The sequence below is a fragment of the Streptomyces sp. NPDC057877 genome (assembly GCF_042796855.1).
In the GTDB taxonomy this organism is placed as follows: Bacteria; Actinomycetota; Actinomycetes; order Streptomycetales; family Streptomycetaceae; genus Streptomyces.
Genome location: NZ_JBHVMS010000014.1, coordinates 1 through 57671, shown reverse-complemented (window position 1 = coordinate 57671; position 57671 = coordinate 1). Strand labels below are relative to the sequence as shown.

Annotated in this window: 45 protein-coding genes and 1 riboswitch (1 of these 46 running past the window's edge); of the genes, 28 read left to right on the top strand and 17 right to left on the bottom strand. The window is 72.4% G+C overall.

What is annotated here, in order from left to right:
* A protein-coding gene (gene groL / locus ACFVQG_RS34670) for a chaperonin GroEL (RefSeq protein WP_383391465.1) crosses the window boundary here: on the top strand, positions 1-432 show its 3' end. The gene continues 1194 nt to the left of window position 1, outside the view; only the last 432 of its 1626 coding nucleotides appear in the window; the start codon falls outside the window, past its left edge; it ends in the stop codon at positions 430-432.
* Positions 433-495: 63 nt separating this feature from the next.
* Here groL and ACFVQG_RS34665 read toward each other — a convergent pair whose 3' ends face one another.
* The 3 genes from ACFVQG_RS34665 to ACFVQG_RS34655 form a co-directional block, all read right to left on the bottom strand.
* Positions 496-1206 (bottom strand): ester cyclase, encoded by a 711-nt coding sequence (locus ACFVQG_RS34665; RefSeq protein WP_383391462.1) that lies wholly within the window; start codon positions 1204-1206, stop codon positions 496-498.
* Positions 1207-1316: 110 nt separating this feature from the next.
* The gene (locus tag ACFVQG_RS34660; protein WP_383391459.1) at positions 1317-2090 is read right to left on the bottom strand and encodes an SDR family NAD(P)-dependent oxidoreductase; all 774 of its coding nucleotides are present in this window, start codon (positions 2088-2090) and stop codon (positions 1317-1319) included.
* A 91-nt stretch (positions 2091-2181) separates the two neighbouring features.
* Positions 2182-2850, bottom strand: a complete 669-nt coding sequence (locus tag ACFVQG_RS34655; RefSeq protein ID WP_383391457.1) for an MOSC domain-containing protein — start codon at positions 2848-2850, stop codon at positions 2182-2184.
* Between the two features lie 80 nt (positions 2851-2930).
* Here ACFVQG_RS34655 and ACFVQG_RS34650 point away from each other — a divergent pair, with 80 nt between their 5' ends.
* Positions 2931-3827, top strand: a complete 897-nt coding sequence (locus tag ACFVQG_RS34650; protein ID WP_383391454.1) for a LysR family transcriptional regulator — start codon at positions 2931-2933, stop codon at positions 3825-3827.
* 97 nt (positions 3828-3924) lie between these two features.
* Here ACFVQG_RS34650 and ACFVQG_RS34645 read toward each other — a convergent pair whose 3' ends face one another.
* Positions 3925-4254, bottom strand: a complete 330-nt coding sequence (locus tag ACFVQG_RS34645) for a WhiB family transcriptional regulator (RefSeq protein ID WP_383391451.1) — start codon at positions 4252-4254, stop codon at positions 3925-3927.
* 379 nt (positions 4255-4633) lie between these two features.
* On the opposite strand from ACFVQG_RS34645, the gene ACFVQG_RS34640 reads away from it, so the two are divergent.
* The 4 genes from ACFVQG_RS34640 to ACFVQG_RS34625 all read left to right on the top strand — a co-directional run bounded on the left by ACFVQG_RS34640 (position 4634) and on the right by ACFVQG_RS34625 (position 9051).
* Entirely contained in the window at positions 4634-5245 is a 612-nt protein-coding gene (locus ACFVQG_RS34640; protein ID WP_003948568.1) for a response regulator transcription factor, read from the top strand.
* 340 nt (positions 5246-5585) lie between these two features.
* On the top strand, positions 5586-6173 hold the full coding sequence (locus tag ACFVQG_RS34635; protein WP_210921325.1) for a sigma-70 family RNA polymerase sigma factor: 588 nt from the start codon (positions 5586-5588) through the stop codon (positions 6171-6173).
* A gap of 141 nt (positions 6174-6314) precedes the next feature.
* Positions 6315-7820, top strand: coding sequence for an IMP dehydrogenase (guaB, locus tag ACFVQG_RS34630; RefSeq protein WP_383391448.1), 1506 nt, complete (start codon positions 6315-6317; stop codon positions 7818-7820).
* Positions 7821-7926: 106 nt separating this feature from the next.
* Positions 7927-9051 (top strand): GuaB3 family IMP dehydrogenase-related protein, encoded by a 1125-nt coding sequence (locus ACFVQG_RS34625; protein WP_383391445.1) that lies wholly within the window; start codon positions 7927-7929, stop codon positions 9049-9051.
* A 229-nt stretch (positions 9052-9280) separates the two neighbouring features.
* On the opposite strand, the gene ACFVQG_RS34620 is transcribed toward ACFVQG_RS34625, so the two are convergent.
* Positions 9281-10492, bottom strand: coding sequence for a nucleotide sugar dehydrogenase (locus ACFVQG_RS34620; protein WP_383391442.1), 1212 nt, complete (start codon positions 10490-10492; stop codon positions 9281-9283).
* Positions 10493-10753: 261 nt separating this feature from the next.
* Here ACFVQG_RS34620 and ACFVQG_RS34615 point away from each other — a divergent pair, with 261 nt between their 5' ends.
* The 9 genes from ACFVQG_RS34615 (at position 10754) to ACFVQG_RS34575 (ending at position 27086) form a co-directional block, all read left to right on the top strand.
* Positions 10754-12460: a glycerol-3-phosphate dehydrogenase/oxidase gene (locus tag ACFVQG_RS34615; RefSeq protein WP_383391440.1), complete on the top strand. Its 1707-nt coding sequence runs from the start codon at positions 10754-10756 to the stop codon at positions 12458-12460.
* Between the two features lie 162 nt (positions 12461-12622).
* On the top strand, positions 12623-14596 hold the full coding sequence (locus tag ACFVQG_RS34610; protein ID WP_383391773.1) for a serine/threonine-protein kinase: 1974 nt from the start codon (positions 12623-12625) through the stop codon (positions 14594-14596).
* A gap of 165 nt (positions 14597-14761) precedes the next feature.
* Complete coding sequence (locus ACFVQG_RS34605; RefSeq protein WP_383391438.1) at positions 14762-17335, top strand: protein kinase; 2574 nt, start codon at positions 14762-14764, stop codon at positions 17333-17335.
* 152 nt (positions 17336-17487) lie between these two features.
* Entirely contained in the window at positions 17488-19155 is a 1668-nt protein-coding gene (locus ACFVQG_RS34600) for a serine/threonine-protein kinase (RefSeq protein ID WP_383391436.1), read from the top strand.
* Positions 19156-19236: 81 nt separating this feature from the next.
* Positions 19237-20406: a serine/threonine-protein kinase gene (locus ACFVQG_RS34595; RefSeq protein WP_383391432.1), complete on the top strand. Its 1170-nt coding sequence runs from the start codon at positions 19237-19239 to the stop codon at positions 20404-20406.
* Positions 20407-20487: 81 nt separating this feature from the next.
* Entirely contained in the window at positions 20488-22143 is a 1656-nt protein-coding gene (locus tag ACFVQG_RS34590; protein WP_383391429.1) for a serine/threonine-protein kinase, read from the top strand.
* 3 nt (positions 22144-22146) lie between these two features.
* Positions 22147-23502 carry a serine/threonine-protein kinase gene (locus ACFVQG_RS34585; RefSeq protein ID WP_383391426.1) on the top strand — a complete coding sequence of 452 codons (1356 nt, stop codon included), beginning with the start codon at positions 22147-22149 and terminating at the stop codon, positions 23500-23502.
* A 127-nt stretch (positions 23503-23629) separates the two neighbouring features.
* On the top strand, positions 23630-25261 hold the full coding sequence (locus ACFVQG_RS34580; protein WP_383391423.1) for a succinic semialdehyde dehydrogenase: 1632 nt from the start codon (positions 23630-23632) through the stop codon (positions 25259-25261).
* A gap of 40 nt (positions 25262-25301) precedes the next feature.
* The gene (locus ACFVQG_RS34575; protein ID WP_383391421.1) at positions 25302-27086 is read left to right on the top strand and encodes a GMC family oxidoreductase N-terminal domain-containing protein; all 1785 of its coding nucleotides are present in this window, start codon (positions 25302-25304) and stop codon (positions 27084-27086) included.
* Positions 27087-27188: 102 nt separating this feature from the next.
* Here the strand turns inward: ACFVQG_RS34575 and ACFVQG_RS34570 are convergent, their stop codons facing one another.
* The gene (locus tag ACFVQG_RS34570; protein WP_383391418.1) at positions 27189-27791 is read right to left on the bottom strand and encodes an LAETG motif-containing sortase-dependent surface protein; all 603 of its coding nucleotides are present in this window, start codon (positions 27789-27791) and stop codon (positions 27189-27191) included.
* Here ACFVQG_RS34570 and ACFVQG_RS34565 point away from each other — a divergent pair.
* Positions 27763-28143: a hypothetical protein gene (locus ACFVQG_RS34565; protein ID WP_383391416.1), complete on the top strand. Its 381-nt coding sequence runs from the start codon at positions 27763-27765 to the stop codon at positions 28141-28143. The genes ACFVQG_RS34570 and ACFVQG_RS34565 overlap by 29 nt on opposite strands.
* Positions 28144-29088: 945 nt before the next feature.
* On the opposite strand, the gene ACFVQG_RS34560 is transcribed toward ACFVQG_RS34565, so the two are convergent.
* Positions 29089-29370, bottom strand: coding sequence for a chorismate mutase (locus tag ACFVQG_RS34560; RefSeq protein WP_383391413.1), 282 nt, complete (start codon positions 29368-29370; stop codon positions 29089-29091).
* A 312-nt stretch (positions 29371-29682) separates the two neighbouring features.
* Here ACFVQG_RS34560 and guaA point away from each other — a divergent pair, with 312 nt between their 5' ends.
* Positions 29683-31260 carry a glutamine-hydrolyzing GMP synthase gene (guaA, locus tag ACFVQG_RS34555; protein WP_383391410.1) on the top strand — a complete coding sequence of 526 codons (1578 nt, stop codon included), beginning with the start codon at positions 29683-29685 and terminating at the stop codon, positions 31258-31260.
* An 18-nt stretch (positions 31261-31278) separates the two neighbouring features.
* On the opposite strand, the gene ACFVQG_RS34550 is transcribed toward guaA, so the two are convergent.
* Positions 31279-31752, bottom strand: a complete 474-nt coding sequence (locus ACFVQG_RS34550; protein WP_383391407.1) for a pyridoxamine 5'-phosphate oxidase family protein — start codon at positions 31750-31752, stop codon at positions 31279-31281.
* A 151-nt stretch (positions 31753-31903) separates the two neighbouring features.
* Between ACFVQG_RS34550 and ACFVQG_RS34545 the strand changes: the two genes are divergently transcribed.
* The gene (locus ACFVQG_RS34545) at positions 31904-32698 is read left to right on the top strand and encodes a class II aldolase/adducin family protein (protein ID WP_383391770.1); all 795 of its coding nucleotides are present in this window, start codon (positions 31904-31906) and stop codon (positions 32696-32698) included.
* 19 nt (positions 32699-32717) lie between these two features.
* Here ACFVQG_RS34545 and ACFVQG_RS34540 read toward each other — a convergent pair whose 3' ends face one another.
* Entirely contained in the window at positions 32718-33614 is an 897-nt protein-coding gene (locus ACFVQG_RS34540; RefSeq protein ID WP_383391405.1) for a DUF4429 domain-containing protein, read from the bottom strand.
* Positions 33615-33780: 166 nt separating this feature from the next.
* Between ACFVQG_RS34540 and ACFVQG_RS34535 the strand changes: the two genes are divergently transcribed.
* Positions 33781-35070, top strand: a complete 1290-nt coding sequence (locus tag ACFVQG_RS34535; protein ID WP_383391402.1) for a hypothetical protein — start codon at positions 33781-33783, stop codon at positions 35068-35070.
* Between the two features lie 230 nt (positions 35071-35300).
* A complete protein-coding gene (locus ACFVQG_RS34530; RefSeq protein ID WP_383391399.1) occupies positions 35301-35831 on the top strand; it encodes a DoxX family membrane protein in 531 nt (176 codons plus the stop codon).
* A gap of 43 nt (positions 35832-35874) precedes the next feature.
* Here the strand turns inward: ACFVQG_RS34530 and ACFVQG_RS34525 are convergent, their stop codons facing one another.
* Positions 35875-36150 carry a hypothetical protein gene (locus tag ACFVQG_RS34525; protein WP_383391397.1) on the bottom strand — a complete coding sequence of 92 codons (276 nt, stop codon included), beginning with the start codon at positions 36148-36150 and terminating at the stop codon, positions 35875-35877.
* Positions 36137-37651, bottom strand: coding sequence for a PspC domain-containing protein (locus tag ACFVQG_RS34520; RefSeq protein WP_383391394.1), 1515 nt, complete (start codon positions 37649-37651; stop codon positions 36137-36139). The genes ACFVQG_RS34525 and ACFVQG_RS34520 overlap by 14 nt, the downstream gene beginning before the upstream one ends.
* 189 nt (positions 37652-37840) lie before the next feature.
* Here ACFVQG_RS34520 and ACFVQG_RS34515 point away from each other — a divergent pair, with 189 nt between their 5' ends.
* Positions 37841-39133 (top strand): PspC domain-containing protein, encoded by a 1293-nt coding sequence (locus tag ACFVQG_RS34515; RefSeq protein WP_383391391.1) that lies wholly within the window; start codon positions 37841-37843, stop codon positions 39131-39133.
* Positions 39130-39876: a LuxR C-terminal-related transcriptional regulator gene (locus ACFVQG_RS34510; protein WP_383391388.1), complete on the top strand. Its 747-nt coding sequence runs from the start codon at positions 39130-39132 to the stop codon at positions 39874-39876. Before ACFVQG_RS34515 ends, ACFVQG_RS34510 begins: the two co-directional genes overlap by 4 nt.
* 28 nt (positions 39877-39904) lie before the next feature.
* Here ACFVQG_RS34510 and ACFVQG_RS34505 read toward each other — a convergent pair whose 3' ends face one another.
* A complete protein-coding gene (locus ACFVQG_RS34505) occupies positions 39905-40957 on the bottom strand; it encodes an NlpC/P60 family protein (protein ID WP_383391385.1) in 1053 nt (350 codons plus the stop codon).
* Positions 40958-41371: 414 nt separating this feature from the next.
* Between ACFVQG_RS34505 and ACFVQG_RS34500 the strand changes: the two genes are divergently transcribed.
* The gene (locus tag ACFVQG_RS34500) at positions 41372-41725 is read left to right on the top strand and encodes a hypothetical protein (RefSeq protein ID WP_383391379.1); all 354 of its coding nucleotides are present in this window, start codon (positions 41372-41374) and stop codon (positions 41723-41725) included.
* A gap of 56 nt (positions 41726-41781) precedes the next feature.
* Here ACFVQG_RS34500 and ACFVQG_RS34495 read toward each other — a convergent pair whose 3' ends face one another.
* Entirely contained in the window at positions 41782-43002 is a 1221-nt protein-coding gene (locus tag ACFVQG_RS34495; RefSeq protein WP_383391377.1) for an NlpC/P60 family protein, read from the bottom strand.
* A 7-nt stretch (positions 43003-43009) separates the two neighbouring features.
* Positions 43010-43154: riboswitch (cyclic di-AMP (ydaO/yuaA leader) on the bottom strand.
* Positions 43155-43478: 324 nt separating this feature from the next.
* Between ACFVQG_RS34495 and pcrA the strand changes: the two genes are divergently transcribed.
* On the top strand, positions 43479-45944 hold the full coding sequence (gene pcrA, locus ACFVQG_RS34490) for a DNA helicase PcrA (RefSeq protein WP_383391372.1): 2466 nt from the start codon (positions 43479-43481) through the stop codon (positions 45942-45944).
* Positions 45945-46063: 119 nt separating this feature from the next.
* Here the strand turns inward: pcrA and ACFVQG_RS34485 are convergent, their stop codons facing one another.
* Both ACFVQG_RS34485 and ACFVQG_RS34480 read right to left on the bottom strand, forming a co-directional pair.
* Positions 46064-47548 carry a M23 family metallopeptidase gene (locus ACFVQG_RS34485; RefSeq protein ID WP_383391369.1) on the bottom strand — a complete coding sequence of 495 codons (1485 nt, stop codon included), beginning with the start codon at positions 47546-47548 and terminating at the stop codon, positions 46064-46066.
* Positions 47549-47759: 211 nt separating this feature from the next.
* Positions 47760-48674, bottom strand: coding sequence for an esterase/lipase family protein (locus ACFVQG_RS34480; protein WP_383391367.1), 915 nt, complete (start codon positions 48672-48674; stop codon positions 47760-47762).
* Between the two features lie 425 nt (positions 48675-49099).
* Between ACFVQG_RS34480 and ACFVQG_RS34475 the strand changes: the two genes are divergently transcribed.
* Positions 49100-49516 carry a cobalamin B12-binding domain-containing protein gene (locus ACFVQG_RS34475; protein WP_383391365.1) on the top strand — a complete coding sequence of 139 codons (417 nt, stop codon included), beginning with the start codon at positions 49100-49102 and terminating at the stop codon, positions 49514-49516.
* Positions 49517-49587: 71 nt separating this feature from the next.
* Here the strand turns inward: ACFVQG_RS34475 and ACFVQG_RS34470 are convergent, their stop codons facing one another.
* Together ACFVQG_RS34470 and ACFVQG_RS34465 are read right to left on the bottom strand one after the other, a co-directional pair.
* Positions 49588-51213, bottom strand: coding sequence for a DUF5691 domain-containing protein (locus ACFVQG_RS34470; protein WP_383391363.1), 1626 nt, complete (start codon positions 51211-51213; stop codon positions 49588-49590).
* 73 nt (positions 51214-51286) lie between these two features.
* Entirely contained in the window at positions 51287-52645 is a 1359-nt protein-coding gene (locus tag ACFVQG_RS34465; protein WP_383391361.1) for an SWIM zinc finger family protein, read from the bottom strand.
* A 132-nt stretch (positions 52646-52777) separates the two neighbouring features.
* Here ACFVQG_RS34465 and ACFVQG_RS34460 point away from each other — a divergent pair, with 132 nt between their 5' ends.
* The 3 genes from ACFVQG_RS34460 to ACFVQG_RS34450 are packed head-to-tail and all read left to right on the top strand — an operon-like array spanning position 52778 to position 57573.
* A complete protein-coding gene (locus ACFVQG_RS34460) occupies positions 52778-53908 on the top strand; it encodes an AAA family ATPase (protein WP_383391358.1) in 1131 nt (376 codons plus the stop codon).
* A 21-nt stretch (positions 53909-53929) separates the two neighbouring features.
* Entirely contained in the window at positions 53930-56413 is a 2484-nt protein-coding gene (locus ACFVQG_RS34455) for a DUF5682 family protein (RefSeq protein ID WP_383391356.1), read from the top strand.
* Complete coding sequence (locus ACFVQG_RS34450; protein ID WP_383391353.1) at positions 56410-57573, top strand: VWA domain-containing protein; 1164 nt, start codon at positions 56410-56412, stop codon at positions 57571-57573. The genes ACFVQG_RS34455 and ACFVQG_RS34450 overlap by 4 nt, the downstream gene beginning before the upstream one ends.
* Positions 57574-57671 lie beyond the last annotated feature (98 nt).

Sequence of the window (57671 nt, the reverse complement as noted above, 5' to 3'; positions counted from 1 at the left end):
GCCATCTCCGCGACCCGCGCCGCGGTCGAGGAGGGCATCGTCTCCGGTGGTGGCTCCGCCCTGGTCCACGCCGTCAAGGTGCTCGAGGGCAACCTCGGCAAGACCGGCGACGAGGCCACCGGTGTCGCCGTGGTCCGCAAGGCCGCCGTCGAGCCGCTGCGCTGGATCGCCGAGAACGCCGGTCTCGAGGGCTACGTCATCGTCTCCAAGGTGGCCGAGCTGGAGAAGGGCAACGGCTACAACGCCGCCACCGGCGAGTACGGCGACCTGCTCAAGGCCGGTGTCATCGACCCGGTGAAGGTCACCCGCTCCGCCCTGGAGAACGCCGCCTCCATCGCCTCCCTCCTGCTCACGACCGAGACCCTGGTCGTCGAGAAGAAGGAAGAGGAGGAGCCTGCCGCGGCCGGTCACAGCCACGGGCACGCGCACTGACGCACCCACGTCAGCACGGAGGCCCGGCACCCGACGAGGGTGCCGGGCCTCCGGCGTCCCGCTCTACTGCTCCAGTTGCTCCAGCGCCCCCAGCTGATCCATCAGCCCCAGCCGGTCGTACTGCCACCAGCCCTCGACGATCTTCCCGTGCTCGCCGAACCGGAAGATGGTCGTCCCGGTCATGGTGGCCCGCTCGCCGGTGGGGGCGATGCCCATGAAGTCGCCCTTGTGCGTGCCACGCCAGGTCCAGCGGTTGCACACCCGGTCGCCGTCGGCGATCTGGTCCTCGATGGTGAAGGTGAAGTCGAAGGCGTCGCGCCACATCTCCATCTCGCGCCGGATGTGGTCCATCCCGATGTTGTCCTCGACGTTGGCGGGGTCGTGGTCGTGGTAGTTCTCGGCCAGCACCTCGTCCATCGGCGGCAGCACATCGCCCTCGGCCGCCAGCAGGTCGTAGAAGCGCCGCGCGGTCGCCTTGTACAACTGCTCGTCGCGCACCACGTCGAGATCGGTGAACTTCGGCGGCTCGTCGCAGAGGGCCACCATCTCCTGGAAGATCCGGTCCGTCTCCGGCAGCTGGGAGTTCTCCATCGCCTCCTCGTACGACGGGAACTCCACGATCTCGATGAAGTGGGAGCCGTCGGACCGGTCCCTGCCGATCACGTCGTGCGTCGCGGTCCGCTTCCCCTTGGTCTGCTCGACCCACCGGTCCATCAGCCGGTCCATCTCGTCGAACCGGCTCGTCCTGCAGTCGATGAGCTGTACGAAGGTCATGACACCGCCTCCCGGCCCCGGGGTCCGGTTTGCCTGATTTTGCCACGGCCATTCTCCCACCGGAGCGCCGGGTCCACAGGTCGCCGCGGGCCTGCCGGTGCGGGCCCGCGCTACCGCGGACCGTACTTGCGGCCCGTCTTGGAGGTGATCCCGCCCAGCAGCCCACGCGGTACCACCTTCACGACCCCCATCAGCACCTTGTACCGCGCGTCCGGAATGGACACCGTCTTGCCCCGCGCCAGATCGGCCAGGGCCGCCGCCACCAGCTTGTCGGCGTCCAGCCACATCCAGCCGGGGATGTTGTCCGTGCCCATCCCGGCCCGTGCGTGGAACTCGGTGCGCACGAAACCGGGGCACAACGCCATCAGCCGCACCCCGCTCTCCCCGAGGTCCTTCGCCGCGCCCTGCGTGAACTGCACGACCCACGCCTTGGACGCCCCATAGGTCCCGCGCGGCACGAACGCCGCCGTCGAGGCGACGTTGACGACCCCGCCGCGCCCGCGCTCCCGCATCGCCCCCACCGCCGCCGAGGTCAGCCGCAGCACCGCCTCGCAGTGCACCTTGAGCATGGTCAGCTCGTCGGCCATCGGCACCTCGAGGAAGCGCCCCTTGTTGCCGAAGCCCGCGTTGTTGATCAGCAGGTCGACCGGATTCCTGCGGTCGCCCAGCCGGTCCGCCACCGCCTCGATGCCCTGGTCCGTCGCCAGGTCCGCCGTCAGCACCTCCGCCTCGATGCCGTGCCGGTCGTGCAGCTCGGTCGCCTGCTCCCGCAGCCGCTTGGTGTCCCGGGCCACCAGCACGAGGTTGTGCCCGTCAGCCGCCAGCCGCCGCGCGAACGCGGCGCCGATCCCCGCGGTCGATCCCGTAATCAGAGCCGTTGTCATGGCCCAAGGGTAGTTACCCGGACTACGCCCGTCCGCTGCCCGAACTGGCCTTCCAGGCGGTGATGACGCTTCGTTATCGGCCGACGGACCGTCAGACGGCCTGGTTCCCCCGGTACTCCCGCGCCGCCGCCAGCAGCTCCGGGTGCAGCGCCTCGCCCGCCGCCAACAGCCGCGGCAGCAGCGCGCGCTCGGTGGTCTCGGCACGGAACGCCAGCGCGACCGTCACCGCGTGGTCCGGCCGGTGCACGACCCGCACCGGGTCGCCCGCCTGGATCTCCCCCGGCTGGATCACCCGCAGATACGCCCCGGGCGCGCCCTTCTGCGTGAACCGGCGCACCCAGCCCTTCTCCCCCATATGGCCCTGGAAGGTGCGACAGGGGATCCGGCCGCAGGTGATCTCCAGCACCAGCTCGGGCCCGATCCGCCAGCGCTCGCCGATCAGCGCGCCGGAGACGTCGAGGCCGGAGGTGGTGAGGTTCTCGCCGAACGCGCCGTTCGCCAGCGGGCGGCCCAGCTCGCGCTCCCAGTCGTCCAGGTCCTCGCGGGCCACGGCGTACACCGCCTGGTCGTCGCCGCCGTGGTGCCGGGTGTGGCAGATCGTGTCCCCCGCCAGACCGCTGCCCCCGACGCCCTTGGGGCCGGGCGCCGCCACCCGCACGGGTCCGTCCACCGGCCGCTTGTCGATGCCGGTCACGCCGTCGGGGTGGCTGGTGTAGGGCGCGGAGCGGGCCCGGCCGACGTTCACCGAGAGAAGCTTCATGGCCGCACGGTAAGCGACCCGGGCCCAAAGTGTCGACGCATTATTCGCCGTCGTATCCAAGTCTCGCTTATGCTCATGGTGTGATCGAGGCCCGTCATCTCCGTGTGCTGCGCGCCGTGGCCGCCACCGGGTCGTTCTCGGCGGCCGGGCGCGAACTGGGCTGCACCCAGCCCGCCGTGAGCCAGCAGATGAAGGCGCTGGAGGCGTCCGTGGGCACCCCGCTGCTGGTGCGCAGCGGCCGGGAGATGCGGCTGACGCAGGCGGGCGAGGCGCTGGTGCGGCACGCGGCCGGGATCATCGCCGGGCTCACCGCCGCCGAGGAGGAGGTCGCCGCGATCGCCGGGCTGCGCGCCGGGCGGGTCCGGCTGGTCTCCTTCCCCAGCGGCAGCTCCACCCTCGTACCGACCGCCCTCGCGGCCCTGCGCGCCGAGCACCCCGGCACCCGGGTCTCCCTGGAGGAGGCCGAGCCGCCGCAGTCCGTGCGGCTGCTGCGCGAGGGGGACTGCGATCTCGCGCTCGCCTTCCGGTACGAGGGTGCGGCGGGCGCTGAGGAGTGGGACGACCTCGTCGTCCGGCCGCTGCTGTCCGACCGGCTGGTGGCGCTGGTCCCCGAGGGGCACCGGCTCGCCCGCGCGGAGTCGGTCGCCATCGGCGAACTCGCCGGGGAGCCGTGGATCGCCGGGTGCCCGCGCTGCCGTGGGCAGTTGGTCGAGGTGTGCGAGGGGGCGGGCTTCACCCCGCGCATCGACTTCGCGACCGACGACTACCCCGCGGTGGTCGGCCTGGTCGGCGCCGGTCTGGGGGTGGCCGTCCTGCCCCAGCTGGCCATCGAGTCCGTACGGCCCCGGGGGGCCCGCGCGGTGACGCTGGAACCGGCGGTACGTCGGGAGATCGTCGCGCTCACCCTGCCCGACCTGGCGAACGTGCCGACGGTGGCGGCGACGCTGGACCAGTTGGCGCGGGCCGCGGCGCGCTAGCGGCGCCAGGCGAAAAGGACAGGGCACGCGTGCGCGTGCCCTTGCTGTCCGGTATCCGTGGGTGGCTTTCCGCACGGGTGAATGCGGAAACGTTCCTTCAGTTGTTCGACGCGGCCTGTCCGCCAGCCGTCGACGCCGACACCAGCCGATGGCGGGCTCGCCCCATCAGCTCCTCGCGCTCGTCCTCGGTCAACCCGCCCCACACGCCGTACGGTTCACGGACCGCCAGCGCGTGCGCCGCGCACTGCGCCCGCACCGGGCACCGCATGCAGACCTCTTTGGCCGAGTTCTCTCGGGCGCTCCGTGCCGCCCCGCGCTCACCCTCCGGATGAAAGAAGAGCGAGCTGTCCACCCCGCGACAGGCAGCCAGGAGCTGCCAGTCCCACAGGTCCGCGTTCGGTCCGGGAAGGCGGGAGAAATCTGCCATTGCGTGACCCCTTGTAGCCGTTCTGGGCGGATACGGTGCCCACGACCGTACAACTACGATCTAAGGAGATGAAAATATGACTCATTGCGAATCTAGCCTCAGACACCAGTGGATGGGAAGAAATACGGCTAAATGGGGCATGGTTGTGATGAAAGCTTGAGAGTCTGCCGCGCGTGTCTGCGCCGTGTCCGCCCCCTCACGTAGAGTGCCGAAGATGGCACACAGCCCCGTAACTCTTTCGAGTGACCGTCGTTGAGAGTGCGGAGGCGGTTGAAACCACAAGCGCTCGGGCAGGCGTCCGAGACGGTCGACCGCACAGGTGACGATTCGTACCAGCCTGGAGGCTCAAGGTGACGCGCATCAGCTGCGGAGGACGGCCATGACATCCGTCCTCGTCTGCGACGACTCCCCGCTTGCCCGAGAGGCGCTGCGCCGCGCGGTCGCGACCGTGCCCGGCGTCGAGCGCGTGACGACCGCGGCCAACGGCGAGGAAGTCCTCCGCCGCTGGGGCGCCGACCGCTCGGACCTGATTCTGATGGACGTACGCATGCCCGGCCTGGGCGGCGTCGAGACCGTGCGGCGGCTGCTGTCCGCCGACCCCGGTGCGCGCATCATCATGCTCACCGTCGCCGAGGACCTCGACGGGGTGGCCCTCGCGGTCGCCGCCGGTGCGCGGGGGTACCTCCACAAGGACGCCTCACGCGCGGAACTGCGGGCCACCGTGACGCAGGCCCTCGCCGACCCCACCTGGCGGCTCGCGCCCCGGCGGCTGCGGTCCGCCGAGATGGGAGCGGCCCCCACGCTCACCGCCCGTGAGATCCAGGTGCTGGAAGGGATGAGCCACGGGCGGTCCAACGCGGAGATCGGGCGGGAGCTGTTCCTCTCCGAGGACACGGTCAAGACCCACGCCCGGCGACTGTTCAAGAAGCTGGGGGCGTCCGACCGGGCCCATGCCGTGGCGCTCGGTTTTCGGTGGGGGCTCGTTCGCTGAGCACTCCGGTGCGACGAGTGGTCGGTCGCCACTCGTCCGCCGTCGTCCGTGAGTGGTCCTGTGCGGACCGTACCGGGCTGGTCGCGCCCCGCGGCGGAGCCGCGTTTCGGTGCTGCCCCGCGCCCCTGAGGGGCGCGGTGGGGACCGTCCCTTAGAGGTCCGCTGCTCGTTTCGCCGCGGATGCCGCATCCTTGAGGGTGTGGAGTTCCTCGGGGACGAGTCGGTCGAGCGGAAGGGGAGGGCGCAGGGGATGAGTTCCGGCGCACCTGCTCATAACGCTTCAGTGCACAACGACGGAGGCAGTGCCGCGGACCAGTCGGCCGCAGGGCACCATGGACCGATGCGCGACGACGAGGCGGCCCAGGCGCCAGGGGCGATCGGCGGGCTCGTGCATCGTGCCGTCGACGGGGACGAGCAGGCCACCCACGACCTGCTGGCCCACGTCCACCCACTGGCACTGCGCTACTGCCGTACTCGCCTGTCCCGGCTCCCCGGCGACGCCCGGCACTTCGTCGAGGACCTCGCGCAGGAGGTCTGCGTCGCCGTCCTGCTCGCGCTGCCGCGCTACCGGGACACCGGGCGCCCCTTCGAGGCGTTCGTCTTCGCCATCGCCTCCCACAAGGTCGCCGACCTCCAGCGGGCCGCGATGCGCCACCCCGGTTCCACGGCGGTGCCGTCGGACGAGATGCCGGAGCGCCCCGACGACTCCCTCGGGCCCGAGGAGCGCGCCCTGCTCAGCAGCGACGCCGAGTGGGCCAAGAAGCTGCTGGCCAACCTCCCCGAGAACCAGCGCGAGCTGCTGCTGCTGCGCATCGCGGTGGGCCTCACGGCGGAGGAGACCGGCCAGATGTTGGGAATGTCACCGGGCGCCGTGCGCGTCGCCCAGCACCGGGCGCTGAGCCGGTTGCGGGCGCTGGCGGAGCAGTGACGCCCCTTCGGTGAACATACGGTGAGCCGTTTCCGTACGAACATACGAAGCCCGGAGCGGTTCCCTGCCGTGGAATGAGACACCCCTCATTCCCGTTAGCATGGACATCCGCACCGATCAAGGCCATTTGGGGAAGGTGTCATGACTGCCAACGTCGACGGAGTGCCCGGTAAATTCGCGACACTCGGGCTGACCTACGACGACGTGCTGCTGCTGCCGGGCGCGTCGGACATGGCGCCCGACGAGATCGACACCGCCTCGTACGTCTCCAAGAACGTGCGGGTGAACATCCCGCTGCTGTCCGCCGCCATGGACAAGGTCACCGAGTCGCGCATGGCGATCGCGATGGCCCGCCAGGGCGGCGTCGGCGTACTGCACCGCAATCTGTCCATCGAGGACCAGGCCAACCAGGTCGACCTGGTGAAGCGCTCCGAGTCGGGCATGGTCACCGACCCGATCACCATCCACCCGGACGCCACGCTCGCCGAGGCCGACGCGCTCTGCGCCAAGTTCCGCATCAGCGGCGTCCCGGTCACCGACGGCGACAAGAAGCTGCTCGGCATCGTCACCAACCGCGACATGGCCTTCGAGACCGACCGCACCCGCCGGGTGCGCGAGGTCATGACGCCGATGCCGTTGGTCACCGGCAAGGTCGGCATCTCCGGCGCCGAGGCCATGGAGCTGCTGCGCCGCCACAAGATCGAGAAGCTGCCGCTGGTCGACGACGCGGGCGTCCTCAAGGGCCTGATCACGGTCAAGGACTTCGTCAAGGCCGAGAAGTACCCCAACGCCGCCAAGGACGCCGAGGGCCGCTTGCTGGTCGGCGCCGCGGTCGGTGTCGCCGGGGACGCCTTCGAGCGCGCCCAGGCGCTGATCGAGGCGGGCGTGGACTTCATCGTCGTGGACACCGCGCACGGCCACTCCCGGCTGGTCGGCGACATGGTCGCCAAGATCAAGTCGAACTCCTCCGGCGTCGACGTCATCGGCGGCAACATCGCCACCCGGGACGGCGCCAAGGCCCTGGTCGACGCGGGCGTCGACGGCATCAAGGTCGGGGTCGGCCCCGGCTCGATCTGCACCACCCGCGTGGTCGCCGGCGTCGGCGTCCCGCAGGTCACCGCCATCTACGAGGCCTCGCTGGCCGCCCGTGAGGCCGGGGTCCCGGTCATCGGCGACGGCGGCCTGCAGTACTCCGGCGACATCGCCAAGGCCCTCGTCGCGGGCGCCGACACCGTCATGCTGGGCTCGCTGCTCGCGGGCTGCGAGGAGTCCCCGGGCGAGCTGCTGTTCATCAACGGCAAGCAGTTCAAGTCGTACCGCGGCATGGGTTCCCTGGGCGCCATGCAGACCCGCGGCGAGCGCAAGTCGTTCTCCAAGGACCGCTACTTCCAGGAGGGCGTCGCCTCCGACGAGCAGCTGGTCCCCGAGGGCATCGAGGGCCAGGTGCCCTACCGCGGCCCGCTGTCCTCCGTCGTCCACCAGCTGGTCGGCGGTCTGCGCCAGTCGATGTTCTACGTCGGCGGCAAGACCGTCCCCGACCTCCAGGCGAACGGCCGTTTCGTCCGGATCACCTCCGCGGGCCTCAAGGAGAGCCACCCGCACGACATCCAGATGACGGTCGAGGCCCCGAACTACAGCCGCAAGTAGGCGCCGGTCTCCCCCGAGGCGGTCCCGGAGGTTCCGGGGCCGCCTCGGCCGTGCCCGTCGGGGATACTGGAAGGCGCTGCAACGCATCAGGGAAAGGCCACAGACAGTGACTGAGATCGAGATCGGGCGCGGCAAGCGCGGCCGCCGGGCGTACGCGTTCGACGACATCGCCGTCGTCCCGAGCCGTCGTACGCGGGACCCGAAGGAGGTCTCGATCGCCTGGCAGATCGACGCCTACCGCTTCGAGCTGCCCTTCCTGGCCGCCCCCATGGACTCCGTCGTCTCCCCGGCCACCGCCATCCGCATCGGCGAGCTGGGCGGCTTGGGCGTGCTGAACCTCGAAGGCCTGTGGACGCGGTACGAGGACCCGCAGCCGCTGCTCGACGAGATCGTGGGGCTGCCGGTCGAGGCCGCCACCCGCCGCCTCCAGGAGATCTACGCCGCGCCGATCAAGGAGGAGCTGATCGGGCAGCGCCTGAAGGAGGTCCGCGACTCCGGCGTGGTCACCGCCGCCGCGCTCTCCCCGCAGCGCACGGCCCAGTTCTCCAAGGCCGTCGTCGACGCGGGCGTGGACATCTTCGTCATCCGCGGTACGACGGTCTCGGCGGAGCACGTCTCCGGCGCGGCCGAGCCGCTGAACCTGAAGCAGTTCATCTACGAACTCGACGTACCGGTGATCGTCGGCGGCTGCGCCACCTACACCGCCGCCCTGCACCTGATGCGCACGGGCGCCGCGGGCGTCCTTGTCGGCTTCGGCGGCGGTGCCGCGCACACCACGCGCAACGTCCTCGGCATCCAGGTCCCGATGGCCACCGCGGTCGCCGACGTGGCCGCCGCGCGCCGGGACTACATGGACGAGTCCGGCGGCCGGTACGTCCATGTGATCGCGGACGGCGGCGTCGGCTGGTCCGGCGACCTGCCCAAGGCGATCGCCTGTGGCGCCGACTCGGTGATGATGGGCTCCCCGCTCGCCCGCGCGGTCGACGCGCCGGGCCGGGGCCACCACTGGGGCATGGAGGCGGTCAACGAGGAGCTGCCCCGCGGCAAGAAGGTCGACCTCGGCACCGTCGGCACCATCGAGGAGATCCTCACCGGGCCGTCCCACACCCCCGACGGCTCCATGAACCTCTTCGGCGCCCTGCGCCGCGCCATGGCCACCACCGGCTACAGCGAGCTGAAGGAGTTCCAGCGGGTCGAGGTGACGGTCGCGGACTCGCAGCACCGGCGGTAGCGCGTAGGCCTCCTGTACGGCTGTCGGTAGGCCGGTCACTCCGGGTGGGGTGACCGGCCTTCCGCATGCCCAACTGCGCCTTTGCGCGGGCGCGTGGTGTGGGAGGGGGCGTGGTTGACGTGCCCGCGCCGCTCCCCGTAGGCGACCAGCCGCTGGTGCCCGTATGCGACCAGCCACTGGTGCCCGTATGCGACCAGCCGCTGGTGCCCGCCCACCCGCGCGCCCCCCTTCACAACCGATGCGCCGCCCCCGTGGGCGTAGCCCCCCGTGTGTCCAGCAGGAGCTGGGCCTTCACCGACAGGCCCTGGAGGTCGTACGTGCGGTGCTGCTGGAGGAGGATCGTGAGGTCGGCGTCGGCGGCGGCCTCGTAGAGGGAGTCCGCGCGGGGGATGGGGCGGTCGGTGACGCTCCAGGTGGGGACGTGGGGGTCGTGGTAGCTGACCGAGGCGCCGAGGTCCAGCAGGCGCAGGGCGATCTCGCGGGCGGGGGTGGACTGCTGGTCGGCGAGGTCGGGTTTGTAGGTGACGCCGAGCAGGAGGACGCGGGCGCCGCGGGCGGACTTGCCGTGCTCGTTGAGGAGGGTGGCGGCGCGCTGGACGACGTAGCGGGGCATCTGGCTGTTGACCTGCTCGGCGAGTTCCACCATGCGCAGCGGGCGGCTGGCGTGTCCGGCGAGGTCCTGGGGGGCGGCGTGGCCGCCGACGCCGGGGCCGGGGCGGAAGGCCTGGTAGCCGAAGGGCTTGGTCTCGGCGCAGCGGATGACGTCCCACAGGTCGACGCCCAGCTCGTGGCAGAGGACGGCCATCTCGTTGACGAGGGCGATGTTGACGTGCCGGAAGTTGGTCTCCAGGACCTGCACGGTCTCGGCCTCGCGCAGGCCACGCGCGCGTACCACCTTGTCGGTGAGCCGTCCGTAGAAGGCGGCGGCCGACTCGGTGCAGGCGGGGGTGAGGCCGCCGATGACCTTCGGGGTGTTGGCCGGGGTGAAGTCGCGGTTGCCGGGGTCGACACGGCTGGGGGAGTGGGCGAGGTGGAAGTCGCGGCCCGCGCGGAGTCCGGAGCCCTCTTCCAGCAGGGGGCGCAGGAAGTCCTCCGTGGTGCCGGGAGGGACCGGGGACTCCAGGATCACCGTGGTGTGCGGGCGCAGCCGGGCGGCCAGGGTGCGGGCGGCGGCTGCCACCTGGCCGAGGTCGGGTCGGCCGCCGTCGGGGCCGTGCGGGGTCGGCGCGCAGATGACCGCGGTGCGCACCCGGCCCAGCTCGGCCGGTCCCACGGCGTGCCGGAAGCCCCCCGAGACCATCCGGCGCAGTTCGGCGGGGCTGAGGGAACTCGCCTCGGGACCGGTGCGGTAGCCGATGGTGGGGATGCCGGCGGCGACGGCGGCCTGGGCCAGCGGCAGGCCGAGCGGGCCGAGTCCGATGACGGCGAGATCTGCGGGCATGGCGTGGGCCGTCCTTCCCAGTAGCCGAAGCGGGACAGGTGCGCAAGCCCTGTGGACAGAACGAGCTAGCGCAATGTCACACTAGGGGTAAATATGACCGATGTGCGGGATTGGGCGTGCGCGCTTCCAGGGGTGTTGTCCACAGGCTGCGGATGACTGGTGGCTGAAGTCGGGCAACCCGGTCAGAATTTGGGCAGGGGGATGCGGACCGGGCTTCGCCACACGGGTGCGGCCGACGCGACCGATGAGCGGGAGGCAGCGGTGAGGACAGCGACACTGGGACCGGCGCAGCGTGCCGAGTCACTCGCGGCCATGGCCGAGCGCGAGCTGGACATACTGGTCGTGGGCGGCGGTGTGGTCGGCGCGGGCACCGCGCTGGACGCGGTCACCCGAGGCCTGTCCACCGGCCTGGTCGAGGCCCGTGACTGGGCGTCGGGCACCTCCAGCAGGTCCAGCAAGCTGGTCCACGGCGGCCTGCGCTATCTGGAGATGCTCGACTTCGCGCTGGTCCGCGAGGCGCTGAAGGAGCGCGGGCTGCTGCTGGAGCGGCTCGCCCCGCACCTGGTGAAGCCGGTGCCGTTCCTCTACCCCCTCCGGCACCAGGGCTGGGAGCGGCTGTACGCGGGCTCGGGCGTCGCGCTCTACGACGCCATGTCGATGGCCCGCGGCCACGGCCGAGGGCTGCCCATGCACCGTCACCTGTCCCGCCGTCACGCTCTGCGCGTGGCGCCCGCCTTGAAGAAGGACACGCTGGTCGGCGCGCTCCAGTACTACGACGCCCAGATGGACGACGCCCGTTTCGTCGCCACCCTGGTGCGCACCGCGGCGGCGTACGGCGCGAAGGCGGCCAACCGTGCGCGGGTCACCGGCTTCCTGCGCGAGGGGGAGCGGGTCGTCGGCGCCCGGGTGCAGGACGTCGAGGCGGGCGGCGAGTACGAGATCCGCGCCAAGCAGATCGTCAACGCCACCGGTGTGTGGACCGACGACACCCAGGCCATGGTGGGCGAGCGCGGGCAGTTCCACGTCCGGGCCTCCAAGGGCATCCACCTCGTCGTCCCCAAGGACCGTATTCACTCCACCAGCGGACTGATCCTGCGCACCGAGAAGTCCGTGCTGTTCGTCATCCCGTGGGGACGGCACTGGATCATCGGCACCACCGACACCGACTGGGACCTCGACAAGGCCCACCCGGCCGCCTCCAGCGCCGACATCGACTATCTGCTGGAGCATGTGAACTCCGTCCTCGCGGTCCCGCTCACCCGCGACGACGTCCAGGGTGTCTACGCCGGGCTGCGCCCGCTGCTCGCCGGTGAGTCGGACGCCACCAGCAAGCTGTCGCGCGAGCACACCGTCGCCCATCCGGTGCCGGGTCTTGTCGTCGTCGCGGGCGGCAAGTACACGACGTACCGGGTGATGGCCAAGGACGCCGTCGACGAGGCCGTGCACGGGCTGGACCTGCGGGTCGCCGACTGTGTCACCGAGGACGTGCCCCTGCTGGGCGCCGAGGGGTACCGGGCGCTGTGGAACGCGCGGGCGCGGACCGCCGCCCGCACCGGGCTCCACGTGGTGCGCGTGGAGCACCTGCTCAACCGGTACGGCTCGCTGACCGAGGAGATACTCGAACTCGTCGCCGCCGACCCCTCGCTGGGCGAGCCGCTGAAGTCGGCCGACGACTACCTTCGCGCCGAAGTGGTGTACGCCGCCTCGCACGAGGGCGCGCGGCACCTGGACGACGTACTCACCCGGCGCACCCGCATCTCCATCGAGACCTTCGACCGCGGCACGCGCTGTGCCCGGGAGGCGGCGGAGCTGATGGCGCCGGTGCTGGGCTGGGACAAGGACCACATCGAGCGGGAGATCGAGCACTACGAGAAGCGGGTCGAGGCCGAACGCGAGTCGCAGCGCCAGCCCGACGATCTGACGGCGGACGCGGCGCGGCTGGGAGCGCCGGACATAGTGCCCCTGTAGGCGCTGGAATCCGTGGCTGGGACTCGTCTGCGGAGGGTTGGATTCCGGGTGGGGGTGGGGTCCGTGGGGGTGGGTGGGGTCTGAGGGACACCCTGGGCGTTGGGCGGTTGTCGGGTGAGGGACAATGGAGGCTCTGTCAGGGCGGGTTGCATGAGGGGACGCATGTCGGAGGCGGAGCGGGCGGGTACATCTCGTCAGGAGACTCGTCAGGACAACCACGAGCGTCTTCTCGCCGGTCGGTACCGGCTGGGCGGAGTGCTCGGTCGCGGCGGTATGGGCACGGTGTGGCGCGCGGAGGACGAAACCCTCGGCCGCACGGTGGCCGTCAAGGAGCTGCGCTTCCCGTCGAGCATCGACGAGGAGGAGAAGCGCCGACTGATCACCCGGACCCTGCGCGAGGCCAAGGCCATCGCGCGGATCCGCAACAACAGCGCGGTGACGGTCTACGACGTCGTCCAGGAGGACGACCGGCCCTGGATCGTGATGGAACTCGTCGAGGGCAAGTCGCTCGCCGAGGTCATCCGGGAGGACGGCCTGCTGGAGCCCCGGCGCGCCGCCGAGGTGGGCCTGGCCGTGCTCGACGTGCTGCGCTCGGCGCACCGCGAGGGCATCCTGCACCGTGACGTGAAGCCGTCCAACGTGCTGATCGCGGAGGACGGCCGGGTGGTGCTCACCGACTTCGGCATCGCCCAGGTCGAGGGCGACCCCTCCATCACCTCCACCGGCATGCTCGTCGGCGCCCCCTCCTACATCTCCCCGGAGCGCGCCCGCGGTCACAAGCCCGGCCCGGCCGCCGACCTCTGGTCGCTCGGCGGACTGCTCTACGCCGCCGTCGAGGGCACCCCGCCGTACGACAAGGGCTCCGCGATCGCCACCCTCACCGCGGTGATGACCGAGCCGCTGGAGGAGCCGAAGAACGCGGGCCCGCTGCGGGACGTCATCTACGGCCTGCTCACCAAGGACCCGGCCGAGCGGCTCGACGACGCGGGCGCCCGTGCGCTGCTCAACTCCGTCATCCACGCCCCCGAACCGGCGGCGGCCGAGCCCGCCGACGCCACCAAGGTCGTACCGCTGCCTCCGCAGCCGGAGGGGCCCGCGGGCGGCGGCGCGGGCGAGCGGCTGCGCGGTGCGCTGCGCGCCACCCGGAAGGCGGCCGTGGCGGCGGGCGCGGCCGGGGCGGCCAAGGCGGGCGCGGCGGACACCGAGAGGGCTCGGCAGGGCGCCGGGAGCGGTGCCGGTGGTGCAGCCGCCGCCGCGGGTGCCACCGCCGTCAGCGGCCCGGCCGCCAACCCGGCCGCCGGTGGGCGCAGTTCCGGCTGGCCCGTGATGACGCCGCCGCCGGATGTCGCGCCCAGGTCCGTGCCCAGGGCGCCGCTGACCGATGTGGTGCCGCGGCGGACGCTGGTGGTCATCGCGGTGGTCGTGGTGCTCGCCGTGCTCGGCACCGTCCTGGCGCTCACCCTCGGCGACGGCGACGACGACAAGAACTCCGGTGGCGGCGGCACCGCCGCCACCGCCAGCGCCGACACCAAGGACGACGACAAGGGCGGCGTCGCCGCCGACGGCGAGGCCACGGCCGGTCAGTCGCCGAGCGGCAGCGCCGCGGCACCGGGCGGCGGCGCCGACTCCGACGGCTCCGGGAAGTCGGACGACGACGGGGAGAGGTCGGAGGGCTCCGAGGACTCCAAGGACGGTGCCGACGAGGGCGCCAAGTCGACCCACCAGGGCGACCAGGGGTACTCGATCGGGCTGCCCGCCGGGTGGAAGTACCAGTCGTCCGACGCGGCCGGGGACCGCTTCACCGGGCCCCACGGGCAGAAGCTGCTGGTCGCCTGGACGTCCACGCCCAAGGGCGACCCCGTCGCGGACTGGGAGAACCAGGAGGGCTACATGACGCGCTCCCAGTACACCCGGATCCGAATAGAGGAGGTGGACTACCGCGGTTGGAACACGGCTGACTGGGAGTTCACCTACGTCGACGGCGGGACGAAGTACCGGACGATCGACCGTGGTTTCGTCGTCGACGACAGTCAGGGCTACGCGCTGATGTACACCGCCAAGGCCGCTGAATGGGACAGCGCGTTGCGAAGGAGTACATGGCGGACACTCACGAAGACCTTCCAACCGAAGTCCTGACCGGGGCGATTACCAGGTTTGCGGCGTGAGATCTGGCATCCCCTCTTTGTAGGTTGCCTCCGGCACGTATCGTGAGTGGTTGCGAACCGTACGCATCCGGAAAGACTCCGGAACGGGACGCCAGACGAACGGAATTGACCAGCCAGGCGGCCGGGGGAGGCCAACGTGGACGACTATGCGGGCCGGGTCCTCGCCGACCGCTACCGCCTGCCGCTGCCGCCCTCCGAGGAGTACGAACTTACCGAGACCCGGGCCTTCGACACCTACAGCGGTCAGGAAGTCCTGGTCCGGCAGGTGCCGTTGCCGGAGGTCGTCGAGGCGGAGGTGCTCGACGCCGAAGGGCTGCCCGAGGGCTTCACCCGGCGTGACCGGGGGACGGCGGCCCGGCGGCCCACGGCCCGCGGCGGCACCCGCAGGCCCACCGATCCGGTGGTCCGGCGGGCCATGGAGGCGGCGCAGGCCGCGGCCCGGATCCCCGACCACCCCCGGCTCGACCAGGTCTTCGACGTGTTCGCCGAGGGCGGCTCGCTGTGGATAGTGAGCGAACTGGTGGCCGCGCGCCCGCTCGCGGCCCTGCTCGCCGAGCAGCCGCTGACGCCGTACCGTGCCGCCGAGGTCGCCTCCGACGTGCTCATGGCGCTGCGGGTGCTGCACGCCCACGGCTGGGTGCACCGGAACATCACCGCGCGCACGGTGCTCGTCTGCGACGACGGCCGGATCATGCTGACCGGCCTGGCGGCCGGGGCGGCGGAGGAGGCGCTGTGCGGGTACGACCCGGTGCCGCACGAGGACGACGGCACCGACGGGGGCGAGGGCGCCGCTCCGGTCCCCGCCCCGCCCGGCCCCGCCGGGTCGCCCGGCGCCGATCCCGAGGCCGCGCGGCGGGCCGCGATCGAGGCCAGGGCGGCCGGACGGCTGCCGGTCGGCGGTGCGGACGGCGCCGGTGGCACGGGCGGTGGCGGTGCCTCCGCCGCGGTGGCGCGCCGGGCGCCGGAGAGCGGCGGCGGTGACATCCGGGCCGCGCGGGCCGGGGCCATCGCCGCGTACCGCGCGGGCGCGCGGGCGGCGGCCCGGGTGCAGGAGGCGCAGAACGGACGCGCCGCGCTGCCGGGTGCCCGCCCCGCCCCCGAGGGCGACCCGACGCCGTACGCCGCCCAGCAGGGCGCGCCGAATCCGCCCGAGGCCAGCGCGCCACCGGGTCAGATAGCCGACCCCTACGGCGTCCGCGCCGCCTCCTGGCACGGCGCGGCACCCCGCCCCGCCACGCCGGGCACCGCCCAGGGCTTCCCGGCGCAGAGCACCGGGCAGGACCCGGCGCAGAGCAACGGACAGAGCAACGGGATGGCCCAACTCGGGCCCGTACAGAGCCGTACGGCGCTCCCCGGCGGTGCCGCGACCGGTGCCATGGAGCCCGCGGGCGTGCAGGCGGTGCCGGGCCGCTGGGACGAGTCGGCCGCCGGGGCGCCCGCGCGGCGTGGGCCCGCCACCGCGCTGGCCGCCGAGCGGGCCCGGCAGGCACGGATGGCGGTCGTCGGGCCGGTCACCGAGCGCTGGGCGCCGGAGCAGGCCGGGCCGGTGCACGAGAACTGGCAGCTGGCCCCGCCCATCGGCCCCGCGACCGACCTGTGGGCGCTGGGCTCGCTGCTGTTCAGGGCCGTACAGGGACACGCGCCGTATCCGGAGGAGTCCACCGCCGAGCTGGTGCAGATGGTGTGCGCGGAGCCGCCCGCCTTCGCCGAGGAGTGCGGACCGCTGCGGCCGGTCGTGGAGTCGCTGCTGCGTCAGGACCCCACCGAGCGGCTGGACTTCGAGGAGCTGCGCGGCTGGCTGCGCTCGCTGGTGCGGTCCGCGCCCGAGCCGGAGGCCGGGCTGAACGTCGTCGCCGCGCCGCCGGTCGAGACCAGCCGTCTGCCGATCGTCCGCCGCCGGGGCGAACTGGTGCGCAGACGGCGTGCCGGGCTGCCCGCGACGCACGGGCGGCACAAGCGGGGCAAGCAGAAGTCCCGCTCCCCGCGCTCGCTCGGCCGGACGCTGCTGTTACTCGTCCTGCTGGCGCTGGCCGGGGCGATCGCGTACGCCGTCCTCTTCATGCCGAAGGCGGGCGAGGGCGGGGCGGACGGAACCGAACGCACCGGCGCGGCGGGCGAGGTGAGCGAGGCGCCCGCCGACCCGTCGCCGGAGGCGAGCAGTGAGCCCCGGCCCGACCAGACCGCGCCGCCCTCGGCGAGCGGTGGCGGCAGCCCGGACGAGTCGGAGGGCCAGACCCAGACCACCGGCCCCGAGGCCGCCGACGGCTTCACGCTGCGCACGGACGACGAGGGCTTCGAGATCGCCGTCGCCAAGGGCTGGCAGCGCACCCCGAAGAACGGCAGCGGCCAGGTCGTCTACTCCCGCGGCGACTTCGAGCTGATCGTCGTCCCCGGGCGGGACGGCACGGGCGAGTACGGCAGCGACCCGATGGTGTACCAGCGGGACCGGGAGCGCGAGCTGCAGCCGTACCGGGAGTCGACCTGGGCCACCGCCACCGGGCTGAAGTCCATCCAGGTGGGCGAGCGGTCCATGGCCGAGGGGCAGTTCACCTGGAGTGACGGCGAGGGCCGGGAGGTGTTCGTGCGCAACCTCGTGATCCTCATCGGCGACCGCTACCACGTGGTGCAGGTGCGCGGCCCGGAGACCGAACGGGACGAGGTGACAAGGCTGTTCGAGCAGGCCTCGACGACCTATCAGGTCACCGGCTGAACACTGGCGGTCAAGTCCCCTTTCGGTTCCCGTCCGTCACGGAAAGCGACAACCGTCACAGTGCGGTCTCCTTGGGCCCGTGCAGGTTCCCCGGATGGGTGAGGGTCCCTAACCTGAACCTGTCAAGAACATTGCGGGGAAACGTGGATCAGATGCAGGGCCTGCTTGTCGCGGGCCGCTACCGGCTCGCCGACATCATCGGCAGCGGCGGCATGGGCCGGGTGTGGCGCGCCCACGACGAGGTGCTGCACCGGGCCGTCGCCATCAAGGAACTGACCGCCGCGCACTATGTCTCCGAGAGCGACCAGGAGCGCCTCCTGGCCCGCACCCGCGCGGAGGCGCGCGCCGCCGCGCGGATCAACCACTCCGCCGTCGTCACCGTGCACGACGTCCTCGACCACGACAGCCGCCCATGGATCGTGATGGAGCTGGTCGAGGGCCACTCGCTGGCCGACGCGGTCAAGGAGGGTGGTCGCCTCGCCCCGGCCGAGGCCGCCCGGATCGGCCTGTGGGTGCTGCGCGCCCTGCGCGCCGCGCACACCGCCGGTGTCCTGCACCGCGACATCAAGCCCGGCAACGTCCTGCTCGCCCGCGACGGACGCGTCCTGCTCACGGACTTCGGCATCGCGCAGATCGAGGGCGACAACACCATCACCCGCACCGGAGAGGTCGTCGGCTCCGTCGACTACCTCGCCCCCGAGCGGGTCCGCGGCCACGACCCGGGCCCCGCCTCCGACCTCTGGGCGCTCGGCGCGACGCTGTACACGGCGGTGGAGGGCAGATCGCCGTTCCGGCGGACCTCGCCGCTGTCCACCATGCAGGCCGTCGTCGAGGAGGACGCCGACCAGGCGCGCTACGCCGGTCCGCTCGCGCCCGTCATCACCGCGCTGCTGCGCAAGGATCCGGCCGAACGGCCCGACTCGGCGGCGGCCGAACGGATGCTGGCCGAGGCGGCGGAGGGACGGCGGCCCCGCGAGGCCCAGGAGTATGTGCCGACCGGCCACGCCGTGCCCCCGGGCCCCGTGACCGGGCCGACCGCCACGACCGGAGTGCTCGCGGCGAGCGGGCCCGGCACCGTCCGTGACACGCGGGCGCACACGAGGGCGGCGATGCCCGGCGCCGGTGCCCCGCCGCCCGTGCGGTCCCGGCGGCAGCGGCTGCGCACGCTAGCCCTGGTCGTCGTACTCGCCGCACTGGTCGGTGGCGGCACGGCGGTGGGGATCATGGCGTGGGACGAGGGGCGGCAGCAGCGGGGCGACGGCGGTACGTCGGTGTCCGCGTCGCCCACCCCTACGCCCACCCCCACCCCCACGCCCTCCGACTCCGTCTCCCCGACGCCCGACTCCGGTGGCGGCGCGCTGCCCGACGGCTGGGTGCGCAAGGAGGACCCGGCGGGCTTCAGCCTGGCGCTGCCCGGCGCGGACTGGGAACGGGTGGAGTCCGGCGGGCAGATCGACTACACGCCCGACGGCGGCCGGACCTTCATCCGGATCGCCGTCGACGACTCCCCGGACTTCGCCAGCCCCTACGACCATGTGGTCGACCTCGAACAGCAGCTCCAGCGGCTCGTCGACTACCAGCGGGTGACCCTGGAGGAGAACGTCTACCGGGACCGGCCCGGCGCGCTGTGGGAGTACACCTGGACCGCGCTGGCCAAGGACACCGAGTTCCCCGGGCCGCGGCACGCCATCGACCAGATCTACTTCGACCGGGAGGGCACGGAGTACGCGATCTACATGTCCTCCCCGGCGGCGGACTGGGAGACGACGCGCGAGCAGTTCCGGACGGTACTGCAGGGATGGCGGCCGGGGGTGGCCTGAGCCCGCTCGGGCGTCGGTTGTCGGCCAACTTCGTGCCCGCGTAACGGAGTCGGTCTCTCCGTCTGCGGCATCATGAGACGCATGGGGACCGAGGGGTCGGACGGGCGTGTCATAGCGGGCCGTTACCGGCTGGAGGCGCCGCTCGGGCGGGGCGGCATGGGCGTCGTCTGGCGGGCCAGGGACCAGCTGCTCGGCCGCCGGGTCGCGGTCAAGGAGCTGTTCCTCGATCCCTCCCTCACCGCCGAGGAGGCCCGGCGGCAGCGGGAGAGCACCCTGCGCGAGGCGCGGGCGGTGGCCCGGCTGCGGCACCCGAACATCATCGTCGTACACGATGTGGTGGAGCACGACGAACGGCCCTACCTGGTCATGGAGTTCGTGGACGGCGACTCCCTCGCCGACCGGATCGCCGGGAACGGGCCCCTCGACGTGCGTGAGGCCGCGCGGATCGGCATCGGACTGCTCGGCGCGCTGCGCACCGCCCATGCGGCCGGGGTGCTGCACCGCGACATCAAGCCCGCCAACGTGCTGGTCGAGTCCGGCACCGACCGGGTCGTCCTCACCGACTTCGGGGTGGCCCAGATCCCCGGCGCCACCACGCTCACCGAGAGCGGCACCTTCGTCGGCTCGCCCGAGTACACCGCGCCCGAGCGGATGTCCGGGGGCGGCACGAGTCCCGCCGCCGATCTGTGGTCGCTGGGCGCGCTGCTGTGCGCGGCGCTGAGCGGGCGGTCGCCGTTCCACCGGGACTCGCTGGGCGGCGTCCTGCACGCCGTGCTGTCGGACGAGATCCGGCCGCCCGCGCAGGCCGGGCCGCTGCTGCCGGTGCTGCGCGGGCTGCTGGAGCGCGACCCGGACCGGCGGCTGGACGCGGTGGCGGCGGAGCGGATGCTGCGGGAGTTCCGGGTGACGGGGCGGGTGCCGGAACTACCGGTCCCCGAGGGTCCGGGGCGCCTGGTACGGCCGCGCAGAAGCGTTTTGGCGGCGGTGGTGCTGGTGGCCGCGGTCGCCGTCGCGGGGGTGTCGGCGGTGGCGCTGCTGGTCGGCGGGGACGGTACGCCGTTGGGCCCGACGCCGGGGACGGTGACGACCGTGACGACGACCGCGCCGTCCTCGGTCAAGCCCTCCGTGTCGCCCTCCGGAAGCGGTACGCATAGCGGTACACGCAGTGGTACGCATACCGGTACACGTAGTGGTACGCATACCGGTACACGCAGTGGTACGCACAGCGGTAGGCCCATAAATGGGAGATAAGCGGCAGCCTGCGTCACGGGTCTGTGACCGCGCGAGCCCCGAAGTGGATACGGGAGCGCCCGGCGCGATATGCATGAGGCCATGAGCAACAACGGGGGAGCCCGCTACGGGGCCGACGAGCCGACGAGTTTTGGTCTGCAACCGCCGAACCCGCCCGCGGGTATGCCGCACCCGGACAACCCCTACCTGGCGCCCACCCAGGTCGTGCCGCCGCAGCCGCAGGCCGTCCCGCCCGTCGAGGACCCCGGCGCCGGGCGGCTGATCGCCGGACGCTACCGGCTGATCGCCAAGCTCGGGCACGGCGGCATGGGCACGGTCTGGCGCGCCAAGGACGAGACGGTGGACCGGGAGGTGGCGGTCAAGGAGCCGCGCGTGCCGGACCATCTTCCCGAGCGTGAACGGGCCAACGCCTTCGAGCGGATGCGCCGCGAGGCCCGCGCCGCGGCCCGGCTCGACCACCCCGCGGTGGTGAACGTGCATGACGTCGCGGTCGTGGACGGCCAGCCGTGGATCGTGATGGAGCTGGTGCAGGGACGTTCCCTCGGCGCCGCGCTCCAGGAGGGCACGCTCGACGCGCGCGAGGCCGCCCGGATCGGCCTGGAGGTGCTCGGCGCGCTGGAGGCCGCGCACGCGGCGGGCATCCTGCACCGGGACGTGAAGCCGGACAACGTCCTGCTCGGGCGGCACGACCGGGTCGTCCTCACGGACTTCGGCATCGCCCAGATCGAGGGCGAGACCAACCTCACCGACACCGGCGGCTTCGTCGGCTCCCCCGAGTACATCGCCCCGGAGCGGGTGCTCGGCCAGCGCCCCGGCCCCGCCTCCGACCTGTGGTCGCTGGGCGTCGTGCTGTACGCGGCGACGGAGGGCGTGTCGCCGTTCCGGCGCAGCAACACGCCCGCCACCCTGCAGTCCGTCCTCAACGCCACGCCCGCGCCGCCCGCGTCCGCGCGGGGCCCGCTCGCCGACGCCATCAACGGCCTGCTCCAGAAGGACCCGGCCCACCGGCCGAACGCCGCCCAGGTGCGCGCCCTGCTGGAGGCCACCGCCAGCCCTCCGGCGCCGCCCGCGCAGACGCAGGTCGTGACCGTCGCCGGTGGCGCCGACCGGCCCGGCGTCCGGGTCGGCCGGGGGGTCCTGCTCGGGCTCGGCGCGGCGGTGGTCGCGGCGGCGGTGGCGGCGTATCTGGTGATCGCGGAGCCGTTCGCGGGGCCGTTGCCGGACGGGTGGAAGCAGCAGGACCTCGGCGCGAAGACCGGCGTCAGTGTCGCGCTGCCGGACGGGTTCGAGAAGCTGCCGCCCGCGGAGGACGCGGACGGGACGGTCGTGACGTACGCCGACCCCAGCGGACTGATGACGGTCACCGCCGACCGCGACATCAAGAAGGACGACAAGGACGACGCGCTGCCCACCAGGGCGCTCGACCAGGCCTACGCGGACTGGGAGACGCTCAAGGACGGTGAGTACGGCTGGGACATCGCCGCCGAGCCCGCCCCCGAGGGCGAGCCCAAGGAGACGACGTACAAGGAGAAGAAGGCCGCCGAGAACACCATCGTCTACTCGACCGACGACACCGAGAACCCGCGCAAGCGCGAGTACCGGATCTACTACTACGTCGCGGGCAACGGCGATCTGTACCGGCTCTCCATCGACGGCCCCGCCGAGGGCCACTTCGCCGACGACAGCCGTGCGATCGCGCGGATCGTCGTCGACAACTGGGACGTCAAGAGCCTGTAGACGATGACTGACGGCGGAGCACAGCGGGACGACGGACGACTGCTGGCCGGGCGCTACCGCCTCGTCGAGCGCCTCGGCTCCGGCGCCACGGGCACCGTCTGGCGGGCGTACGACGAACGGGCGGGCCGTGAGGTCGCCGTGAAGGAGCCCCGGTTACCGGGCGATCCGGAGGGCGAGGAGTACCGGCGCGCCGCCCACCGGCTCTACCGCGAGGCCCGCGCCGCCGCCCGCGTCGAGCATCCGTCGGCCGTGTCCGTGCACGACGTGGTGGTGGAGGAAGGCGACGGCGCGGACGGACTCCCCTGGATCGTCATGGAGTTGGTGCGCGGCGAGACCCTGGACCGGCTGATCGGGCGCGGCCCGCTCGATCCGCCGGAGGCGGCCCGGATAGGCCTCGCCGTACTGGGCGCCCTGCGCGCCGCGCACTCCGTCGGGATCGTGCACCGGGACGTGAAGCCCGCCAACGTGCTGGTCGAGTCGGGCAGCGGGCGGGTCGTCGTCACCGACTTCGGGATGGCGAACGGGGGCGACGGCGACGAGGGGTTCGTCGCGCCCGAGCGGATCGCGGGGCGGGGCGCGGGTCCGGCGTCCGACCTGTGGTCGCTGGGGGCGCTGCTGGCCGCGTCCGTCGAGGGCGGGGGTGTGCTGGAACCGCTGATCGCGCGGTTGCGGGCGGTGGATCCCGCGCGGCGGCCGGAGCCGGGGGAAGCGGCGGCGACGCTCGCGGCGGTGGCGGGCGAGGAGGTCGCGGCGCCGGTGCCTGAGCCGGAGCCCGTGGCGGAACCGGTTCCCGGGGTGGAGGCGCCCCGCCGCCGTCTTCGTCGTCCCGCCGTTCTCGTCCTCCTCGGCACGCTCCTCCTCGCCGTCATCTGGCTGGGCGCCACCGATACAGCTGATACGGCTGATATTTGGGCGAAGCACTACGAGAAGGACATGAACGTCGTCCTCGCCCTCCCCAGGGCCTACCAGGAGTCCATGAGGCGGGGCGGCGCCGCCCACCCGCCCCGCCTGGTCGTCTACGCCGACGCCGAGAAGCCCGTCCAGGTCCGCCTCACCCAGTGGGACACGGCCCCCCGCTCCCCGATGAGTCAGGCGCGCCGGGCGCACGAGGCCTGGGAGGGCGCCCGCACGCACTACGCCCGCACCCGCATGCGGGGTTACGAGGCGGTGCTCGCCGACACCACGCACCACCAGGGCGGCTCCCCGGTCCCGACCCGTGTGCTGGAACTGCTGATCCGCACCGACGACCGCCGCATGTACCAACTGCGCGTCGACATGCCCAAGGGCACCGCGAACGAGCGCGAGGGCACGGCGGTGTTCGAGGGCGCCCGTGATCGGCTCGAGATCGGAAACGACTGAACGCGTATGGAACGACGCCCTGATCAGGGCGTTTGTTGCCAGCGTTCACTGGCGTGTTGTGTGCAGTCGGTGAATCCCCATTACCGACGGGTACACAAACCCCGCGCCCAGGCATACCCTGCGGCTCATGACGGACGCGCAGGCCAAGGAAGAGACCGGTCACGCCGGTCGGATCGGCACCAACCCCCTCGCCCCCGCCCCGGCGGGCGCCCGTACCGCAGCCGATGTGGTCACCCCGGAGCTGGTCGCCCAGCTCACCAAGGGCGTGACCGGTTCCGGACGGACCGCCAACCACACGCCGTTCACCGGCGAGAAGCTGGCCGACCTGCCCGAGTCCACGCCCGAGGACGTGGCGCGGGCCTTCGAGGCGGCCCGTGCCGCACAGACCGTCTGGGCGCAGGTGCCGCTCCGGCAGCGGGCCGCCGTCCTGCTGCGCTTCCACGACCTGGTGCTGGAACGCCAGGCCGAGGTGCTCGACCTGATCCAGCTCGAGACCGGCAAGGCCCGGCTGCACGCCCACGAGGAGGTGCAGGCCGTCGCCGTCGCCGCCCGGCACTACGGCCGCCGCGCCGCCGCCTATCTGAAGCCCAAGCGGCACGCCGGTGCGGTACCCGCGCTGACCCGGGTCACCGAAGTGCGCCACCCGCGGGGCGTCGTAGGCCACATCGCCCCCTGGAACTACCCGCTGGAGCTGTCGGTCGGCGACGCGCTGCCCGCCTTCGTCGCGGGGAACGCGGTCGTGATGAAGCCGGACACGGAGACCTGCCTGACGGCCCTGTGGGCACGGGACCTGCTGGTGGAGGCGGGACTGCCCGCCGACGTCTGGCAGGTCGTGATCGGTGACGGACCGGTCGTCGGCCCCGAGGTCGTCCGGCACGCCGACTACGTCTCCTTCACCGGCTCCACCCGCACCGGCCGCGAGGTCGCCCAGGGCGCCGCCGCCCGCCTGGTCGGCGTCTCCCTCGAACTCGGCGGCAAGAACGCCATGCTGGTCCTGGACGACGCCGACCTCGACAAGGCCGCCGCGGGAGCCGTGCGCGCGTGCTTCTCCTCCGCGGGCCAACTGTGCATCTCCGTCGAACGGCTGTACGTCCACGAGTCCGTCGCCGACGCCTTCCTGGAGCGCTTCGCCGCCCGCACCAAGGCGATGCGGCTCGGCACCTCCCTCGCCTACGGCGCCGACATGGGGTCGCTGGCCGGTCCGGGCCAGTTGCAGACCGTCATCCACCACGTGGAGGAGGCCGTCGCCAAGGGCGCCACGATCCTCGCGGGCGGCACCGCGCGCCCCGACATCGGGCCGCACTTCTACGAGCCGACCATCCTCGACGGCGTCACGGAGTCCATGACCGTGTGCGGCGACGAGACCTTCGGCCCGGTCGTCGCCGTCTACCGCTTCACCTCCGACGACGAGGCGGTGGAGCGCGCCAACGCCACGCCGTACGGCCTCAACTCCTCGGTCTGGACCAAGGACGCCCGCCGTGGCCGCGCCCTCGCCGCCCGGCTGCGCACCGGCACCGTCAACATCAACGAGGGCTACGCCTCCGCCTACGGCAGCGTCCAGTCCCCGATGGGCGGCATGAAGGACTCCGGGCTCGGCCGCCGCCACGGCGCCGAGGGCATCCTCAAGTACACCGAGGCCCAGACGGTCGCCCACCAGCGCCTGCTGCCGATGGCTCCGGCTCTCGGCATGGACGACGAGAAGTACGCGGCCTTCATGAGCCGCAGCCTGCGCCTGATGAAGGCGTTCCGCTTCCGCTGACCGCGCCCCACCCCCAGCACGTACTCAACGAGGAGCGACCGTGCCCCAGGACACCCATGACTACGACTACGACGTCATCGTCGTCGGATCGGGCTTCGGCGGCTCCGTCACCGCCCTGCGCCTGACGGAGAAGGGCTACCGCGTCGGCGTCCTGGAGGCCGGTCGCCGCTTCACCCGCGACACACTCCCCAAGAACTCCTGGGACCTCAGGAACTACCTGTGGGCACCCAAGCTCGGCATGTACGGCCTCCAGCGCATCCATCTCCTTGGAAATGTCATGGTCCTGGCAGGCGCGGGCGTCGGCGGCGGCTCCCTCAACTACGCCAACACCCTCTACGTGCCGCCCAAGGCGTTCTTCGACGACCCCCAGTGGCGCGACATCACCGACTGGCAACAGGAACTGAAGCCGTACTACGACCAGGCCCAGCGCATGCTCGGGGTGCGGCTCAACCCCACCATGACCCCCTCCGACGTCCATCTGAAGGCGGCGGCGGAACGGATGGGGTGCGGCGACACCTTCCACCTCGCCCCGGTCGGCGTCTTCTACGGCGACGGCAAGGACGCCGACGGAACGGCCAGGGCCAAGCCGGGCGAGAAGGTGCCCGACCCGTACTTCGGCGGCGCGGGCCCGGAGCGCACCGCCTGCAACGAGTGCGGCGAGTGCATGACCGGCTGCCGCCACGGCGCGAAGAACAACCTCACCGAGAACTACCTCCACCTCGCCGAGAAGGCGGGCGCGGTCGTCCACCCGATGACGACGGTGGTCTTGCTCACGGACGACTCCCGCGGCGGCTACGCCGTCACCACCGTGCCGACCGACAGGAGGAAGAAGCGCGACGGCCGCGTCTTCACCGCCCGGCGCGTCGTCCTCGCCGCCGGGACCTACGGCACCCAGACCCTGCTGCACCGGATGCGGGCGGGCGGACAACTGCCGTACATGTCCCAGCGCCTCGGCGAGCTGACCCGCACCAACTCCGAGGCCCTCGTCGGCGCGCAGACCAGCGACCGCCGCTACCGCAGGCTCACCGGCAAGGCCAAGGCCGACTTCACCCGCGGCGTCGCCATCACGTCCTCCATCCACCCGGACGCCAACACCCACATCGAACCCGTCCGCTACGGCAAGGGCTCCAACTCGATGGGCGGCCTGTCCATCCTCCAGGTGCCGTACGCCGAGGGCTCGTCCCGCCTGCTGGCCTGGCTGGGCAACGCCGCCCGCCACCCGATGCTGGTCCTGCGCTCGATGTCCAACCGCCGCTGGTCCGAGCGGACCATCATCGGCCTGGTCATGCAGTCGCTGGACAACTCCCTGACGACGTATCTGAAACCGGGCGGCGTCGGCAAGGGGCTGCTCACCGCCCGGCAGGGCCACGGCGCCCCCAACCCCAAGCAGATCAAGGCCGCGACCGAGGCGGCGTCCGCGATCGCCACCGAGATCAACGGCTTCCCCGGCTCCAACGTCGGCGAACTCATGGGCACCCCGCTCACCGCCCACTTCCTGGGCGGCTGCCCCATCGGCGACTCCGCCGAGACCGGCGTCATCGACCCGTACCACCGCCTCTACGGCCACCCCGGCATCTCGGTCGTCGACGGCGCGGCCGTCTCCGCGAACCTGGGCGTCAACCCGTCCCTCACCATCACCGCGCAGGCCGAACGGGCGATGTCGTACTGGCCGAACAAGGGCGAGGCCGACCCGCGTCCCGCGCAGGGAGTGGCGTACGAGCGTCTGCAACCGGTCGCGCCCAAGTCGCCGGTCGTCCCGGCGGACGCGTTCGGGGCGCTGCGGCTGCCGTTCCTGGGGATACCCACGGTGCCGCCGAAGGCGTGAGCCGGGGGCAAGGCCGGAAGTGAGGCCGAGGGTGCGGGAAGCAAGAAGGACCTGCGCCCCCCTCCGAGCGCAGGTCCCTCTGTCTTTGGTGCTGGGCACCCGTCAGGCGTCGGCGTCGGCCTTCCGCCGCCGCACCGCGAACACCGCGCCCGCACCGGCCACCACGGCGACACCGCCGACGAGGCCGATCATCGGCAGCGCGGAGCTGGAACCGGTCTCGGCGAGGCTGCCGGTGGCCGCGACCTTGCCCACCTCGTCGAGGTCGCCCATGCCGCCCTGCGGCTTGGCGTCGCCCGGGTTACCGGCGTCCGAACCGGCGGCCAGGATGTCGAAGAGGTAGATCCAGCCGTTCGGGTCGTCGGCGAGCCAGCAGAGGCCGTCCTCCGTCGAGTACTGGGCGAAGCCGCCGGTCAGACCGATGGCGTCGGGCACCTTGCCGCTGACGTTGAGCCGCAGCTGGAACGAGGTCGACTGGCCCGCGCCGAGCGAGAAGGCGGAGAGGGTCGCGCCCTCACCGGCCGCGTCGGCGAGCGTCCGCCAGCTGCCGCTGGCCTTGTCGAGGACCTGGACGCTGAGCTGGCCCGAGTAGTCCTTCTCGTCCCAGCCGATCGCGGCGACACCGATCAGCGGAACGATGTCCTTGATCGTCTCGTCGCCCTTGTTGGAGACGTTGAACTTGAACGAGGTCCAGCCGCTCCCGGCCACGATCGTCTCGGGCAGCCTGGACAGACCGCTGGTCAGCGAGTCGCTCAGCGCGATGTCCGCGTCGGTGTCGGCGCAGGGCTCGGGCTTCTCCTCACCGGCCGTCTCCGACGGGCTCGGGCTGGGGGAGGCGCTCCCCGTGGCCGACTCGGTCGGGCTGGCGGACGACGTCGCGGACTGGCTCGCGGAGTCCGAGGGCGCCGGGGGCGTCGTGGTGGTCTCGCCCGAGGTCTCGGACTGCGAGGTGCTCGGCGCCGGAGCGGTCGTCGAGTCCGACGGCGACGCGCTGTCGGCGGGGGACTCCGTGACCGAGGCGGACACCGAGGGCGACGAGGACGTGTCACCGGTCGCGTAGGCGGCCGGGGCCGACAGCAGTGCCAGCGGGGCTATCGCGGCGGTGGCGGCCGCCGCCGCGACAGCACGGCGAAGCTTCATGAGGACCTCTATCGAGGAGTCGGCGTGCTGCTGTGCCGCAGCACGTCTGGGCGGGTGGGCTCCGAGCCCCGCGGCGCGAGTGTGGCCCTTGGTTCAGCAGGTTTGATCCGCGACGTGGGGGAATGGTTGTCCCGGCGCTCACGGAAATTTAATGTGGCCTGCGTCACATCGGGTTGGGGTGCCACATCGGGTTGGGGTGCCGCGCCGGGTTGGGGTGCCACATCGGGTCGGGGTCGCGCCGGGTCTGGTGTCGCATCGGGTCTGGTGTTGCGCCGGGTTGGGGTGTCACGCCGGGTCTGGTGTCGCGCCGGATCGGGGTGTCACGCCGGATCGGGGTGTCGCGCCGGGTCGGTCGCGGTGTCACGCCGGTTGGGATGCGTCCCAGCGGCTCGGAGGTGTCCGGGCACAGCGAAGGGCCCCGCGGTGCTCGGCCGCGGGGCCCTTCTCCGTCGGCACCGGCGTCAGGGCTTCGCCGGTGCGCGGGGGCGGCGCCGGGGGGGTCGCGCCGCTTTCGTAGACGTCCTGGGAGTTTCCGGGGGTGTTCTGGGCGTCTGCGGGGAGTGTTCCGGGTCTCTTCTGGGGGTTCCGCCGGTCGGCCCCGGGCGTCCCCGGAGCCGACCCCTTGGGTGACCGGGCTGCTGTCCCCTGCCGTCCGGTCACGGTCTGGAGCGAGGTCCCACGACGCACGGCACGATCCGCACGTCTCATCGCCCCAGTGAGCCACGCGTGGTTCTTTCGGGCCCGCCCCTGGCTGGCACGGACACCGGGAACAACGAAGGGGCGTGGGCCGCGTCACGCTCCGTACGGGTGAGAGGGATGCGTACGTCTGTGCCGGGAACGGGGTTTCCCCCTCGCGGAACGGGGCTCAGATCCTGCCGCGGCACAGCTCCAGGAGCGTCATCGCGAGGGCCGTGCCCGGCTTGCCCAGCGCCTCCCGGTAGTGGCCGAGGACCTCCATCTCGCGGGAGAGGTTCACCCGACGGCCGCCGGAGGAGATCCGGGCCTCCTGGATGACGGCGGAGACCGCCATCCGTTCCTGGATCAGACCGATGATCCGGTCGTCGAGCGCGTCGACGCGCTCCCGGGCGCCGGTGATCACATCGGCGGCGTCCGCGGTACGGGCGCCGGTCACGTCGAGGGCGGTCATGGGGGACTCCTTGGGGATCGGGGGTCCCGGATCGACACGGCCCGGAAACGCCAGACGCCCCGGACCTCGTCGGCCCGGGGCGCCTGGGATGTGGCTTGTCAGTTGCTCAAGCAGCACGACCATGGCAGCCGGTGGGCCGGTTGCCATAGGTAAAGACGTAGGTCTGGTGCGTGAGCATGGCGCCCAGTATGCCGCGCGCCCCGGGGACCTCCAAGCCGGTTCGCATCCTGAGACGGCCGGACTCGGGGGCCACCCGTGGCCGCCCCGTAGAATCGACGGCACAGCCCCTTTCAAGCCGCCGGAAGGCAACCCGTGTCACCAGCGACCCCCGCCGCCGCCCCCGACACCGTCCTGGTCGTCGACTTCGGCGCGCAGTACGCCCAGCTCATCGCCCGACGCGTCCGCGAGGCGCGGGTCTACAGCGAGATCGTGCCGAGCACCATGCCGGTGGCAGAGATGCTCGCCAAGAACCCGGCGGCGATCATCCTCTCCGGCGGTCCCTCGTCGGTGTACGCGGAGGGCGCCCCGCGCCTGGACCGCGCGATCTTCGAGTCCGGCGTCCCCGTCTTCGGCATGTGCTACGGCTTCCAGCTGATGGCCCAGGCCCTCGGCGGCACCGTCGACAACACCGGCGCCCGGGAGTACGGCCGTACCCCGCTGCACGTCTCCAAGGCGTCCTCCACCCTCTTCGAGGGCACCCCGGACGAGCAGTCCGTGTGGATGTCCCACGGCGACGCCTGCTCCGCCGCCCCCGAGGGCTTCACCGTGACCGCGTCCACCGACGTCGTCCCGGTCGCCGCCTTCGAGAACGACGAGAAGAAGCTGTACGGCGTCCAGTACCACCCCGAGGTCATGCACTCCACGCACGGCCAGCAGGTCATGGAGCACTTCCTGTACCGCGGCGCGGGCCTGAAGCCGGACTGGACCACCGGCAACGTCATCGAGGAGCAGGTCGAGGCGATCCGCGCCCAGGTCGGCGACAAGCGGGCGATCTGCGGGCTGTCCGGCGGCGTGGACTCCGCGGTCGCCGCCGCCCTCGTCCAGAAGGCCATCGGCTCCCAGCTGACCTGCGTGTACGTCGACCACGGCCTGATGCGCAAGGGCGAGACCGAGCAGGTCGAGAAGGACTTCGTGGCCGCGACCGGCGTGCAGCTGAAGGTCGTGGACGCGGAGGAGCGGTTCCTGGCGGCGCTCGCCGGGGTCTCCGACCCCGAGGAGAAGCGGAAGATCATCGGCCGGGAGTTCATCCGCGTCTTCGAGCAGGCGCAGGCCGAGATCATCGCCGACGCGGGTCCGGCCGTCGAGTTCCTGGTCCAGGGCACCCTCTACCCCGACGTCGTCGAGTCCGGCGGCGGCACCGGCACCGCCAACATCAAGTCCCACCACAACGTGGGCGGCCTCCCCGAGGACCTTGAGTTCAAGCTCATCGAACCGCTGCGCAAGCTGTTCAAGGACGAGGTCCGCATGGTCGGCCAGGAGCTGGGCCTGCCGGACGAGATTGTCCAGCGCCAGCCGTTCCCCGGCCCCGGCCTGGGCATCCGTATCGTCGGCGAGGTCACCAAGGAGCGGCTCGACCTGCTCCGCGAGGCCGACGCCATCGCCCGTGAGGAACTGACGGCCGCTGGTCTCGACCGCGACATCTGGCAGTGCCCGGTGGTGCTGCTCGCCGACGTCCGCAGCGTCGGCGTCCAGGGCGACGGCCGCACCTACGGTCACCCGATCGTGCTGCGCCCCGTCTCCTCCGAGGACGCGATGACCGCCGACTGGTCGCGGCTGCCGTACGAGGTGCTCGCGAAGATCTCCACCCGGATCACCAACGAGGTGAAGGACGTCAACCGGGTCGTGCTCGATGTGACGAGCAAGCCGCCGGGCACGATCGAGTGGGAGTGAGCCCCCTTCTGAGAGGGCTCAGGTGCGCTTGACCGTGCGCAGGGCGCGGTCCGGCTGCCAGATCTGGACGACCAGGTACGTGTCGTCCTCGACGTAGGTCCGCACGACCTCCGTCAGCTCGGCGCGGAAGAGGTGGAACGGCTCCGGCGGTTCCACCTCTTCGCTGTACCGGGCCTTCTCCCGCGGGTCCCGCACCTCCACCGCCCGCCCGGCGATCCGTACGTCCCCGCCGCCCATGCCCGTGCCCTCGCCGGGGTTGGCCTGGAGCGCGAAGCGGGCGTCGCGGCGCAGGTCGAGCGCCTTGAGCGAGCCCGGCATCATGCCCAGCCACAGTTCGCCGTCGAGGAAGCGCACCTCCAGGCCGGTGGTGCGGGGGGAGCCGTCCTTGCGCAGGGTCGCCAGGACGTGGTGCGTGAAGGCGCCGAAGCGCGCCTCGACGGTGCCGGCCAGCTCGGGTTCGGCCGCGGCGAATGCCGCCCAGTTCGTTGCCATAGGGGGAGTGTGGCGCCGATACCGGACATCCGCTGTCAGGTATCGGGTACCCGTGTCAAGTGACGCGCGCCGAATGCCCGCGTGCCCCTGTCATCCTCGCCTGACCGACGGTAACTTCCCGCCCGTGACGGAACCCAGCGCCGGAGGACCCATGCTCGGGCCCAAACCCCCGCAACCCCTACCCACCGACCGGCTGCGGTTCGCCATGCCGCCGAGGCACGACTCGGTCGAGGACGAACGACGCCACCGCAAGGAACGCCTCGCGGGCGCGCTGCGCCTCTTCGGGCGGTCCGGCCTCGAGGACGGGGTGTCCGGGCACATCACGGCCCGCGACCCGGAGTTCTCCGACTGCTTCTGGGTCAACCCCTTCGGGCTGCCCTTCAAGCACGTCACCGTGAGCGACCTGGTGCTGGCCAACCAGGACGGCCAGGTGATCGACGGCAACTACCACGTCAACCAGGCCGCCTTCACCGTGCACGCCCAGGTGCACGCCGCGCGCCCGGACGTCGTCGCCGTCGCCCACTGCCACTCCCCGCACGGCCGTGCCCTGTCCGCCCTCGGTGAGCTGCTCGACCCGATCACCCAGGAGAGCTGCGCCTTCTACGAGGACCACGCCCTCTACGACTCCTACAGCGGCGTCACCGTCGACGCCGGGGAGGGCCGCCGTATCGCCGCCGCGCTCGGCTCGGGCAAGGCGCTGGTGCTGCGCAACCACGGGCTGCTGACGGTCGGCGGCTCGGTGGACGCGGCGGCCTGGTGGTTCCTGTCCATGGAACGGTCCTGCCAGGTGCAGCTCACCGCCCGCGCCGCGGGCCGCCCCGTCCTCATCGACCACAAGCAGGCCGTCGCCACCCGGGAACAGCTCGGCGGCGACCTGGTGGCCTGGATCAACTACCAGCCGCTGTGGCAGGACATCAGCCGCAGCGAGCCGGATCTGCTGAGCTGAGCCACCCTTTCGCAAGGGTTCAGAAGTCCCGCAGCACCGCCGCCTTGGTGCGGGCGAACTCCTCGTCCGTGAGCACCCCGTCCCGGTGCAGCTCGCCCAGCTCGCGCAGTCGGCGCAGCAGTACGTCGTGGTGGTCGCCCACCGATCCCGCCGCCGGGAGCGCGGCCGTCGGCTGGTGCGGGAGGCGGGCCAGGGGAGCGCCGGTACGGGTGGAGGGGTGCGGCAACCGGGCGGTGACCGCGGTGGCGACCAGGGCGGTGAGCAGATCGCGGCGGGCACTGCCCCACAGGTCCAGGGCGTAGGGGTCCTTCTCGGGCGGCAGCTTCGAATACGCCGTTTCGCGCGTCACGAACCGCAGGAAGCCGTTCTCGTAGCCGGTGTTGGGCAGCCACTCGACCTGCACCAGATCGCCGAGGGCGAGGATCCGCGGGCCGGTCGCGCGCTTGACCCGGTCGGAGGTGTCGCTCCAGTCGATACGCACCTGGATACCGTCGAAGGACACCGTGCCGTCGGAGGAGCGGACCGACACCGGCACCGGTGGGCCGGGCAGCAGGAAGGTCTTGGTGGGGTCCTTGGGGACCTGGTCGAGAAGGAGCGCGCGACGGATCTCCTCGGCCACGTACTCGGCGACCCCGGACCGGTCCACGTTCACCACCAGCCGGTAGGGGTCGGCCGGGTCCGGCAGTCTGCCGCCGGTCGCCTGGAGCAGCGGGTCGGCGCCCTCGCGCAGCCGCAGCCGGAGCCGCCCGCGCTTGCGCTCGGGTTCGAAGACGATGTCGGACACGGCTTCCAGCGGCACGGCGATCTCCCCGTACGTCTGCCGGAACAGCGGCACGGACCGGTGCAGCCCTGGCGTGATCCTGATCGTCGTACCGTCGAAGGCCCAGGTCCCGTCACGCTGGATGATCTCGGCCATACGGAGATTCTCGCAGCCGGGTCAACACGGCGGTCGCGCCTTCACTCTCATGAGCCCCCGATGGCCCCACCTGCCGGGCGTGGCGGACGTGGCGTAGGGCACAATTCGCTGTCGTCGCATCGGAGTTGCGGTGTGGTTCGGCCGGCGGGGAAGGCGGTTGCGGGGCGTGGCGGTGCAGGAGGCCAGACAGGGCGTGGAGACGGACGCGCGCGGTGCTGCCCATGGAGGAGGCTGCACGTGCGGGGACTGCCCGCACGGGGCACGGGAAGGCCACCGGCGGGCGGTCGCCGCGTTCCTGCTGCGGCGGGACGAGTTCGCGGCCGGGCACGGGCTGCCCGCCGCGGTGGCGCACTCCGCCGCAGCCTCCCGCCAGTGGGTCTCGGACGAACTGACCCAGTCCGCCCAGCTCGTCGCCGAGCGCGGCCGGGCCGAGGGCGAGGCATGGCTGGCGGGGCTGTGGCGCCGCACGGCCTGCACGGTGTGGGCGGGCGTCGTCCTCCTGCTGCTGGGACAGGCGCTCACCGCGATCGGGTCGGGCTGGACGGCCGCCCGCACCGCCGGACTCGCCGCCGCGCTGCTGCTGGCCGCCACGCTCACCGCGGCCTCCTGGTACCACCGGGCGCGCGGCGGCGCGCTGGCGCCCGTCATCGGTGAGGACAACCGCCTGTCCACCTCCCGTGCGGTGGCCGCCGTGTGGGTGCTGTTCGTGGTGTACTCCGTTCTGGTGCTCGTGGGACGGCTCGCCGCGGCCTCCGGGCCCGCCGAGCGCGACACCCTGATCTCGGGGCTCGAACTCGCCCGCGGCGCGGGCATGGTGACCGTGCTCGCCGTGGTCTGCGCGATCGCGGTCGTGGTGCGGCGGGTCGTCGGGGTACGGGTGCTCGGGCAGCGGCTCCAGAAGGTGCGGGCCCACCGCCCACGCGCCGCCGACCTGCTGACCGACGACTCCGGGCGCGGCACCTTCGGCGACATCCAGTACGTCGCGATCAGCGCCGTCGCCCTGCTGTTCGCGGCGGTACGGCTGGCCCGCCGCCCCGACCAACTGCCCGACCTGCCCTGGGGCCTGGCGGTGGTGATGCTGGTGTCCGCCGCGACCTACTTCGCCGGGAAGTACGCCGACGGCGGGCGCCCGGTGATCCTCTCCGTGGTGCGCGCCCGCGAGGCGGGCGACCTGGACGCGCCGATCCGCACCGGCGAGGACATCGAGATCCGCGGCGCCGGTTTCGTACCACCCGGCGCCGGAACCGCGGACCGCCTGTCGCGGATGGTGGTCCGCGTCGGCGCCGTCCACGTCCATGTCCCCCTGGTCCCCGTCTCCGGCGGCTTCAGCAACCCCACGGACAACCTGCTCACCGTCCCCGTACCGGTGGATGTGGAGCCGGGCAAGGTGGAGGTACGGGTGGTGACCGCGGCCGGGGTGGAGACAGGGGCGTATGCGATCGATGTGACGGAGTGAGTCGACAGGATCGATGCGACGGGGTGAGTCGACAGGATCCATGCGACGGGGCGAATCCACACGATCAGTGCGACGGCGCGAGTCCGCACGATCGGTGTGACGGAGTGAGTCACCAGGGACCGCCGGGGTGAGTGCGGGTCCCGGTAACTCGTTGGACGAGGGCTGAGCGGTATCTCCCCGCCGTGCGTATGGTCGTTCGTACGGTCTTTGGTGGAGAGGCGGCGGCAGCGATGACACATGGGTTCCCTACGGATCCACATACCTCGCGTCTCAACGGCGACGGCAACTGGCGGGACACCGCCACCCGCTATGCCCTCCTCCCCCTCCGGATCTTCCTCGGCGTCACCTTCATCTACGCCGGTCTGGACAAGCTCACCGACAGCGCCTTCATGAAGGACTCCGGCGCGGGCTCGATCGGCGACCTGATGCGCGGGGTCCGTGACTCCTCCGCCATCCCGGCCCTGGTCGACCTCGCCCTGGAGAGCCCCGTCGGCTTCGGCTACGCCATCGCCTTCGGTGAACTCGCCGTCGGCATCGGCACCCTCCTCGGTCTCCTCGCCCGCCTCGCCGCCCTCGGCGGCGCGCTGATCTCCCTCAGCCTGTGGCTCACCGTCAGCTGGGCGTCCGATCCCTACTACTACGGCAATGATCTCGCCTACCTGATGGCCTGGCTGCCTCTCGTCCTCGCCGGTGCGCCGATGCTGTCGCTGGACGCCGTGTGGCGGGGGCGGCGGCAGCGGCGGGTGGGGGCGCACGGCTGAGGCGAGTGGGGCGGGATGGTGTGGGGCCGGGTGGTCGGGCCGGTCAGCTCCGGGGGTGCGGCTCGGGTTCCGGTGAGGGCGAGCCAGGGCCCGGTCGGCCGCCCGGTCTGTCCGAGTGGCCCGCCTGTCGGTTTCGGCGTATCCCCCGGCCCACCATCCCCGCGACGCCTGCCAGACAGAGGCCGCCCACCACGACCGGGATCACCACGAACCACGGCGTCTCCCACGCGTCGCCCGCGTCACCGGCGTAGATGACCCCCGCGACGGTGAGGAAGAAGCCCGCGACCAGCCGCCCGGGCTGGAACTCATGACGCAGCACGGCTCACCTCCACCTGTCCCATACCGACCTCGAGATCGAGGTCGATCGTGCCGCCCTCGTCCCCTGCTCCCCTGGGCGGCTTCAGGGTCGTCTCCTGATACCTGCCCGGCTGCACATCCACGTCCTGCCGCTTCTCTCCGGGCAACTGGATGTCACCCACCCCGACCTCGATGGTCACCTTCACGGTCGCGTCCTTCGGCACGATCACCCACAGTCGGCCCAGACCGACCTCGCCGCCGGTGGTCAGCGTCCGGCCCTTGGGCAGGTCGAGGCCGGACAGGTCCAGCGTGCCGACGCCGGTGCCGAGTTCGTACTTCGGCCGTACCTCTGACACCGCGGTGGGCTCCCATGTCGTGCTGATCCACTGCGTGCTGATGTCCTTCGGCAGGGCGGCGGCGACGCCGAGCAGGCCCGCCGTGATGATCGCCAGGAATATGGAGCCCGCTCCCGTGCGCCCCAGGAAGGCGCTGAGGGCCACGCCCAGGCCGAGCACGATCAGCATGCCGGACAGCCCGGTCTGCAGGCTGGTGCCGAGCGGGTGCTCCTCCCATGTCAGAGCGGTGCCGAGGGCGCCCGTGAGCAGGGCGAGCAGGACGATCCAGCCGCCCGTGCCGCGAGGGCCCCGTGGCTTCGGGGGCTGGGGGCGCGGGAAGCCCACGGGAGCCCAGGGGGCGCCGCTGGTGCCGCGGGCGATGTTGACGGCCGCCGCCATGTCGCGGTCCCGGGAGTCCGGCGGTCCCCAGAGATAGCCGGTGCCGCCGACATGGGTGCCGTCCTTGACGATCGGGCCGCGCCACCAGGACGAGTGGGCGGCCGGAACCGGTGGCGCCTGTGGCTCGGGCGGGGCGTCGGCGGCGGCCTGCGCGGCCAGCGGATCGGCGTCCGGGGCGTCGCGGTGCTGTGACCAGTACCCGGCGCCCGCCAGCAGGAGGGAGAGGACGACGGCGAAGGTCAGCACGCCGCCGTTGTGCAGCATCGACAGGAAGACCCCGCAGCCGACCAGCGCGAACAGCACGGCCGCGAGCGCCTGGCCGTCCACACGGCCGGTGAGGAGCTTGCGCACCTCGTTCTCCTCCTCGTCCTCGTACGGGACGAACAGCCAGGCGAAGCCGTAGAAGATGAGGCCGATGCCGCCGGTCGCGGAGAGCACGGCGAGCGTGATCCGGAAGATCACCGGGTCCATGTCGCAGCGCCGCCCGAGCCCCGAGCAGACCCCGGCCAGCATCTTGTGGGGCCGCTCGCGGCGGAACTTGCGGAAGGCGTCGATCATGTCGGCCTCGGCGGCGGTGCCGCGGGGGTCGGGTGCGCCGCCCGGGTCCGATGTGCCGCTTGGGCCGGGCGCGCCACCCGGGCCCGGTGTGCCGCCTGGGCCCGGCGATGTTCGTTCCGTGCGGGCGCGCTCGTGCGCGCGCGGTTCCTCACCCGCGGCGGCCGCGGCTGCCGCGTCGGACGGAGGCCCCGCCTCGGGCACGGCGTCCGCGGCGTGCTGGTGATCAGTCATGAGTCCATGGTGACGGGCGAGCCGCCCCGGCGGCAGTCGGTACGACCCTGGCCGAACCCTGAAATCGCCCCTGAGCCGGTGCGGGGGAAGCGTTCGAGGCCGGGCGGTGCCCACGGCCCCCGAAGATCAGGGGAGTCTCGGGGGCCGACCCTGATGCCCGGGCCTGCCCGCCGTGTGACCATCGTTGGCATGCCGGAAGCCGCAGCAGCGCCAGTCATGTCACCGCGGCCGCCGCGCAAGCTCTACCGCAGCAGCGACGGTCGCTGGCTCGGTGGTGTGGCGCGGGGGCTCGCCGGGCATCTCGGGCTGCCCGTGATCTGGGTGCGTCTGGTCTTCGTCGGCCTGTTCATGGCCGACGGCCTCGGCGCCCTGCTGTACGCCGCGTTCTGGTTCTTCGTCCCGCTGGGCGTCGGCGGCGTCGAGGCCCAGCGGCCCCCGTCCCTGGTCCACACCGAGACCTCACCCGACGGGCGCCGCAGACTCGTCACCCGCAAGCCGGACCGGGGCCAGCTGGTCGCGCTGCTCCTCATGGTCGTCGTGGCCATGATCTTCGTGGGCAATGTGAACCTCGGCACCGGAGCGCAGGCCTATCTCTGGCCCACCGTCCTGGTCGGCGCGGGCGTCGCCCTGGTCTGGCGCCAGGCGGACAACGCCCGCCGGGCCCGCTGGGTCGAGGTCGGCCGCCGCAGGCGCACGCTCACCCTGCTGCGCGCGGTGGCGGGAGTCCTGCTGGTCACGGCCGGTGTCACCGGCATCTTCGTGCTGCAGGGCTCCGCCGCCCACCTCGGCTCGGTCCTCCAGGCCGCCCTCGCCGTCCTCGTCGGGATCACCCTCCTCGCCGGTCCCTATCTCGTCCGGATGACGCAGGACCTCTCCGAGGAGCGCCTGATGCGCATCCGCGCCCAGGAGCGCGCCGAGGTCGCCGCCCATGTCCATGACTCGGTGCTGCACACGCTGACGCTGATACAGCGCAACGCCGACAACCCCGGCGAGGTGCGCCGCCTCGCCCGCGCCCAGGAGCGCGACCTGCGCACCTGGCTGTACAAACCCGAGGGCACCGGCAAGGACGAGGAGGACGAGCCGACCACGCTGGCCGAGGCGGTACGGCGCAACGCCGCCGAGGTGGAGGACAAGCACGGCGTCCCGCTGGAGGTCGTCGTCGTGGGCGACTGCCCCCTCGACGAGAAGATCGCCGCCCAGATGCAGGCCGCGCGCGAAGCAATGGTGAACGCCGCCAAGTACGGTGGCGAGGGCGGCGCCGTCCAGGTCTACGCCGAGGTCGAGGGGAAGACGGTCTTCGTGTCCGTCCGGGACCGCGGCCCCGGCTTCGACCTCGACTCGATACCCGCCGACCGCATGGGCGTCAGAGAATCGATCATCGGCCGCATGGAGCGCAACGGCGGTACTGCGCGGCTGCGCGCGGTGCCGGACGGCGGCACGGAGGTCGAGCTGGAGATGGAGAGGGCGGAGAAGACGTCATGAGCGACCCTTCGGAGACGAACGGCACGGCGGGAGCGGCGGAGACGCCCGAGTCCGCACAGCCCGCGGGCGGCGGTGCCCCCGGGCGCCGGGTGCGGGTGGTGCTCGTCGACGACCACCGGATGTTCCGCACCGGCGTGCAGGCCGAGATCGGCCAGACCGAGCAGACCGGCGTCGAGGTGGTCGGCGAGGCCGCCGACGTCGACCAGGCGGTCACCGTCATCACGGCGACCCGCCCCGAGGTGGTCCTCCTCGACGTACACCTGCCCGGCGGCGGCGGGGTCGAAGTCCTGCGCCGCTGTGCCGCGTTGATGGCGGACACCGAGCAGCCGGTCCGCTTCCTCGCGCTGTCCGTCTCGGACGCCGCGGAGGACGTGATCGGGGTGATCCGGGGCGGCGCCCGCGGCTATGTCACCAAGACGATCACCGGCACCGACCTGGTCGACTCGGTCTTCCGGGTCCAGGAGGGCGACGCGGTGTTCTCCCCGAGGCTCGCCGGTTTCGTCCTGGACGCCTTCGCCTCCACCGACGCCCCGCCGGTCGACGAGGACCTGGACCGCCTCACCCAGCGCGAGCGCGAGGTGCTCCGCCTCATCGCCCGCGGCTACGCCTACAAGGAGATCGCCAAGCAGCTCTACATCTCCGTGAAGACGGTCGAGTCCCATGTCTCGGCGGTCCTGCGCAAGCTCCAGCTGTCGAACCGGCATGAGCTGACGCGGTGGGCGACAGCGCGGCGGCTGGTCTGACGGACGCGTTCGCCCCGAGCGGGACGGCTCACACCACCCGAGTCGCCCCCGCGAACGGCATCTCGCTGATCGGCGCCACCCGCACCGGGGACGACGGGTTCGGGGCGTGGATCATCTGGCCGCCTCCGATGTAGAGGCCGACGTGGCTGATGCCGGAGTAGAAGAAGACGAGGTCGCCGGGGAGGAGTTCGGAGCGGGCGACGCGGCGTCCGGCGTCGATCTGGGCGTAGGTGGTGCGGGGCAGGGAGACACCGGCGGCGCGGTAGGCGGCCTGGGTGAGGCCGGAGCAGTCGAAGGCGTCCGGGCCGGTGGCGCCCCAGACATAGGGGCTGCCGAGGGCCTGGTGGGCGTAGGAGAGGGCGGTGGCGGTGCGGGAGTCGGGGGCGGTGGTGGAGGGCTGGAGGCCGTCCCGGGCGGTGGCGGTGCGGGAGGCGCGGGCGGAGCCGTCGTCGGAGGTGACGCGGGCGCGCTGTTCGGACGTCAGCCGGTCGAGCAGTCGCTGGGCCCTGTCCAGCTTGCCGGTGATCGTCTTCCGGTGCTGTTTCAGCTCGGCCTGGCGGGACTTCAGGGAGGCGAGTTCGACGCGGGCGGCGCCGCGCAGTTGCTCGATCTCGCGCAGTTGCCCGCGGACGCGGGTGACGGCGGTGTCCTGCCGGTGCCCGGCGCGTTCGGCGAGCGCGGCGCCTTCCAGGTAGCGGTCGGGGTCGTCGGAGAGGGCCAACTGGAGCGCGGGGTCGACTCCGCCGGTGCGGTACTGCGCCGCCGCGGCCGAACCGAGCGCCTCGCGCGCCGAGTTGAGCCGCTCCTCCTTGCGGGCCGCCTCGTCGCGCAGCTCCGCCAGCCGGTCCTCGGCGGCGTCGGCCTTCTCCTTGGCGCCGTTGTACTGGTCGGTGGCGGCCTCGGCCTCCTGGTAGAGCCTGTCCACCTTCGCCGTGACCTGCGTCGGGGTGAGGTTCGGCTCGGCGTGTGAGGTGCCGTCGAAGGCCGTCGCGGTGGCCGCGCCCGCCAGGGCGATGGTGGCGGCCGTACGGGCCGTGGTGCCGCCTGCCGGACGTGGTCGGGGCTTGCGGTGCGCTGCCACCAGGGCTGCCCATCCTTTCCTACGGCCGCGAGACGCGGGGGGACGCGTCCGGCGGCGGCCCGCACAGGGGGAGCGGACCGCCGCCGGACCTCCTCGGCGGGGGTGACCGACGGCCGCCCCTGGCCCGGGCGGCGATGGCGAGCCGGTCACCTGGTGGAGGACGCTAAACCCGGGTCCGTCGGGGCGGTGACGGGTTGTGCGGAAGTGACGTGAGCGGACCGCGGGGTGACCGGAGATGACCGCCGTCCCCGGGGCGGGCCGTCGACTTCACGCAGTGCGGTGACCGATGTGGGGATTCCGGGGCCGGGGCGACGGAGCGGCTGCTATGCGCGCATATATGCAAGGGATGCCAGGAGGGCGGACGGGGTGGGGCGGTGTCGGAGGGCGCCCGGGCCGTGGCTAGGCTCCGGCCCCATGGACGTACTCATCCACATCTTCGTCGGCCTGCACATCATCGGTATCGCCGCGCTGCTCGGCGGCTTCCTCACCCAGATGAAGGCGATGGGCCAGGGCACCGCCCGCTTTGTCCCCGCGATGCTGCACGGTGCCCTGACGATGCTGGTCACGGGTGTGGTCCTGGTCGGCCTGAACCAGGCCGACGACCGGACCGTCGACAACATCAAGATCGGTGTGAAGCTGGCCCTGCTGATCGTGATCCTCGGACTCGTCTATGTGAAGCGGGACGACGAGAAGGTGGACAAGGGCCTGTTCGGTCTGGTCGGCCTGCTGACCATGACCAACATCTTCATCGCGGTGCTCTGGACCTGAGAGCCGGGCCCAGGGGTCGCCTCCGTGCGGCAGGGTCCCCTGGGCCGCCCTCCGCGTCAGGCGGGCCGCACCACGCTGTGGATCGACGACTCGCCGTCGTAGTAGATCGACTCCTCGCGCACGTACGTGCCGGGCTTCGGGGCGTGGATCATCATGCCGTTGCCGATGTAGATGCCGACGTGGGTGACGTCGTCGTAGAAGAAGACCAGGTCGCCGGGGAGGGCGCTGGACAGGGGGACCGTCGTGCCCGCGTTGACCTGGTCGTAGGTGGTGCGCGGGAGGGTGACCCCGGCGGCCTTCCAGGCGCCCATGGTCAGGCCGGAGCAGTCGTAGGAGTCGGGGCCGGTGGCGCCCCAGACGTACGGCTTGCCGATCTGGGCGCGGGCGAAGGCGAGCGCCTTCTCGGCCTTGGTGGCGTACGAGGAGTCGGCCGAGGTGTCCGTCGAGCCGCCGGTGTCGGTGGAGCCGGTGGAGCCCGTGGAGCCGGAGGCGTCCGAGCCGTCGGAGGTGCCGGTCTCCTCCTGCTCCCGCGCCGCCGCGGCGGCCTCGTCCGCCAGGCGCTGCTGCTCCTCCGCCTGCTGGCGGGCCAGCTCCGCCGCCTTGCGCTCGGCCTCCTCCTGCTTCTTCTTCTCGATCGCCGCGAGGCGGGCCTTCTCCTCGGCGGTCAGCTCCGACAGCAGGTCGCGCGCGTCGGCGAGCTTCTTCTGGACGGTGGACTTGGCCGTCCGCAGGTCGCTCTGCGACTCGTTGAGCGTCGCGAGGCTCTCGGTGGCCTCCTCCCGCTTCTCCATCGTCGCCGTCTGCTCGGCGAAGTAGTCGTCGACCGCCGACTTCTGGGTGCTGGTGAGCCGCCCCATGAGCTGGGTCTGGTCGAAGTAGTCCTGCGGTGAGTCCGCGAGCAGGAAGGTGGCGGTGTCGGGGGCGGCGGCGCCGGTGCGGTACTGGGCGGCGGCGTAGGAACCCAGTTCCTCGCGCGCGTCGTTGAGCTTCTGGGTGCGCTGGGCCACGTCGTCGAGGAGGGTGTCGACGCGCTTGCGCTGCTTCGCGGTCTTCTCCTTGGCCGCGTTGTACTTCTCGGTCGCCGACTCCGCCTGGCGGTAGAGGTCGTCGACCTTCTTCTCGACCTCCTCGAGGCTCGGCCGGTCGTCGTCCGAGGGGGCGGCGTTGGCCGTCTGCGAGAGCAGGGCGACGGAGGTGAGGGCGGCGGTGGCCAGGGCGGGGGTCCGTATACCGGCCATGCGGCCGCCCGCGGGACGCGACTTGCGGTGCGACGCCAAGGAGGCGACTCCTTCCATGCGCCGCCTACCGGGTTAGCTGTCGGGTTCGGGCGGGTGGTTCGGAAGGGTTGCCCTACGGCCGCTCCCACGAGAGGAGTGGGCCGATTCACCCCGGGGGGTCTGTGGGTCCCCGGCTCCGGCGGGTGCCACTCGGGCACGCCGGACTCGGCGGAGGCCGCGCGGCCCGGCGACGTTCGCCGGTGGGGGTCGTACGGCCCGCTGGGCACCGTAGCCAACTCGTGTGGCGGCTGTGAAGGTTGGTGGGTGATATGCCCGATACATTTTCGTGACCTTATCCGGAGCGTCGCTCACCGTGTCCGGCCTGGAATGGACCGTGACGGAATTCCGGTGAGCGCTCGTCCGTTGCCGATACGGGCGCCAGGGCCCGGCATCACGGAGCGTGGTGGCGGACCGGCGGTCCCGTGATGGGCATCCGGCCTCCGGTTGTCAGTGCGGCACCCTAGACTCGGAGAGCGATGAGCAGCCTCTTTGACGACAGCTTCCTGGCGGACCTCCAGGCCCAGCGCGGCCCCGCGGACGAGCCCCCGCCGCCGCCCGAGGACGATCACGTTCCGGAGCCGATTCCGGACGATCTGTTCGGCGGGAAGTTCGACGCGCCCCCGGACCGGGAGGCCTACTACCGCGACGGCGCCCCGCGCCCCGTCCTGGACTCCGCCGCGCTCCTGGACGGGCTGAACGACAACCAGCGCGCCGCCGTCGTGCACGCCGGTTCCCCCCTGCTCATCGTCGCCGGAGCCGGTTCCGGCAAGACCCGGGTGCTCACCCACCGCATCGCCTATCTGCTCGCCGACCGGGATGTGCACCCCGGGCAGATCCTCGCGATCACCTTCACCAACAAGGCCGCGGGCGAGATGAAGGAGCGCGTCGAGCAGCTCGTCGGCCCGCGCGCGAGCGCGATGTGGGTGATGACGTTCCACAGCGCCTGTGTGCGCATCCTGCGCCGGGAGAGCAAGCGGCTCGGCTTCACCTCGTCCTTCTCGATCTACGACGCCGCCGACTCCAAGCGTCTGATGGCCCTGGTCTGCCGTGACCTGGACCTCGACCCCAAGCGCTTCCCGCCCAAGTCCTTCAGCGCCAAGATCAGCAACCTGAAGAACGAGCTGATCGACGAGGAGGACTTCGCCGCCCAGGCCACCGACGGCTTCGAGAAGACCCTCGCCCAGGCCTACGCCCTGTACCAGTCGCGGCTGCGCGAGGCCAACGCCCTCGACTTCGACGACCTGATCATGACGACGGTCAACCTGCTGCGCGCCTTCCCGGACGTCGCCGAGCACTACCGCCGCCGCTTCCGGCACGTCCTGGTCGACGAGTACCAGGACACCAACCACGCCCAGTACGCCCTGGTGCGCGAGCTGGTCGGCACCTCGGAGCACCCCGTCGACGTGCCGCCCGAGGCCGAGATCCCGCCCGCCGAGCTGTGCGTGGTCGGTGACGCCGACCAGTCGATCTACGCCTTCCGCGGCGCGACCATCCGCAACATCCTCCAGTTCGAGGAGGACTACCCGGACGCGACGACGATTTTGCTGGAGCAGAACTACCGCTCCACCCAGACCATCCTCACCGTCGCCAACGCCGTGATCGAGCGCAACGAGTCCCGCCGCCCCAAGAACCTGTGGACCAACGCGGGCGCGGGAGCGCGCATCACCGGCTATGTCGCCGACACCGAGCACGACGAGGCGCAGTTCGTCGCCGAGGAGATAGACCGCCTCACCGACGCGGGCGAGGCGAAGGCCGGGGACGTCGCCGTCTTCTACCGTACGAACGCCCAGTCCCGTGTCTTCGAAGAGGTCTTCATCCGCGTCGGCCTGCCCTACAAGGTCGTCGGCGGCGTCCGCTTCTACGAGCGCAAGGAGGTCCGGGACGTCCTCGCCTACCTGCGGGTGCTCGCCAACCCCGAGGACTCCGTCCCGCTGCGCCGCATCCTCAACGTCCCCAAGCGCGGCATCGGCGACCGTGCCGAGGCCATGATCGACGCGCTCGCCCAGCGCGAGAAGATCAGCTTCCCGCAGGCGCTGCGCCGCGTCGACGAGGCGTACGGCATGGCCGCCCGGTCGACCAACGCCGTCAAGCGGTTCAACACGCTGATGGAGGACCTCCGTACGATCGTCGAGTCCGGCGCGGGACCCGCGACCATCCTGGAGGCGGTGCTCGAACGCACCGGCTATCTGGCCGAGTTGCAGAACTCCACCGACCCGCAGGACGAGACCCGTATCGAGAACCTCCAGGAACTCGCCGCCGTCGCCATGGAGTTCGAGCAGGAGCGCGCGGAGGGCGAGTCGGGCACGCTGGCCGACTTCCTGGAGCAGGTCGCCCTGGTCGCCGACTCCGACCAGATCCCCGACGAGGAGGACGGCGACGGCGTCATCACCCTGATGACCCTGCACACCGCCAAGGGCCTCGAATTCCCGGTCGTCTTCCTGACCGGCATGGAGGACGGCGTCTTCCCGCACATGCGCGCCCTCGGCCAGACCAAGGAGCTGGAGGAGGAGCGCCGCCTCGCCTACGTCGGCATCACCCGCGCGCGCGAGCGGCTCTACCTCACGCGGTCGGCGATGCGCAGCGCCTGGGGGCAGCCGCAGTACAACCCGCCCTCGCGCTTCCTGGAGGAGATCCCCGGCCACCACGTCGACTGGAAGCGGACCGGCGCCTCCGGGGCCCCGGCGGGTCCGGTCTCGGGCGTGGCCGCCTCCCTGTCGTCGTCGAGGTCGCGTTCCTCGGCGTCGGGGGCGTCCGGGTTCGCCACCGACAGGAAGCCGGTGATCGCACTCGCGGTCGGTGACCGGGTGACCCACGACCAGTTCGGGCTCGGCACGGTGGTCGCGTTGAAGGGCACCGGCGAGAAGGCCGAGGCGTCGATCGACTTCGGCGACGGCAAGGCCAAGCGGCTGCTGCTGCGGTACGCGCCGGTGGAGAAGCTGTAGCGCGAGCCGTCGGGTGAGCCCTCACACCGGGGGCTCACCGAGGGCCGAGGGCTTACCGAGGGCCGGGGGCTCACCGAGCGGAAGCGGAACGTTACGGCGGATGCGTGACGGCGGACGCGCTACGACGGGTCGAGCCCGTGGCTGCGCAGCCAGGCCAGCGGGTCGATCGCCGAACCGCCGCCGGGCCGGACCTCGAAGTGCAGGTGCGGGCCGGTGGAGTTGCCGGAGTTGCCGGAGAACGCGATCGGGTCGCCCGCCTTGACGGTCGTACCGGAGGCGACCTGGTAGCTGGAGAGGTGGCAGTACCACGTCTCCGTGCCGTCCATCGCGGTCACGATCATCATGTTGCCGTAGGCGCTGTTGTACTCGGTGCGCACGGTGCCGTCGGTCGCGGCCATCACGGTCGAGCCGTAGGAGACGGGGAAGTCGATGCCGGTGTGCACGGACATCCAGTTGATGCCCGCCTGGCCGAAGTAGGCGCTCAGCCCGTGGTTCGCGACAGGCAGGGCGAACTTCGGGCGCAGCCGCTCCTTGCGCGCCGCCTCCGCCGCCGCCCGCTTCTGCTCGGCCTCCTGCTGCGCCTTGAGGTCGATGCGCTCCTGGGTGCGGCTGACCCGGTCGCCGAAGTCGTTCGCGTCGGCGGTGAGGGACTCCAGCTGGGTGCCCAGTTTGTCGTTCGCGGTGGTCGGTTTCACCGGCTGCGCGTCCGCGGCGGTCGCGGGCGCCTCCTGGTCGTCCTCGCTGAAACCGCTGACCGAGGCGGCGGCGATTCCCGCCACGCCCATGACACACGCCGAGGGCACGGCGACCGTCAGCAGCGCGGAGCGCTTGGCGGGGGGACGGCGGCGGGAGCGGGAGGCGCGGGCGGCGGCCCGGCCGACGGGGGCCGGTGCGACCTCTTCCTGGTCGTCGAGGAGCGGCTCCACCGGTGTGTCCACGGCGGGCAGTTCACCGGTGCGGCTCAACTCGGTGTCGTCGGGGTCGGTTTCCGGGTGGGCGGCGGGCGCCCCGGTATCAGGGAAGTCCTCGTGGCCCTGCGCCATGTCGTGGGCGGTGCCTTCGGAGTTCCACTGCGTGGCGTCGTAGGCACCGGTGTCGAAGGCCTGGGTGCCCCACTCCCACTGCTGGGTCTGGTCGGCGGCCGGTGCGGCGGACGGGTCGGGCTGGAGCCAGGCGCTCGCGTCCCACTGGCCGCTGGTGTCGTTGCCCGTCGTCTGCTGGGGGATGCCGCCGAGCTGCTGGTGGTCACCCGTCCAGGTGGTGGTGTCGTAGGCGCCGGTGTCGTAGGCGGCCTGGTGCTGGGCCGCGTACGGGTCGTAGTTCAGCGTCTGATGGCTGCCGGTGGCCCACTGGGTGGCGTCGTACGCGCCGGTGGCCTGGCTGTAGTCCGGGAGGGCGCCGAAGAGGGGGTCGGCCGAGAAGGTCGCGGTGGTGTGGCCCGTGGCGCCGTAACCACCGTCAAAACCAGTGGCGTTGTGGTCGCTGTACGTGGTGAAGTCACCGTACTGGGCTTCCTGGCCGCCATAGGACGCGTAGTGCGCGGAGGCGGCGTCGGAAGCCGGAGCCGGGGAGGTCATGATCCCCGACGGGTGACGGTCGTTCACCAACTTCTCTTTCGCCTCGACAACAGGGGCTGCCAGAGCAGTGCGGCGACTGTACCCGGCGGTACGCGGGCACGACAATCTTCAGCAGGTTTCCCGCCAGCAGGAAACGGGCATTCGGCCGTGTTTTGGCGTCCCTGGACGCAGGCTTGGCTTTGTGTTCGAAGGGTGTTCGACTATCGGTCGCCGTCCATGCCGGTCCGGCGACCCGTTTCTACGCCACCGTGAGACCGTCCGTGGCCGCCGCGCCGGTGCCGGAGTCCGCCGGAGTCGCGGGCGCGTCGTCTAGGGCCTGCCGTATGCGGGCCGCCACCGCCGGATGCACGGGCAGGGCGAGATGTCCGATGCCGGTGACCTGCACGTTTACGGCGGGCAGGTCGGGGTGGTCGAGACGGGCCGCCTCCGGGGGGTCCATCAGATGGTCCAGATCGCTCCAGAAGCTGACGAACTGGGTGCGGCACCCCGGCGCGGGGCCGGACAGCTCGTCCATCAGCTGGGAACCGGGGCGCATCTGGCGCACAACGGGGTGTGCGTTCGCCAGTGGTACAACCCGTGTACCCGAGTGCGGCGTGCCGAGCGTGACCAAGGTGCGCACGCGCGTGTCGCCGCCGAGCCGCTGGACGTAGTAGCGCGCGATCAGGCCGCCCAGGCTGTGTCCCACCACGTCGACCCGGTCGCTGCCCGTGCGTCGGCAGATCTCCTCTATGTGCCGTCCGAGCAGCGCGGCGGCGGTGCGGACGTCGCAGGTCAGCGGGGAGTAGTTGAGCGACTCCAGCTGCTGCCTGCCGTGCTGGGCGAGGGAGCGGCGCAGCAGGACGAAGACCGAGCGGTTGTCTATGAAGCCGTGCAGCAGCACGACGGGGGGCCGGGCTTCGGTCGGCAGCTGTTTCGTGTCGCCCGACGGGGACGGCTCGGCGTCCCCGGACCTGCGCTCCTGGACGATGCCGGAGGGGTAGAGGAGGAGGTGGCCCGCGAGGATGGCGATCTCCAGCGCCGTCGCCTTCAGCAGGGCCATGGAGAGTCCGGCCAGTCTCGAGGGCAGCAGCCTGGAGGCGGAGAGCGGCAGCTTGAGGGGGAGCAGGCTGTTGAGGGGGAGCAGACCAAGGGGCGGCAGCCCGGTGACCTTCATGGCCGACCTCCTGTCGGCACGCCGGAGTACGGCTCTGTCCCCCGTGTGCCCTCATGGGAAGCCGCGGGCTCTGCCCGGCCCGTATGACTGTGCCGAAGGCGACTGTGCCGAGGCGCCGCACCACCACGGCGCGCGGCCTGCGGCCCGGTGGTGCGGCGACCTCGTAGCGGCTCCCGTGGCGCGTGTTCCTGCCGTGCGGGCTCGGAACGGTGCGCGGCGAATGTGTCCCACCGTGTGATTTCCCCCTCCCTGCGCACCGTGAAACTGCCGGTTGCGGGATGCTGGGGATAACGTTCGTTCACTTCCCCGCCCGATGGGGTGCGGGGCGTCCGCCGTGAATGAGTGGTACGCGCCACATGTACGGCATGCGCGATGTGTGCGGTACTTGTCGGTACGGAGGATGTAGTCGCTTCATGGAGGCAGTGATGGGTGTGGCAGCCGGTCCGATCCGCGTGGTGGTGGCCAAGCCGGGGCTCGACGGCCACGATCGCGGGGCAAAGGTCATCGCACGGGCGCTGCGGGACGCCGGTATGGAGGTCATCTACACCGGGCTCCACCAGACTCCCGAGCAGATCGTCGACACCGCGATCCAGGAGGACGCCGACGCGATCGGCCTGTCCATCCTCTCCGGTGCGCACAACACGCTCTTCGCGGCCGTGATCGCGCTGCTGAAGGAGCGCGACGCCGAGGACATCCTGGTCTTCGGCGGCGGCATCATCCCCGAGGCGGACATCCCTCCGCTGAAGGAACAGGGCGTCGCCGAGATCTTCACCCCCGGTGCGACCACGGCCTCGATCGTGGACTGGGTCCGGTCGAACGTGCGTCAGCCCGCCGGGGCGTAGCCGCTCCGGTGGCCGGGACGGGTGCGGTGCCCTGCGTCGGCAGGGTGCCGTCCACACCCGGTGACCCGCCGTTACCGCGCTCCCAGTTCCGCCAGCATCGTCCCCCGCAGCCGCAGGGTCGTGACCAGGCGCTGGAACGCTTCCGCCCAGTACCCACCGGCCCCCGGTGACGCGTCCTCCGGTTCCTCCGGGACGGCCAGCAGTCCGTCCAGCCGGGTCGCCTCGGACGGGTCGAGGCAGCGCTCGGCCAGCCCCATCACTCCGCTGAAACTCCATGGGTAACTCCCCGCGTCCCGCGCGATGTTGAGCGCGTCGACCACCGACCGCCCGAGCGGCCCGGACCACGGCACCGCACAGACGCCGAGCAGTTGGAACGCCTCCGACAGTCCGTGCGTCGCGATGAAACCGGCCACCCAGTCGGCCCGTTCCCCGGCGCCGAGCGTGCCGAGCAGCTTCGCCCGCTCGGCCAGCGACACCGCCCCGGGCCCGCCCGCCTCCGGCGCCGCGGGTGTGCCGAGCAGCGCCCGCGACCACTCGGCGTTCCGCTGCCGCACGGCGGCCCGGCACCACGCCGCGTGCAGTTCGCCCCGCCAGTCGTCCGCGACCGGCAGCGCCACGATCTCCTCGGGCGTACGTCCGCCCAGCCGCCCCGGCCAGCTGCCGAGCGGGGCCGCCTCCACCAACTGTCCAAGCCACCAGGACCGTTCCCCCCGTCCCGACGGAGCTTTGGCCACTACACCGTCCCGCTCCATGCTCGCGTCGCACTCGTGCGGCGCCTCAACGGCTATGACCGGGGCGTCGCCCGTGTGATCGATGGCCACACACGCCCCCGCCCGGACCGCCATCCGCGCGGCCAGCGCCGAACCGGGCAGCGCGGACAGCAACTCGGCCGCCGTGGCGCGGACGTTCCGGCTGCGGTCGGCGAGCGCCTGCTCCAGGAACGGCTCGTCGTCGGGGCCGAGGCCGGTGCGCAGCGAGTCGAGGAACATCAGCCGGTCCTCGGCCCGCTCCGTCGACCAGGTCGACGTCAGCAGCTCGCGCGCGGCGGCGGGTTCACGGGCGCGGAGCGCGGCGAGCAGCGCGACCCGCTCGGCGAACAGGCCCTCCTGCCACACCTGTTCCACCTGACCGGTGTCCTCCAGATGCGGCAGCGTCGCGCCCCCGCCGGGGGCCGAGCGCAGCGCGAACCGCCAGTCCGGGTTGAACCGGGCCAGCCACAGGGCGCGCGGCCCCGCGAACGTCAGCGCCGCGGGCCGCAGGTCCGTACGGCCCCGGGCCGCGTCCAGCAGGGCGGGCAGCGACTGCGGCGGGGCCGCGAAACCACGGGCGTTGGCCGCCGCCAGCCACTGCGGCAGCAGCTCCATCAAGTCCGGCGCGGTGCCCCGACGGCCGCCGCCGCCCGCGCCGGGGCGGTCGGTGAGCAGCATCGCGAGCCTGCGGGCCGCGGCGTCGGGCAGCGGGCTTCTGGAATCCTCCGGCGCCGGTTCCGGACGCCGCGCCGCCCGCGCGGGCCGCAGCCCGGCCCGCCGCCGTACGGTCTCCACGGCCGCCGCGTCCAGCAGGGCCAGCGGTGCCTCCCGGCCCGGCGGGGCGCCGGGCGGGGTGCGCCGGTCGGTGCCGAGCAGCGCGGTGGTGACGAGTTCCTCCCAGGCGGTGCCCGGGGCGGGCGTGTCCGTGGGAGCGGAGGTGCTGGTCACGGGGTTCCTTTCCGTCCGGTTCGGCTGTCGGTGCGGTGACGCTGGGCGTCGGGTGTCCTGGGCGGCGGGCCGGTCAGCACAGCGGGACCGCCGCGCCCGCGTCCTGGGGCCAGGCCGCCAGAGGGGTGAAGCCCTGGTGGCCGCACTCGCCGAAGACCTTGACCGGGGCGCCCCCGGAGAGGGCGACGAGCCGCCACAGGCCGGGGCGGGAACGCGCCGAAGGGGTCAGCGGCAGCGCCGCGTCCGCGTCGGCGTCCGCGAGCTGCCAGGACTCGCCGTCCGGCGTCGGTATGACCCGGTCCAGCGTCACCGGCACGGAGTCCAGCCAGGGGTCGGCGCGCAGCGCCTCGCCGTAACGGGCCGCCGCCTCGGCCGTCGACACCCCGGGGGGCCGTATCGGCACCGGCGCGGGCGGGCTGAACTGCTCACCCAGGGCCGCCCGGACCTGCCCGGCGCCCGGATAGGAGGACACCTCCGCGTCCAGCGCCAGCCCCACCGGCAGCGCCAGCTCCGGGGCGCGGCCCGCCGCGCCGTAGGAGAGGAGCAGCGCCGTACGGCCGGAGTCGGCGCCGTGCAGCCAGATACGGCGGGTGGTCAGCTTGCTGTCGGCGGTGTCGTACTGGGCGAGGACCAGCCAGCGGTCACGCAGCGGCGGTCCGTCCGCCGAGGCGGGCAGGCCGACCCGGGAGCGGACCGTCGCCGCCAGCTCCTCCGGCAGCCCCTCCCTCCGCAGCCAGCCCTGGTCGAGGAGGTGGAGCAGCGCGCACTCCTCCAGCAGCCGCACCGGCCAGCCCGGCCCGGACCCGGGTATCGCCCCCAACTCCCGCACCCGCGCCGCCAGTCCGGACGCCTGGGCGTCGACCATGCGGGCCGCGGTCTCCTCCCACAGCCCGTATCCCGCCTGCTCCGCCGCGGCCAGACCGCCGCGCAGCAGATCGGCAAGGCGCTGCTCCAGCTCCGTGGCGCCCGCGGTGACCCGCGCCGCCCGGCGCTCGGCCCGGCGCCGCGCCGCCTCCGGATCACCCGGCCCCGACCCGGAACCCCCGGCGTCCGCGGTCCGCTTGTCCTCCGCCCGCTTCCTTCTCCCCGCTATCCACTGCTCGGCCCAGTCCGGCGGCTGCTGCGCACCCGGCACCGCGACCTCGCCACCGGCCCAGAGCAGCAGCAGCCCGAGCGCGTGCTTGCACGGGAACTTCCGGCTCGGACAACTGCACTTGTACGCGGGGCCGGACGCGTCCGCGATGTCGACGATCGTCTGATACGGCTTGCTGCCGCTGCCCTTGCACTGTCCCCATACCGTCCCCTCGTCGGAACTCCCCGCCTCGGACCACGGCCCGGCCGCTCCGAGTTTGCTGCCCGCCTTGCGTGACGCGGTGTCAGGCGCCAGCGCCAGCACCTGGTCCGCAATCCAGCGCACCCCCTGCTGAGTCATGCCATCGAAGGTAGATCCCCCCACTGACAATCGACCCTGCCAGCGCATCGCCGCAGGTCAGAGCGATTGTCAGTGGGATGGTGCACGGTGGACACCAGATCCGAACCGGCCGAGCTGGAGGGGGCCTCAGCCATGTCTGTGTCCGTTGAACCGACGTCCGTACAAGCGCGGGAAAGTGAGCGGGCCGAAGCGTTGCGGCCGCACGCCGAGGACGCCTTCGCGGCCGAACTCGCCGCGCTGGCCTCGCAGGACGACCGTCCGCGCCCGGCCCGCTGGAAGATGTCGCCGTGGGCCGTGGCGACGTATCTGCTCGGCGGCACCCTGCCGGACGGCACGGTGATCACACCGAAGTACGTGGGCCCGCGCCGTATCGTCGAGGTCGCCGTCACCACGCTCGCCACCGACCGCGCCCTGCTGCTGCTCGGCGTCCCCGGCACCGCCAAGACCTGGGTGTCGGAGCATCTGGCCGCCGCCGTCAGCGGGGACTCGACCCTGCTGGTGCAGGGCACGGCGGGCACACCGGAGGAGGCGATCCGGTACGGCTGGAACTACGCGCAACTGCTCGCCCACGGCCCGAGCCGCGACGCCCTCGTGCCCAGCCCCGTGATGCGGGCGATGGCCGAGGGGATGACGGCCCGGGTCGAGGAGCTGACCCGGATCCCGGCCGATGTGCAGGACACGCTGATCACGATCCTGTCGGAGAAGACCCTGCCGATACCGGAACTGGGCCAGGAGGTGCAGGCGGTCCGCGGCTTCAACCTGATCGCCACCGCCAACGACCGCGACCGCGGTGTCAACGACCTGTCCAGCGCGCTGCGCCGCCGCTTCAACACGGTGGTGCTGCCGCTGCCGGAGAGCGTGGAGGCGGAGGTCGACATCGTCTCGCGGCGCGTCGACCAGATCGGCCGCTCCCTCGACCTGCCCGCCGTGCCCGAGGGCGTCGACGAGATCCGCCGGGTCGTCACCGTCTTCCGCGAGCTGCGCGACGGTGTCACCTCCGACGGGCGTACGAAGGTGAAGTCGCCCAGCGGCACGCTGTCCACCGCCGAGGCCATCTCCGTCGTCACCAACGGCCTCGCGCTGGCCGCCCACTTCGGTGACGGCGTGCTGCGGCCCGGCGATGTCGCCGCGGGCATCCTCGGGGCCGTCGTCCGTGACCCGGCGGCGGACCGCGTCGTCTGGCAGGAGTACCTGGAGGCGGTCGTCCGTGAGCGCGACGGCTGGAAGGACTTCTACCGGGCCTGCCGGGAGGTGAGCGCATGACCCGCGCGCTGTGCACGGCACATGAAGGGGACGACCTGGGCTGGCCCAAGCCCAAACCCAAAGGGGGACGGTGTGAGCGGAGCTGAGGAGAGCGCGGGCGGCGGCACCGCGGCGCGACCGCTGCTGCTCGGCGTACGGCACCACGGGCCCGGTTCGGCGCGGGCGGTGCGGGCCGCGCTGGCGGCGGCGCGGCCCCGGGTCGTGCTGATCGAGGGCCCGCCCGAGGCCGACGCGCTGATCCCGCTGGCCGCCGACGAGGAGATGCGGCCCCCGGTCGCCCTCCTCGCCCACGCCGTCGACGAGCCCGGCCGCTCGGCGTTCTGGCCGCTGGCCGAGTTCTCCCCGGAGTGGGTCGCCATCCGCTGGGCCCTGGAGCACGGCGTGCCCGCCCGGTTCATCGACCTTCCGGCGGCCCATTCGCTGGCGTGGGGGAGAGGAGACATGCCCGACGCGCCCGACGCGCCCGACGCGCCCGAGGAGCGGACGGGCGGCGACGCGGGCGACGCGGATGAGGCCGACGCCCAGGACGCGGGAGGAGCCGACGTCCGCGTGGACCCGCTCGCCGTGCTCGCCGAGACAGCCGGGTACGACGACCCCGAGCGCTGGTGGGAGGACGTCGTCGAGCACCGGGGCCTGGGCGCGGGGGACGCGTACGCGCCGTTCACCGTGCTGGAGGAGGCGATGGGGGCGCTGCGGGAGGCGTACGGCAGCGGGGGTGACGACCGTGACCTGGTGCGCGAGGCCCATATGCGTCTCCAGATGCGGGCGGCGCAGCGCGAGTTCGGCGAGGACGTGGCCGTGGTGTGCGGGGCCTGGCACGTGCCCGCGCTGCGCCGGAAGACCACCGTCGCCGCCGACCGGGCGCTGCTGAAGGGGCTGCCCAAGGTCAAGACGGACATGACCTGGGTGCCGTGGACGCACCGCAGGCTGGCGCGGGCCAGCGGGTACGGCGCGGGCATCGACTCGCCGGGCTGGTACGGACATCTGTTCGGCGCGCCGGACCGGCCGGTGGAACGGTGGCTGACCAAGGTGGCGGGGCTCCTGCGGGAGGAGGACCGGATCGTGTCCTCGGCGCATGTCATCGAGGCGGTGCGGCTGGCCGAGACGCTCGCCGCGATGCGCGGGCGCCCGCTGCCCGGCCTGAGCGAGATGACGGACGCCGTGCGCGCGGTGATGTGCGAGGGCTCGGACGTGCCGCTGGGGCTCGTGCACGACCGGCTGGTCGTCGGGGACGTGCTGGGGGAGGTGCCGCCGTCGGCGCCCGCGGTGCCGCTGCAGCGGGACCTGACCCGGTCGCAGCGCAGGCTGCGGCTCAAGCCGGAGGCGCTGGAGCGGGAACTCGAGCTGGACCTGCGCAAGGAGACCGACGGCGAGCGCAGCAGACTGCTCCACCGGCTGCGGCTGCTGGGCATCGGGTGGGGTGAACCGGCGTCCTCGCGCGGCAGCACGGGCACGTTCCGGGAGACCTGGCGGCTGCGCTGGGAGCCCGAGCTGTCCGTGCGGGTCGCGGAGGCGGGGGTGTGGGGGACGACCGTGCTCACCGCCGCGACCGCCAAGGCGGAGGCCGACGCCACCGCCGCGCAGCACCTCGCCGACGTCACCGCGCTCGCCGAGCGCTGTCTGCTGGCCGACCTGGCGCAGGCGCTGCCCGCGGTGATGCGGATCCTCGCCGACCGTGCCGCCCTGGACGCGGACGTGGGCCATCTCGCCCAGGCGCTGCCCGCGCTGGTGCGTTCCCTGCGGTACGGCGATGTGCGGGGCACGGACCTCGGTGCGCTCGCCGAGGTCGCCGCCGGTCTCGCCGAGCGGGTCTTCGTCGGGCTGCCCCCGGCCTGCGCCGCCCTCGACGCGGACGCCGCCGAGGAGATGCGGCGCCATGTGGACGCGGTGCACGGGGCGGTGGGGCTGCTCGGGGAGGCGGCGCAGACCTCCGCGCCGCGCCACGCCGGACTGCGCGGACGGTGGCACGGGGTGCTGCGGGTGCTGTCCGCGCGGGACACCGTGCCGGGGGTGATCCGGGGGCGGGCCGTACGGCTGCTGCTGGACGACGGCGAGCTGGAGCAGGGCGACGCGGCGCGGCTGATGGGCCTCGCGCTGTCCCCGGGGACACCGCCGCCGGACGCCGCCGCGTGGATCGAGGGGTTCGTCGGCGGAGGCGGCGGCGGGATGCTGCTCGTGCACGACGAGCGGCTGCTCGGGCTGGTCGACGGCTGGCTGACGAGCGTGTCGGCCGAGGCGTTCACGGACGTGCTGCCCCTGCTGCGGCGCACGTTCTCGGCGTACGAACCGGGCGTGCGCAGAACGCTCGGCGAGCTGGTGCGGCGCGCGCCCGGGCATCGGCAGCGCGCGGTGGCCAGGACCGCCGGGACACCCGGCTTCGGCGCGGAGCTGGACGCCGCGCGGGCGGACGCCGTGCTGCCCGTGGTGCGGCTGCTGCTGGGGCTGGACGAGGCCACCGGGCCGACGGGACGTACGGACGACGGGCTTGTGGAGGTGGGGGCATGACGGCCGAGGTGGTGGACGCCGGGCGGGAGCGGCTCAGGCGGTGGCGGATGGTGCTCGGGGGCGACACCGCGGACGGGATCGGATGCGGGCTGACCGGGACGGACGCCGCGATGGACGGCGCGCTCAGCGCGTTGTACGGGAAGGGCGACAAACCCCAGTCGGGCAAGGACCGTTCGGCGGGGCTCGGGGCGTCGGCACCGTCCGTGGCGCGCTGGCTCGGGGACATCCGCACCTACTTCCCGTCGTCCGTCGTCCAGGTCATGCAGCGGGACGCGATCGACCGGCTCGGGCTGTCCACGCTGCTCCTCGAGCCGGAGATGCTGGAGGCGGTGGAGGCCGACGTGCACCTCGTCGGGACGCTGCTCTCCCTCAACAAGGCGATGCCGGAGACGACCAAGGAGACGGCACGCGCCGTCGTGCGCAAGGTCGTCGAGGACCTGGAGAAGCGGCTCGCCACCCGCACCCGGGCGACCCTCACCGGCGCCCTGGACCGCAGCGCCCGCATCAACCGGCCCCGCCACCACGACATCGACTGGAACCGTACGATCGCGGCCAACCTCAAGCACTATCTGCCCGAGTACCGCACGATCGTGCCGGAGCGGCTCATCGGATACGGCCGTGCCTCCCAGTCCGTGAAGAAGGAAGTCATCCTCTGCATCGACCAGTCGGGGTCGATGGCGGCGTCCGTGGTGTACGCGTCGGTGTTCGGGGCGGTGCTGGCGTCGATGCGGTCGATCAGCACCCGGCTGGTCGTCTTCGACACGGCGGTGGTCGACCTCACCGACCAGCTCGACGACCCGGTGGACGTCCTCTTCGGCACCCAGCTCGGCGGCGGTACGGACATCAACCGGGCGCTGGCGTACTGCCAGTCGCAGATCACCCGGCCCGCCGAGACGGTCGTCGTGCTGATCAGCGACCTCTACGAAGGGGGCATCCGCAACGAGATGCTGAAGCGGGTCGCGGCGATGAAGGCGTCCGGGGTGCAGTTCGTGACGCTGCTCGCGTTGTCGGACGAGGGGGCACCGGCGTACGACCGGGAGCACGCCGCCGCGCTCGCGGGGCTCGGCGCACCGGCCTTCGCCTGTACGCCCGATCTGTTCCCGGAGGTGATGGCGGCGGCCATCGAGAAGCGTCCGCTTCCGATACCGGACGTGGCCTAGGCCCAATGCCGTTGTTTTAGCCTGCGGGCGTACGCTGCTGCGTAGTGCTTCCCGGGGGTGGTGCGGGTGTCTGCGGATATCGGCGAGTTATCGGGGCT

What these genes read in the sequence shown, in the direction of transcription:
- ACFVQG_RS34665 (WP_383391462.1), bottom strand. Translation starts at nt 1,206, where the DNA reads ATGACCTTCGTACAGCTCATCGACTGCAGGACGAGCCGGTTCGACGAG.
- ACFVQG_RS34660 (WP_383391459.1), bottom strand. Translation starts at nt 2,090, where the DNA reads ATGACAACGGCTCTGATTACGGGATCGACCGCGGGGATCGGCGCCGCG.
- ACFVQG_RS34655 (WP_383391457.1), bottom strand. Translation starts at nt 2,850, where the DNA reads ATGAAGCTTCTCTCGGTGAACGTCGGCCGGGCCCGCTCCGCGCCCTAC.
- ACFVQG_RS34645 (WP_383391451.1), bottom strand. Translation starts at nt 4,254, where the DNA reads ATGGCAGATTTCTCCCGCCTTCCCGGACCGAACGCGGACCTGTGGGAC.
- ACFVQG_RS34640 (WP_003948568.1), top strand. Translation starts at nt 4,634, where the DNA reads ATGACATCCGTCCTCGTCTGCGACGACTCCCCGCTTGCCCGAGAGGCG.
- ACFVQG_RS34635 (WP_210921325.1), top strand. Translation starts at nt 5,586, where the DNA reads ATGCGCGACGACGAGGCGGCCCAGGCGCCAGGGGCGATCGGCGGGCTC.
- guaB (WP_383391448.1), top strand. Translation starts at nt 6,315, where the DNA reads ATGACTGCCAACGTCGACGGAGTGCCCGGTAAATTCGCGACACTCGGG.
- ACFVQG_RS34620 (WP_383391442.1), bottom strand. Translation starts at nt 10,492, where the DNA reads ATGCCCGCAGATCTCGCCGTCATCGGACTCGGCCCGCTCGGCCTGCCG.
- ACFVQG_RS34610 (WP_383391773.1), top strand. Translation starts at nt 12,623, where the DNA reads ATGTCGGAGGCGGAGCGGGCGGGTACATCTCGTCAGGAGACTCGTCAG.
- ACFVQG_RS34600 (WP_383391436.1), top strand. Translation starts at nt 17,488, where the DNA reads ATGCAGGGCCTGCTTGTCGCGGGCCGCTACCGGCTCGCCGACATCATC.
- ACFVQG_RS34595 (WP_383391432.1), top strand. Translation starts at nt 19,237, where the DNA reads ATGGGGACCGAGGGGTCGGACGGGCGTGTCATAGCGGGCCGTTACCGG.
- ACFVQG_RS34590 (WP_383391429.1), top strand. Translation starts at nt 20,488, where the DNA reads ATGAGCAACAACGGGGGAGCCCGCTACGGGGCCGACGAGCCGACGAGT.
- ACFVQG_RS34585 (WP_383391426.1), top strand. Translation starts at nt 22,147, where the DNA reads ATGACTGACGGCGGAGCACAGCGGGACGACGGACGACTGCTGGCCGGG.
- ACFVQG_RS34580 (WP_383391423.1), top strand. Translation starts at nt 23,630, where the DNA reads ATGACGGACGCGCAGGCCAAGGAAGAGACCGGTCACGCCGGTCGGATC.
- ACFVQG_RS34560 (WP_383391413.1), bottom strand. Translation starts at nt 29,370, where the DNA reads ATGACCGCCCTCGACGTGACCGGCGCCCGTACCGCGGACGCCGCCGAT.
- ACFVQG_RS34550 (WP_383391407.1), bottom strand. Translation starts at nt 31,752, where the DNA reads ATGGCAACGAACTGGGCGGCATTCGCCGCGGCCGAACCCGAGCTGGCC.
- ACFVQG_RS34545 (WP_383391770.1), top strand. Translation starts at nt 31,904, where the DNA reads ATGCTCGGGCCCAAACCCCCGCAACCCCTACCCACCGACCGGCTGCGG.
- ACFVQG_RS34540 (WP_383391405.1), bottom strand. Translation starts at nt 33,614, where the DNA reads ATGGCCGAGATCATCCAGCGTGACGGGACCTGGGCCTTCGACGGTACG.
- ACFVQG_RS34530 (WP_383391399.1), top strand. Translation starts at nt 35,301, where the DNA reads ATGACACATGGGTTCCCTACGGATCCACATACCTCGCGTCTCAACGGC.
- ACFVQG_RS34520 (WP_383391394.1), bottom strand. Translation starts at nt 37,651, where the DNA reads ATGACTGATCACCAGCACGCCGCGGACGCCGTGCCCGAGGCGGGGCCT.
- ACFVQG_RS34515 (WP_383391391.1), top strand. Translation starts at nt 37,841, where the DNA reads ATGCCGGAAGCCGCAGCAGCGCCAGTCATGTCACCGCGGCCGCCGCGC.
- ACFVQG_RS34510 (WP_383391388.1), top strand. Translation starts at nt 39,130, where the DNA reads ATGAGCGACCCTTCGGAGACGAACGGCACGGCGGGAGCGGCGGAGACG.
- ACFVQG_RS34500 (WP_383391379.1), top strand. Translation starts at nt 41,372, where the DNA reads ATGGACGTACTCATCCACATCTTCGTCGGCCTGCACATCATCGGTATC.
- pcrA (WP_383391372.1), top strand. Translation starts at nt 43,479, where the DNA reads ATGAGCAGCCTCTTTGACGACAGCTTCCTGGCGGACCTCCAGGCCCAG.
- ACFVQG_RS34480 (WP_383391367.1), bottom strand. Translation starts at nt 48,674, where the DNA reads ATGAAGGTCACCGGGCTGCCGCCCCTTGGTCTGCTCCCCCTCAACAGC.
- ACFVQG_RS34475 (WP_383391365.1), top strand. Translation starts at nt 49,100, where the DNA reads ATGGGTGTGGCAGCCGGTCCGATCCGCGTGGTGGTGGCCAAGCCGGGG.
- ACFVQG_RS34465 (WP_383391361.1), bottom strand. Translation starts at nt 52,645, where the DNA reads ATGACTCAGCAGGGGGTGCGCTGGATTGCGGACCAGGTGCTGGCGCTG.
- ACFVQG_RS34460 (WP_383391358.1), top strand. Translation starts at nt 52,778, where the DNA reads ATGTCTGTGTCCGTTGAACCGACGTCCGTACAAGCGCGGGAAAGTGAG.
- ACFVQG_RS34455 (WP_383391356.1), top strand. Translation starts at nt 53,930, where the DNA reads ATGAAGGGGACGACCTGGGCTGGCCCAAGCCCAAACCCAAAGGGGGAC.
- ACFVQG_RS34450 (WP_383391353.1), top strand. Translation starts at nt 56,410, where the DNA reads ATGACGGCCGAGGTGGTGGACGCCGGGCGGGAGCGGCTCAGGCGGTGG.